General features: G+C 63.6%; 58 protein-coding genes, 1 other RNA gene and 2 pseudogenes (2 of these 61 cut by a window edge). 47 read left to right on the top strand and 14 right to left on the bottom strand.

All coding sequences use genetic code 11. The features are described 5' to 3' along the window. The 18 genes from era to K5554_RS12065 all read left to right on the top strand — a co-directional run. A protein-coding gene (gene era, locus K5554_RS12145) for a GTPase Era (RefSeq protein ID WP_221038720.1) crosses the window boundary here: on the top strand, positions 1-369 show its final stretch. Its footprint begins 531 nt before the window's first position; only the last 369 of its 900 coding nucleotides appear in the window; the start codon falls outside the window, past its left edge; it ends in the stop codon at positions 367-369. A 26-nt stretch (positions 370-395) separates the two neighbouring features. After that, entirely contained in the window at positions 396-524 is a 129-nt protein-coding gene (locus K5554_RS14465; protein ID WP_255565402.1) for a hypothetical protein, read from the top strand. Between the two features lie 34 nt (positions 525-558). Beyond that, positions 559-1,311 (top strand): DNA repair protein RecO, encoded by a 753-nt coding sequence (gene recO, locus K5554_RS12140; RefSeq protein ID WP_221038719.1) that lies wholly within the window; start codon positions 559-561, stop codon positions 1,309-1,311. Between the two features lie 296 nt (positions 1,312-1,607). Next, positions 1,608-2,492, top strand: a complete 885-nt coding sequence (glyQ, locus tag K5554_RS12135) for a glycine--tRNA ligase subunit alpha (RefSeq protein ID WP_221038718.1) — start codon at positions 1,608-1,610, stop codon at positions 2,490-2,492. Further along, entirely contained in the window at positions 2,489-4,570 is a 2,082-nt protein-coding gene (glyS, locus tag K5554_RS12130) for a glycine--tRNA ligase subunit beta (protein WP_221038717.1), read from the top strand. The genes glyQ and glyS overlap by 4 nt, the downstream gene beginning before the upstream one ends. Before the next feature lie 90 nt (positions 4,571-4,660). Beyond that, entirely contained in the window at positions 4,661-5,299 is a 639-nt protein-coding gene (locus K5554_RS12125; RefSeq protein WP_221040621.1) for a helix-turn-helix transcriptional regulator, read from the top strand. 14 nt (positions 5,300-5,313) lie between these two features. Continuing rightward, positions 5,314-6,132: a pyruvate, water dikinase regulatory protein gene (locus K5554_RS12120; protein WP_221040620.1), complete on the top strand. Its 819-nt coding sequence runs from the start codon at positions 5,314-5,316 to the stop codon at positions 6,130-6,132. Positions 6,133-6,170: 38 nt separating this feature from the next. Further along, positions 6,171-8,774, top strand: coding sequence for a pyruvate, phosphate dikinase (gene ppdK / locus K5554_RS12115; protein WP_370636989.1), 2,604 nt, complete (start codon positions 6,171-6,173; stop codon positions 8,772-8,774). 60 nt (positions 8,775-8,834) lie between these two features. Then, positions 8,835-9,845, top strand: a complete 1,011-nt coding sequence (locus tag K5554_RS12110; protein ID WP_221038715.1) for a deoxyguanosinetriphosphate triphosphohydrolase — start codon at positions 8,835-8,837, stop codon at positions 9,843-9,845. Positions 9,846-9,911: 66 nt separating this feature from the next. Next, entirely contained in the window at positions 9,912-10,223 is a 312-nt protein-coding gene (locus K5554_RS12105; RefSeq protein ID WP_221038714.1) for a hypothetical protein, read from the top strand. 160 nt (positions 10,224-10,383) lie between these two features. After that, positions 10,384-12,252, top strand: a complete 1,869-nt coding sequence (gene dnaG, locus K5554_RS12100) for a DNA primase (protein ID WP_221038713.1) — start codon at positions 10,384-10,386, stop codon at positions 12,250-12,252. Next, positions 12,239-13,321, top strand: coding sequence for an RNA polymerase sigma factor RpoD (rpoD, locus tag K5554_RS12095; RefSeq protein ID WP_221038712.1), 1,083 nt, complete (start codon positions 12,239-12,241; stop codon positions 13,319-13,321). Before dnaG ends, rpoD begins: the two co-directional genes overlap by 14 nt. A gap of 13 nt (positions 13,322-13,334) precedes the next feature. Then, the gene (locus tag K5554_RS12090) at positions 13,335-14,078 is read left to right on the top strand and encodes a tRNA (adenine(22)-N(1))-methyltransferase TrmK (protein WP_370636988.1); all 744 of its coding nucleotides are present in this window, start codon (positions 13,335-13,337) and stop codon (positions 14,076-14,078) included. Then, positions 14,041-15,150, top strand: a complete 1,110-nt coding sequence (locus tag K5554_RS12085) for a Nif3-like dinuclear metal center hexameric protein (RefSeq protein ID WP_221038710.1) — start codon at positions 14,041-14,043, stop codon at positions 15,148-15,150. The genes K5554_RS12090 and K5554_RS12085 overlap by 38 nt, the downstream gene beginning before the upstream one ends. A gap of 1 nt (position 15,151) precedes the next feature. Next, positions 15,152-15,574 (top strand): ribonuclease HI family protein, encoded by a 423-nt coding sequence (locus K5554_RS12080; protein ID WP_221038709.1) that lies wholly within the window; start codon positions 15,152-15,154, stop codon positions 15,572-15,574. Positions 15,575-15,819: 245 nt separating this feature from the next. Beyond that, complete coding sequence (locus tag K5554_RS12075) at positions 15,820-16,125, top strand: TMEM165/GDT1 family protein (protein WP_221038708.1); 306 nt, start codon at positions 15,820-15,822, stop codon at positions 16,123-16,125. Positions 16,126-16,428: 303 nt separating this feature from the next. After that, complete coding sequence (locus K5554_RS12070) at positions 16,429-16,926, top strand: Rrf2 family transcriptional regulator (RefSeq protein ID WP_221038707.1); 498 nt, start codon at positions 16,429-16,431, stop codon at positions 16,924-16,926. Positions 16,927-16,978: 52 nt separating this feature from the next. Continuing rightward, complete coding sequence (locus K5554_RS12065; RefSeq protein WP_221038706.1) at positions 16,979-18,088, top strand: DUF438 domain-containing protein; 1,110 nt, start codon at positions 16,979-16,981, stop codon at positions 18,086-18,088. Between the two features lie 218 nt (positions 18,089-18,306). Here the strand turns inward: K5554_RS12065 and rnpB are convergent. Then, positions 18,307-18,654: RNase P RNA component class A (gene rnpB / locus K5554_RS12060), an RNA gene on the bottom strand. A 218-nt stretch (positions 18,655-18,872) separates the two neighbouring features. Here rnpB and K5554_RS12055 point away from each other — a divergent pair. The 6 genes and pseudogenes from K5554_RS12055 to K5554_RS12035 all read left to right on the top strand — a co-directional run bounded on the left by K5554_RS12055 (position 18,873) and on the right by K5554_RS12035 (position 22,952). Next, on the top strand, positions 18,873-19,430 hold the full coding sequence (locus K5554_RS12055) for a 2-oxoacid:acceptor oxidoreductase family protein (RefSeq protein WP_221038705.1): 558 nt from the start codon (positions 18,873-18,875) through the stop codon (positions 19,428-19,430). Continuing rightward, positions 19,378-19,569: pseudogene (locus K5554_RS14760) on the top strand (4Fe-4S binding protein); the annotation flags it as partial. The gene K5554_RS12055 and the pseudogene K5554_RS14760, both read left to right, overlap by 53 nt. 104 nt (positions 19,570-19,673) lie before the next feature. After that, positions 19,674-20,531 (top strand): hypothetical protein, encoded by an 858-nt coding sequence (locus K5554_RS14460; protein ID WP_255565400.1) that lies wholly within the window; start codon positions 19,674-19,676, stop codon positions 20,529-20,531. After that, entirely contained in the window at positions 20,437-21,213 is a 777-nt protein-coding gene (locus K5554_RS12045) for an acetate--CoA ligase family protein (protein WP_370636900.1), read from the top strand. Before K5554_RS14460 ends, K5554_RS12045 begins: the two co-directional genes overlap by 95 nt. A gap of 316 nt (positions 21,214-21,529) precedes the next feature. After that, on the top strand, positions 21,530-21,817 hold the full coding sequence (locus K5554_RS12040; protein WP_221038702.1) for a DUF3343 domain-containing protein: 288 nt from the start codon (positions 21,530-21,532) through the stop codon (positions 21,815-21,817). Then, positions 21,804-22,952 carry an aminotransferase class V-fold PLP-dependent enzyme gene (locus tag K5554_RS12035; RefSeq protein ID WP_221038701.1) on the top strand — a complete coding sequence of 383 codons (1,149 nt, stop codon included), beginning with the start codon at positions 21,804-21,806 and terminating at the stop codon, positions 22,950-22,952. The genes K5554_RS12040 and K5554_RS12035 overlap by 14 nt, the downstream gene beginning before the upstream one ends. A 68-nt stretch (positions 22,953-23,020) precedes the next feature. On the opposite strand, the gene K5554_RS12030 is transcribed toward K5554_RS12035, so the two are convergent. From K5554_RS12030 to K5554_RS11985, 10 genes are all read right to left on the bottom strand, one after another. Then, entirely contained in the window at positions 23,021-23,671 is a 651-nt protein-coding gene (locus K5554_RS12030) for an amino acid ABC transporter permease (RefSeq protein ID WP_305038860.1), read from the bottom strand. Between the two features lie 59 nt (positions 23,672-23,730). Beyond that, positions 23,731-24,600 (bottom strand): amino acid ABC transporter substrate-binding protein, encoded by an 870-nt coding sequence (locus tag K5554_RS12025; RefSeq protein ID WP_221038700.1) that lies wholly within the window; start codon positions 24,598-24,600, stop codon positions 23,731-23,733. Between the two features lie 121 nt (positions 24,601-24,721). Continuing rightward, positions 24,722-25,627 carry a bifunctional enoyl-CoA hydratase/phosphate acetyltransferase gene (locus K5554_RS12020; protein WP_221038699.1) on the bottom strand — a complete coding sequence of 302 codons (906 nt, stop codon included), beginning with the start codon at positions 25,625-25,627 and terminating at the stop codon, positions 24,722-24,724. A 73-nt stretch (positions 25,628-25,700) separates the two neighbouring features. Then, the gene (gene buk, locus K5554_RS12015) at positions 25,701-26,786 is read right to left on the bottom strand and encodes a butyrate kinase (protein WP_221038698.1); all 1,086 of its coding nucleotides are present in this window, start codon (positions 26,784-26,786) and stop codon (positions 25,701-25,703) included. A gap of 97 nt (positions 26,787-26,883) precedes the next feature. Continuing rightward, on the bottom strand, positions 26,884-28,329 hold the full coding sequence (locus K5554_RS12010; RefSeq protein WP_255565399.1) for a DASS family sodium-coupled anion symporter: 1,446 nt from the start codon (positions 28,327-28,329) through the stop codon (positions 26,884-26,886). A gap of 27 nt (positions 28,330-28,356) precedes the next feature. Next, on the bottom strand, positions 28,357-29,235 hold the full coding sequence (locus K5554_RS12005) for a thiamine pyrophosphate-dependent enzyme (protein ID WP_255565398.1): 879 nt from the start codon (positions 29,233-29,235) through the stop codon (positions 28,357-28,359). Beyond that, complete coding sequence (gene porA, locus K5554_RS12000) at positions 29,229-30,428, bottom strand: pyruvate ferredoxin oxidoreductase (protein WP_221038697.1); 1,200 nt, start codon at positions 30,426-30,428, stop codon at positions 29,229-29,231. Before porA ends, K5554_RS12005 begins: the two co-directional genes overlap by 7 nt. After that, positions 30,428-30,727, bottom strand: coding sequence for a 4Fe-4S binding protein (locus K5554_RS11995; protein WP_221038696.1), 300 nt, complete (start codon positions 30,725-30,727; stop codon positions 30,428-30,430). Before K5554_RS11995 ends, porA begins: the two co-directional genes overlap by 1 nt. Beyond that, complete coding sequence (locus K5554_RS11990) at positions 30,678-31,232, bottom strand: 2-oxoacid:acceptor oxidoreductase family protein (RefSeq protein WP_255565397.1); 555 nt, start codon at positions 31,230-31,232, stop codon at positions 30,678-30,680. Before K5554_RS11990 ends, K5554_RS11995 begins: the two co-directional genes overlap by 50 nt. A 70-nt stretch (positions 31,233-31,302) precedes the next feature. Next, positions 31,303-32,067, bottom strand: coding sequence for an IclR family transcriptional regulator (locus K5554_RS11985; RefSeq protein ID WP_221038694.1), 765 nt, complete (start codon positions 32,065-32,067; stop codon positions 31,303-31,305). Between the two features lie 167 nt (positions 32,068-32,234). Here K5554_RS11985 and K5554_RS11980 point away from each other — a divergent pair, with 167 nt between their 5' ends. The 3 genes from K5554_RS11980 (at position 32,235) to K5554_RS11970 (ending at position 34,804) form a co-directional block, all read left to right on the top strand. After that, positions 32,235-32,777 carry a Chromate resistance protein ChrB gene (locus K5554_RS11980; protein WP_221038693.1) on the top strand — a complete coding sequence of 181 codons (543 nt, stop codon included), beginning with the start codon at positions 32,235-32,237 and terminating at the stop codon, positions 32,775-32,777. 63 nt (positions 32,778-32,840) lie between these two features. After that, complete coding sequence (locus K5554_RS11975) at positions 32,841-34,007, top strand: MFS transporter (protein ID WP_221038692.1); 1,167 nt, start codon at positions 32,841-32,843, stop codon at positions 34,005-34,007. 236 nt (positions 34,008-34,243) lie between these two features. Continuing rightward, positions 34,244-34,804, top strand: a complete 561-nt coding sequence (locus K5554_RS11970) for an ECF transporter S component (RefSeq protein ID WP_221038691.1) — start codon at positions 34,244-34,246, stop codon at positions 34,802-34,804. A gap of 38 nt (positions 34,805-34,842) precedes the next feature. On the opposite strand, the gene K5554_RS11965 is transcribed toward K5554_RS11970, so the two are convergent. Further along, positions 34,843-36,048: a diguanylate cyclase gene (locus tag K5554_RS11965; protein ID WP_221038690.1), complete on the bottom strand. Its 1,206-nt coding sequence runs from the start codon at positions 36,046-36,048 to the stop codon at positions 34,843-34,845. A 221-nt stretch (positions 36,049-36,269) separates the two neighbouring features. Here K5554_RS11965 and K5554_RS11960 point away from each other — a divergent pair, with 221 nt between their 5' ends. The 19 genes from K5554_RS11960 (at position 36,270) to K5554_RS11870 (ending at position 54,874) form a co-directional block, all read left to right on the top strand. Continuing rightward, on the top strand, positions 36,270-36,413 hold the full coding sequence (locus K5554_RS11960) for a hypothetical protein (protein WP_221038689.1): 144 nt from the start codon (positions 36,270-36,272) through the stop codon (positions 36,411-36,413). 303 nt (positions 36,414-36,716) lie between these two features. Beyond that, entirely contained in the window at positions 36,717-37,853 is a 1,137-nt protein-coding gene (locus tag K5554_RS11955; RefSeq protein WP_221038688.1) for a hypothetical protein, read from the top strand. 155 nt (positions 37,854-38,008) lie between these two features. Next, positions 38,009-38,794: an undecaprenyl-diphosphatase UppP gene (gene uppP, locus K5554_RS11950; protein WP_221038687.1), complete on the top strand. Its 786-nt coding sequence runs from the start codon at positions 38,009-38,011 to the stop codon at positions 38,792-38,794. 299 nt (positions 38,795-39,093) lie between these two features. Then, positions 39,094-40,038, top strand: a complete 945-nt coding sequence (locus tag K5554_RS11945) for a copper amine oxidase N-terminal domain-containing protein (protein WP_221038686.1) — start codon at positions 39,094-39,096, stop codon at positions 40,036-40,038. Between the two features lie 168 nt (positions 40,039-40,206). Next, positions 40,207-41,646 carry a 4Fe-4S dicluster domain-containing protein gene (locus K5554_RS11940; protein WP_221038685.1) on the top strand — a complete coding sequence of 480 codons (1,440 nt, stop codon included), beginning with the start codon at positions 40,207-40,209 and terminating at the stop codon, positions 41,644-41,646. A gap of 107 nt (positions 41,647-41,753) precedes the next feature. Next, positions 41,754-42,005, top strand: coding sequence for a hypothetical protein (locus K5554_RS11935; RefSeq protein ID WP_221038684.1), 252 nt, complete (start codon positions 41,754-41,756; stop codon positions 42,003-42,005). Next, entirely contained in the window at positions 41,984-43,636 is a 1,653-nt protein-coding gene (locus K5554_RS11930) for a LytS/YhcK type 5TM receptor domain-containing protein (protein ID WP_221038683.1), read from the top strand. The genes K5554_RS11935 and K5554_RS11930 overlap by 22 nt, the downstream gene beginning before the upstream one ends. A 14-nt stretch (positions 43,637-43,650) precedes the next feature. After that, positions 43,651-44,463: a LytTR family DNA-binding domain-containing protein gene (locus K5554_RS11925; RefSeq protein ID WP_221038682.1), complete on the top strand. Its 813-nt coding sequence runs from the start codon at positions 43,651-43,653 to the stop codon at positions 44,461-44,463. A gap of 168 nt (positions 44,464-44,631) precedes the next feature. Then, entirely contained in the window at positions 44,632-44,856 is a 225-nt protein-coding gene (locus K5554_RS11920) for a ferredoxin family protein (protein WP_221038681.1), read from the top strand. After that, positions 44,843-46,018 carry a 2-oxoacid:acceptor oxidoreductase subunit alpha gene (locus K5554_RS11915; RefSeq protein ID WP_255565396.1) on the top strand — a complete coding sequence of 392 codons (1,176 nt, stop codon included), beginning with the start codon at positions 44,843-44,845 and terminating at the stop codon, positions 46,016-46,018. The genes K5554_RS11920 and K5554_RS11915 overlap by 14 nt, the downstream gene beginning before the upstream one ends. Before the next feature lie 33 nt (positions 46,019-46,051). Next, on the top strand, positions 46,052-46,888 hold the full coding sequence (locus tag K5554_RS11910; protein ID WP_221038680.1) for a 2-oxoacid:ferredoxin oxidoreductase subunit beta: 837 nt from the start codon (positions 46,052-46,054) through the stop codon (positions 46,886-46,888). 11 nt (positions 46,889-46,899) lie between these two features. Beyond that, positions 46,900-47,451 carry a 2-oxoacid:acceptor oxidoreductase family protein gene (locus tag K5554_RS11905; RefSeq protein WP_221038679.1) on the top strand — a complete coding sequence of 184 codons (552 nt, stop codon included), beginning with the start codon at positions 46,900-46,902 and terminating at the stop codon, positions 47,449-47,451. Then, on the top strand, positions 47,448-48,944 hold the full coding sequence (locus tag K5554_RS11900) for a DASS family sodium-coupled anion symporter (RefSeq protein ID WP_221038678.1): 1,497 nt from the start codon (positions 47,448-47,450) through the stop codon (positions 48,942-48,944). The genes K5554_RS11905 and K5554_RS11900 overlap by 4 nt, the downstream gene beginning before the upstream one ends. Positions 48,945-48,998: 54 nt before the next feature. Continuing rightward, complete coding sequence (gene sucC, locus K5554_RS11895) at positions 48,999-50,111, top strand: ADP-forming succinate--CoA ligase subunit beta (protein ID WP_221038677.1); 1,113 nt, start codon at positions 48,999-49,001, stop codon at positions 50,109-50,111. Between the two features lie 2 nt (positions 50,112-50,113). Continuing rightward, positions 50,114-50,977 (top strand): succinate--CoA ligase subunit alpha, encoded by an 864-nt coding sequence (gene sucD, locus K5554_RS11890; protein ID WP_221038676.1) that lies wholly within the window; start codon positions 50,114-50,116, stop codon positions 50,975-50,977. Between the two features lie 355 nt (positions 50,978-51,332). Beyond that, a complete protein-coding gene (locus K5554_RS11885; RefSeq protein ID WP_221038675.1) occupies positions 51,333-52,403 on the top strand; it encodes a nitronate monooxygenase family protein in 1,071 nt (356 codons plus the stop codon). A 595-nt stretch (positions 52,404-52,998) separates the two neighbouring features. Then, positions 52,999-53,160 (top strand): DUF3368 domain-containing protein, encoded by a 162-nt coding sequence (locus tag K5554_RS14755; RefSeq protein WP_221038674.1) that lies wholly within the window; start codon positions 52,999-53,001, stop codon positions 53,158-53,160. A gap of 109 nt (positions 53,161-53,269) precedes the next feature. Then, a complete protein-coding gene (locus K5554_RS11875) occupies positions 53,270-54,202 on the top strand; it encodes a restriction endonuclease subunit S (RefSeq protein ID WP_221038673.1) in 933 nt (310 codons plus the stop codon). Positions 54,203-54,634: 432 nt separating this feature from the next. Beyond that, complete coding sequence (locus K5554_RS11870; protein ID WP_221040615.1) at positions 54,635-54,874, top strand: DUF433 domain-containing protein; 240 nt, start codon at positions 54,635-54,637, stop codon at positions 54,872-54,874. A gap of 416 nt (positions 54,875-55,290) precedes the next feature. Here the strand turns inward: K5554_RS11870 and K5554_RS11865 are convergent. Continuing rightward, positions 55,291-55,485: pseudogene (locus K5554_RS11865) on the bottom strand (ATP-binding protein); the annotation flags it as partial. Positions 55,486-55,563: 78 nt separating this feature from the next. Between K5554_RS11865 and K5554_RS11860 the strand changes: the two are divergent. Then, positions 55,564-56,691 carry a PRK06851 family protein gene (locus tag K5554_RS11860; RefSeq protein WP_221038671.1) on the top strand — a complete coding sequence of 376 codons (1,128 nt, stop codon included), beginning with the start codon at positions 55,564-55,566 and terminating at the stop codon, positions 56,689-56,691. A 140-nt stretch (positions 56,692-56,831) separates the two neighbouring features. Here K5554_RS11860 and trpA read toward each other — a convergent pair whose 3' ends face one another. Beyond that, positions 56,832-57,273, bottom strand: the 3' portion of a protein-coding gene (trpA, locus tag K5554_RS11855; protein ID WP_221038670.1) for a tryptophan synthase subunit alpha. It continues 368 nt past the right edge of the window; only the last 442 of its 810 coding nucleotides appear in the window; its start codon lies off the right edge, out of view — the gene reads right to left on this strand; the stop codon is at positions 56,832-56,834.

Genomic DNA, 57,273 nt, shown 5'->3' with positions numbered 1-57,273 from the left:
TTCTACCCGCCGGACATGGTGACTGACCAGCCGGAACGCTTCGCCGTAGCCGAGCTGATCCGCGAGCAGGTGCTCAGCCTGACGCGCGAGGAGGTTCCCCACGCGGTGGCGGTGGAGGTGGAGGAAATGGCGGAACGGGAGGCGAAAAACATCGTCTATATAAGGGCCAACATCTTCGTGGAAAAAGAATCACAGAAGCGCATCCTTATCGGTAAAAACGGGTCGATGCTCAAGGCCGTCGGTCAGGGGGCGCGCGCCAGCATCGAGGCGCTGCTGGGCGTCCATGTTTTCCTCGACCTGTGGGTGAAAGTAAAGGAGGACTGGCGCGACACAGAGAGTACCCTGCGCCGACTGGGTTACCAGGCGTAAGGCGCCGGGGAGAAGGGGTGGATGGGATGCAGCAGGAGCTGAAGGATATACTCTGGGAGTATTTCTGGCACACCGGAAGAATCGGCCTCTACCTTCTTTACCGCCGGCTGGAAAACGGAGGCGTAAACGGTGAACCGGAGGAAAAGATCTCATAGCGGCCTGGTAAGGCAAAGTTAGGAGAAGAAGACGATGCCCCTTTACAACTTGAACGCGGTGGTGATCAAGAGCCAGAACCTGGGTGAAGCCGATAAGATAGTCACGCTTTACTCGAGCGAACGCGGTAAGGTGCGCGCCGTGGCCCGAGGAGCGCGCCGCCCGCGCAACCGCCTGCGGGCGGGAGCGGAGGTGTTCACCTACGGCAGCTATCTCCTTTTTGCCAACGACGGACTCGACACCATCAGCCAGTGCGAGATCCTGGAGTCGTACCGCGCTCTGCGCGAGGAGCTGGAGCGTACGGCGGCCGGTGCCTACTGCCTGGAGGTGCTGGACCGCCTAACGGAGGAAGAAGAGCCGCGCGGCGATCTCTTTCCTTTCCTCCTGGCGGTGCTCCACCTCCTGGCGGTGGGGCGCGACCTGGAGCTGGCGGTGCGCGCCTTTGAACTGGGTTTGCTCACCCGCCTGGGCTACGCCCCGGAACTGGACGCGTGTGTCCGCTGCGGCGCCGCGCCCGGCGAAGGCGCCGCCATGAGCCCTGCTTTGGGTGGGGTGCTCTGCCGGAGGTGCCGGCCGGCCGACTGCGACGCACTCCCGCTGCGGGGCGACACGCTGGCGGCGCTGCGCTACCTGGCCCGGGCGCCGCTTACCCGCCTGGAGCTTTTGCATCTCACACCGGCGGCCCGGGCCGAGCTGGGGTGCGTCGCCCGGGCGTTGCTGCGCGCTCAGCTTGGGCGCGACGTGAACGCAGCGGCGTTTTTGGCCCTGGTCCAGGCGCAGGGCCGCTGAAAAGGAGAAGTTGACAGGCGGGCCAGGATTTGCTACAGTAACCTTGATATAGTCGGCGCGGGCCGGAGGCGAGGATGGGGAAAGCAGCCGGGGTAGGCCTCGAAGAGAGCAGGGAGGGGTGCAAACCTGCAGGCGAGCCGGCTGGGGGGCCCCGGAGTATGGCGGCACGCACGGAGTAAGGGGGCCGGCTCGTCCCGGCCAAACAGGGTGGAACCGCGGGAGAAGTCTCGTCCCTGGTTTTGCGGGGAGGGGGCTTATTTTTTATCCTCCCAAGGACAAGCAAAGGAGGTCAAGGCTTGAACTTTCAGGAGATCATCCTCAAACTCGAAGAGTTCTGGGCGGCTCAAAACTGCATCCTGCAGCAGCCGTACGATGTGGAAAAGGGCGCCGGCACCATGAACCCGGCCACTTTTCTCCGTACCCTGGGGCCCGAGCCCTGGAACGTGGCCTATGTGGAGCCTTCGCGCCGGCCGACGGACGGCCGCTACGGCGAGAATCCGAACCGTCTCTACCAGCACCACCAGTTCCAAGTGATCATGAAGCCCTCCCCGGACAACATCCAGGACCTCTACCTGGAAAGCCTCCGGGCCCTGGGGATCGACCCCCTGGAGCACGACATCCGCTTTGTTGAGGACAACTGGGAATCGCCCACCCTGGGTGCCTGGGGCCTGGGTTGGGAGGTGTGGCTGGACGGGATGGAGGTAACGCAGTTTACCTACTTCCAGCAGGTGGGCGGCCTGGATGCCCGGCCGGTGGCGGCCGAGATCACCTACGGGCTGGAACGCCTGGCCATGTTCATCCAGAAGAAGGACAACGTGTTCGCTGTGGAGTGGGTGGGGGGCATTACCTACGGCGATGTCTTCCACCAGTTCGAGGTGGAGCACTCCCGCTACAACTTTGAAGAGTCCGACCCGGAAACGCTCTTCATGCTGTTTGATACCTACGAGCGCACCGCCCAAAGGCTCCTCAAGAAGGAGCTGGTTCTTCCGGCCTACGATTACATCCTCAAGTGCTCGCACACCTTTAACCTCCTGGATGCCCGGGGGGCGATCAGCGTGACCGAAAGGACAAGTTTCATCGGGCGGGTCCGCGTGCTGGCCCGCGAGTGCGCCCAGGCCTATGTGGCCCAACGCGAGAAACTGGGCTTCCCACTCCTTAAGCGGAAGGAGGCGGCGCTATGAGCCGCGACCTTGTCTTGGAAATCGGGTGTGAAGAGATCCCGGCCCGCCTGATGCCGGACACCCTGGCGGCCCTCGGGTCGCTGGCCCAGGAGCGGCTCCGGGCTGCCCGCCTGGACATCAGCGAGCTTAACACCTACGGCACCCCCCGCCGCCTGGTGCTTGTGGTGCGCGGCCTGGCGGAGGAAACAGCGGCCCGCACCTATGAGGTGAAGGGGCCGCCGGAGAAGACGGCCTTTACGCCGGACGGTAAACCCACCCAGGCGGCCGAGGGCTTTGCCCGCAGTCAGGGCGTGGCGCTGGCGGACCTTCAGGTACGCCAGGTGGATGGCGGCAGTTACGTTTTTGCCACCAAGCGGGAAGCCGGCCGGCCCACCCTCCAGGTGCTGGCGGAGCTTCTGCCCGACCTGGTGCGCTCCCTCTCCTTTCCGCGGCCCATGCGCTGGGGAAGCGGTGAGCTGCGCTTCGTGCGGCCTATCCGCTGGCTTTTGGCCCTCTTCGGCGATGAGGTGGTGGAGTTTGACCTGGACGGCCTGAGGAGCGACCGCTTCACTTACGGCCACCGGTTCCTTGCGCCCGGCCCATTTCGCATCACCGACCCGGACGACTACTTCGCGCGGCTGGAGCACGCGTACGTGGTGCTTTCCCCGGAGGAGCGGCGCGCGCGCATCCGGGCCCAGGGTGAGCAGCTGGCCAAGGAAGTGGGGGGCCGCGTGCTCTTTTCGGACGAGCTGCTCACCGAGGTGACCTTCCTGGTGGAATACCCCACGGCCCTCCGGGGCTCTTTCGCTCCCCAGTACCTGGAGCTTCCCTCGGAAGTGGTGGTGACCCCGATGAAAGACCACCAGCGGTACTTCCCCGTGGTCAACCCGGAAGGCGAGCTTCTGCCCTACTTCATCGCCGTGCGCAACGGTACCGCCGCGCACCTCAACACCGTGCGGGCGGGCAATGAGAAGGTGCTGCGTGCCCGCCTGGCGGACGCCCGCTTCTTCTTCGAAGAGGACAAGCGGGTGGCCTTGGCGGAGCGGGTGGAACGCTTGAAGCACATTGTGTTCCAGGAGAATCTAGGCACTCTGTATGATAAGACGCAGCGGCTCGAGGCCCTCGCCGGCCACCTGGCCGGCCGGGCGGGCCTGGACGGTGCGGCGGCCGGCTTTGTTGCCCGGGCGGCGCACCTGGCAAAGGCCGATCTCACCACCAACATGGTGTACGAGTTTCCGGAGCTGCAGGGGATTATGGGACGGGAGTACGCCCTCCTCTCCGGCGAGCACGCCAGCGTGGCCCAGGCCATCGCCGAGCAGTACCTGCCGCGCTTCGCCGGCGATGAGCTGCCGGCCACCATCGCCGGTTCGCTGCTCGCTTTGGCCGATAAACTGGACACGATCGTGGGCTGCTTCGGCGTCGGGCTTACACCCACCGGGTCGCAGGATCCCTATGGGTTGCGGCGCCTGGCCGGCGGGTGCATCAACATCATGCTGGAGGGCGAGCTCGACCTCTCGCTCAGCGAACTGGTGCGCACGGCGGCCCAGCTGTATACAAAGCAGCGGCTGTTGCCCCGGCCGGCCGCGGAGGTTACAGCGGAGGTACTGGAGTTCCTCACCGGGCGCCTGCGCATTGCCCTGGAGGACCGCGGCCTGCGCTACGACGTGGTGGACGCCGTATTGGCGGCGGCGCCGGACTATCCCGCCCAGGCCTACCGGCGGGCGGAAGCCCTGACGCGGCTGCGGCATGAGGCCTTCTTCGGGGCGCTCCTCACCGCCTTCACCCGGGCCGGGAACCTGGCGCGCCAGGCGGGCGAAGCAGCGGTGCGCCCCGAGCTCTTTACCGAGGACGCGGAGAAGGAGCTTTTTGCCGGCTACCAGGAGCGGGCCCGGGCCCTGCCGGCCCTGATCAAGGCGGAGAATTACCCGGCGGCGCTTAAGGAGCTGGCGCGCCTGGCGGGACCGGTGGACCGCTTCTTTACCGACGTTCTGGTGATGGCGCCCGACCCGGCGGTGCGCGCCAACCGCCTGGCGCTGCTCAAAGCCGTCCGCGACCTGGGCCTCATGGTGGCGGACTTCGGTCGGCTGGTGGCCGACTGACGTATCTGGACACGGCAGGAATTCTCCTTTTGGGGAAGAATACTGTAAACGAGCCGGCCCCTGCCTTCTGCGGAAAGAGGGTGATCTATCATCCAGCTCAGCCCGCGGCAGAAGAAGATTGTGGAGATCGTTAAAGCCGAAGGCCCGATAACCGGGGAAGAGGTTGCCAGCCGCCTGCAGGTGACCCGGGCCACCCTGCGCCCGGACTTGACCATCCTGACCATGGCCGGTATTCTGGAGGCCAAACCGCGGGTGGGTTATTCTTACGCGGGACAGGGCGAAGGCGAGACCCTGGCGGAGCTGCGCCGGTTGACGGTGGGGGACGTGAAGGCGGTACCCGTGGTGGTGAATCAGGGGGCTTCCGCCTACGATGCTCTGGTGACCATGATGCTGGAGGACACCGGTACCGTGTTTGTGGTGGATGAGGCGGGGTTGCTCACGGGTGTGGTGTCGCGGCAGGATATCCTGCGCCTGAGCCTGGGCCAGGCTGATTTGAGCACCGTCCCGGTGGGAGCCATTATGACGCGCGTTCCCCAGGTGACCACGGTAGGGCCGGAAGAGAGCGTGTTCAGTGCGGCCGGCAAGCTTCTCGCCCACCAGGTGGAGGTGCTGCCGGTGGTGCGGGCGCGTGCGCAGCCAGGGGGCGGCAAAGGCCAGGAAGTGTTGGGCAGGATCAGCAAGACTACCATCACCAAGCTCTTTTACGAGCTGGGTGAGAGGATCCTGTAAAGGGGGGAGTAAAGATCAAGGAAGAACAGCCGGTCGTTTTTATTCTCTCGGACTCCTTGGGCGAGACTGCCGAGCTGGTGGTGCGGGCGGCGCTCAGCCAGTTCAACTCCCAAGGGGCGAAGATAAGGCGGGTGCCCTTCGTCACCGAAGCGGCGCAGGTGGAGGAGGTGCTCCAGGAGGCCGCAGGAACGAACTGCGTGCTGGCTTATACCTTTGTCCTGCCCGAGCTGAGGCGCGCCCTGGCAGCGGGGGCGGCGCGACTGGGCCTTAAGGCTGTGGACATTATGGGACCTATTCTGGGCGCCCTGGAGGGGATCATGCCGGGAGCGCCGCAGCTTAAACCCGGCCTCGTGCACCGCCTGGACGAAGAATACTTCGACCGCATGGAGGCCATTGAGTTTGCGGTGCGCTTCGACAACGGTAAAGACCCGCGGGGTCTCTTCCGGGCCGACGTGGTGCTCATTGGCGTCTCGCGCACTTCCAAGACACCTCTTTCCCTGTACCTGGCCCACCAGAAGGTCCGCAGCGCGAACCTGCCGCTGGTGCTGGGCGTGGCCCCGCCGGAGGAGCTGTTCCAGTTGCCGCCGGAGAAGATCATCGGCCTTACCATCTCTCCCGCCAAGCTGGTGGAGATTCGCCAGGAGCGCCTGCGCACCATGGGCCTCGAGGGCAACGCGGATTATGCCAGCACCGGCCGCATTGAAAAGGAGGTGGCATATGCAGAGGAGATCATGGCCAGACTAAGGTGCCAGGTCTTGGATGTAACCAACATGGCGGTTGAGGAGATTGCCACCAAGATTATGCAACTTCTGAAAAAGGGGGATAACCTGTGACCAAGTTCGTCTACGCTTTTCGCGAGGGCAACGCCGGGATGAAGAGCCTCCTGGGTGGCAAAGGCGCCGGCCTGGCGGAGATGACCCGCATCGGGCTGCCGGTGCCGCCCGGGATTACCATTACCACAGAGACGTGCAAAGAGTTTTACCGCCAGGGGGAAAAGTTTCCGGCCGGTTTAGAGGACGAAATCCGGCAGGGGATGCGGGACTTGGAACAGGCCATGCAAAAGACCTTCGGCGACGACAAGGACCCGCTCCTGGTTTCCGTGCGCTCCGGGGCGCCCATTTCCATGCCCGGCATGATGGATACCATCCTCAACCTGGGCCTTACCGACACCAGTGTGGCAGGCCTGGCGGCCAAGACGGGCAATGAGCGCTTCGCCTGGGACTGCTACCGCCGCTTCATCCAGATGTTTGGCGACGTGGCCATGAAGGTACCGGGTGAGAAGTTTGAGCACGCCATGGAAGAGCTTAAACGAGAAAAAAACGCCCGGCTTGATACCGACCTGGACGCGGCGGCGCTGCAGGAACTGGTCCGGCGCTTTAAGGCCATCTATCGCGAAGCGGTGGGCGAAGATTTCCCCCAGGACCCGTACGCCCAGCTTTTTGCTGCGGTGCGCGCCGTGTTCGCTTCCTGGAACAACGACCGGGCCAAGGTGTACCGGCGGGTGAACAAGATCCCGGACGACCTAGGGACGGCCGTCAACATCCAGACCATGGTTTTTGGCAACATGGGCAACACCTCTGGTACCGGCGTGGCCTTTACGCGCAACCCGGCCACAGGCGAGAAGGTCCTTTACGGCGAGTACCTGGTGAACGCCCAAGGCGAAGACGTGGTGGCCGGCATCCGCACGCCGCAGCCCATTACCAACCTGAAAAACGATATGCCGGGTGTGTACGAACAGTTTAAACAAGTGGCCGAGCTGCTGGAGAACCACTATCGCGATGTACAGGATATCGAATTCACCATTCAGGAAGGCAAGCTCTACATCCTGCAGACGCGGAGCGGCAAGCGCACGGCGGCCGCCGCGGTGAAGATCGCCGTGGACATGGTGAGCGAGGGCAGAATCACCAAGGAAGAGGCCATCCTGCGCGTGGATCCCGCCCAGCTCGTGCAGCTGATGCACCGGCGGATCGATCCCAACGCTAAGGTTGAGGTTGTCGCGGAAGGCCTGCCGGCTTCTCCGGGAGCGGCCACCGGTAAGGTGGTCTTCAGCGCCGACGAGGCGGAAAAGCGCGGGAACGAAGGCGAGGCCGTGATCTTGGTGCGCACCGAGACCACCCCAGACGACATCCATGGCATCATCCCCGCCCGCGGCGTGCTCACCAGCCGCGGCGGCATGACCAGCCACGCCGCGGTGGTGGCCCGCGGTATGGGCAAACCCGCCGTGTGCGGCTGCGAGGCCATCAAGATCGATCCTCTGGCTGAGGTTTTCCGGGTGAACGGCCGCGAGGTCAAAAAGAACGATGTCATCACCATCGACGGGGCGACCGGCCAGGTCATCCTGGGCGCGGCCCCGCTCATTGAGCCGGAGCTCTCCGGCGACTTCGAGACCATCCTCAAGTGGGCCGATGAGATCCGCACCCTGGGTGTGCGGGCCAACGCTGACTACCCGCGGGATGCCGTGCAGGCCCGCCGCTTCGGCGCCGAGGGCATCGGCCTCTGCCGCACGGAGCACATGTTCATGGAGGTGGACCGCCTCCCCATCGTCCAGCAGATGATCTTGGCGGAGAGCAGGGAAGAGCGCGAAGAAGCGCTGGCCAAGCTGCTGCCCATCCAGCAGAGCGATTTCTACGGCATCCTCAAGGCCATGGAGGGCCTGCCGGTTACCATCCGCCTGCTCGATCCCCCGCTGCATGAGTTCCTGCCCAAGGAAGAAGAGCTCCTGGTGGACGTCACGCGCCTTGAGGTTACCGGCGAGAACCCCAAACTCTTGGCCGAGAAAAAAGAACTCCTGCGCCAGGTGCGGGCCATGAAGGAGTTTAACCCCATGCTCGGCCACCGCGGCTGCCGCCTCGGCATCACCTGGCCCGAGGTGTATGAAATGCAGGCGCAGGCCATCTTTAACGCCGTCAGCCAGCTGGTCCGAGAAGGCGTCAAGGTGCTGCCCGAGGTGATGATCCCGCTCGTCGGCATGCCCAAGGAGCTGGAGATGCTGCGCGAGATGGTGGTGCGCGTGGCGGAGGAGACGAAGGCGCGCGACGGCGTGGAGTTTGAGTACAAGGTCGGAACCATGATCGAGCTCCCGCGGGCCTGCCTGGTGGCGGACAAGATCGCGGAGCATGCCGAGTTCTTTTCCTTCGGCACAAACGACCTCACCCAGACCACCTTCGGCTTCAGCCGCGACGACGCCGAGGGCAAGTTCCTGCCCCAGTACATCGACAAGAAGATCCTGCCGGAGAACCCCTTCGCCGTGCTGGACCAGGAGGGCCTGGGCCAGCTCATCGCCCTGGGTGTCCAGAAGGGGCGCAGCGTGAATCCGGAGCTCAAGGTCGGGATCTGCGGCGAGCACGGCGGCGAGCCCAGTTCCATCGACTTCTGCCACCGCACGGGCTTCAACTACGTGAGCTGCTCGCCCTTCCGTGTGCCCATCGCGCGCCTGGCCGCTGCCCGCGCCGAGCTCGTGAACAAGAAAAAGTAGCGCAGCCTTTCGCCCGCGCCCCGGCGCGGGCATACATACCTTGGGTGGGGGGAAAGAAGGGTGCTGATTCGCGAAGAAACCGAGGCGCGGGAGGAAAGGGAACTTTCGCCGCTGGCCGTCCTCAGCCGAAAAAGCCGCGGGCGGGTGCGGCCCGAGCCCGAATGCCCGGTGCGCACCGCGTTCCAGCGCGACCGCGACCGCATCATCCACTCCAAGGCCTTCCGCCGCCTGAAGCACAAAACCCAGGTCTTCATCTCGCCCGAGGGCGACCACTACCGCACGCGCCTCACCCACACCCTGGAGGTGGCTCAGATCGCCCGCACTGTGGCCCGGGCCCTGCGCCTCAATGAGGACCTTACCGAAGCAATCGCCCTCGGGCACGACCTGGGGCACACCCCCTTCGGCCACACGGGCGAAGAGGCATTGAATGCCGTCTTTCCCGGCGGCTTCCGCCACAATGAACAGAGCCTGCGCGTGGTGGACGTGCTGGAGCAGGACGGCGGGCTCAACCTCACCTGGGAGGTGCGTGACGGCATCGCACACCACACCGGACCGGTGGAGCCGGCGACCCTGGAAGGAAACATCGTACGGCGGGCCGACCGCATTGCCTACATTAACCACGACATCGACGACGCCGTCCGCGCCGGGATCATCAGCGCGGCTGAGCTGCCCCAGGACGTCCTGGCGCTGCTGGGGCGGACGCACAGCCGGCGCATCAACACCATGGTGTGCGACCTCATCGCCGCCAGCCGCGCCGCCGGGCGCATCACGATGAGCGAGGAGGTGGGCGCCGCCACGGACAAGCTGCGCCAGTTCCTGTTCGCCCATGTTTACGTGGGTTCACGGGCCAAGAGTGAAGACGCCAAGGCGCGCCGCCTCATCGGCGAGCTCTACCGGCATTTTTTGGCGCACCCCGACGAACTGCCGGACGAGTACACCCGGCTGGCCGGGGGCGACACCGCCCGCGCGGCCTGCGACTACATCGCCGGCATGACGGACCGCTACGCCCGTTCTGAGTTTCTCCGCTGTTTTCTCCCTCAGTCCTGGGGCCGGAGCCTTTTTTGGGACTGACATATTCCCCCGGCCGTGCCCATAGAATGGGTTTAGATGAGAGAGGGCGCGAAAGGGGGGCTCACCGTGGGGAACGCTTGCAGCTTCCGGATTCCCACGCCGCCGGAAGAGGGCGAAGAGGTGCGCTACCGCTGCCTGGCCGGTGAGGTAGACCTCACGGCGTCCGAGATAGAGGAGGAGTGGGCCTGCGGTGGCTGCATCATCCCTGCTCTTTCAGCCGGGGAGCATTGCCTGTATTTGGAGCCCGGCAAGCGTTTCTTCAACGGCGGGGAGAGCGTGATCATCCTGCGCTGCGGCCTCTATGACATCATTCTGCCGGACCTTAGCTACTGCCGGCGCTGTGTCAGCTTTACGCGGGTCAACCCGAACCCGGGCTAGAATATTTTCGGGCCGGGTGGGAGATAATGGCAGTTAGAGGGAGGAGGACCCAGCGCCGCGCAGGCACCCCAGCGGGCGCCGCCGTGGCGCTTTTTCGTTGGCGCAAGCAGGAAATTCCTTTTCCCTGCCGAAGAGTAAGAGGCGGTAGGGGGAAAGGAAAATGGCCGGTAAGATGTTTCCTGCCGAGTTCATCGCCCAGGTGCGGGCGGCGAACGACATCGTGGCGGTAGTGAGCGATTATGTACGCCTGAAAAAGGTGGGGCACAACTTCGTCGGGCTGTGCCCCTTTCATAACGAGGACACCCCCTCCTTTAACGTCAACCGGGAAAAGCAGATGTTCTATTGCTTCGGCTGCAACGTGGGCGGCGATGTTTTTGAGTTCGTCCGGCAGCGCGAGAAGGTGGACTTCCCGGAGGCGGTGCGGCTGCTGGCCGAGCGCGCCCACCTGCCGCTCCCGGCGCGGTCGCGCCGGGAAGAGCGGCGCCAGGAGGAACGCGACGAGCTGTACTACGCCAACGCTTTGGCGGCGGAGTATTTCCGTGCCCAGCTCACGCGCCCCGGTGGCGAGGCCGCCCGGGAGTACCTGGCGCGCCGCGGGGTAACGCTGGAGGTGGCGGAAGATTTCGGCCTGGGGTATGCGCCGCCGGCCTGGGAGGGCCTCCTCAGCCATCTGAAGAGCCGGGGCGTATCGGCCGCCACAGCGGTGCGCGCCGGCCTGGCCGTCCCGCGGCCCCAGGGCGACGGGGCGTACGACCGTTTCCGCGGCCGCCTGATGTTCCCCATCCGCGATTTGCGGGGGCGCGTCTGCGCCTTCGGTGGGCGGGTGCTGGGACCAGGGGAGCCCAAGTACCTTAATTCCCCGGAGACGCCCGTATACAGCAAGGGGCGCACCCTCTACGCGCTGGAGCGGGCGCGGAGCAGCATTGAAAAGGAGGACCGGGTGCTGGTGGTGGAGGGCTACCTGGACGCGCTCACCTGCCACCAGTACGGCTTCACCTGGGCGGTGGCTTCCTTAGGTACCGCCCTCACCCGGGACCAGGTGGAACTGCTCAAGCGCTTCAGCAACAACGTTTACATCGGCTACGATGCCGATGCCGCCGGCCAGGCGGCCACCGTACGGGGCCTGGAGCTCACGCGGGCGGCCGGTTGCCGGGTCCGGGTGCTCAAGGTGCCGGTGGGCAAAGACCCGGATGAGTTCCTGCACAGCGAAGGAAAGGAGGCCTTCGCCGCCCTGGTGGCGGCGGCCCTGCCGCTGCCGGACTACCACTACCAGCGGCTCCTGGCCCGGCACGGGAAAGACACCCTGGAAGGGCGCGTGGCCGTCGCCCAGGGGATGGCCCCGGTGCTGGCAGGTATAGAGAGCGCTGTGGAAAGGGAAGAGTATACCAGAAGGGTGGCCCAGGACCTGGGACTTAGGATGGAAGCGCTAGCGGCAGAAATTCGGCGTGCAGCTCGCGCGCCGTCGGCAGAGGGGCGCCCGCCGGCAGGCGGCCGCGCGGGCAGGCCCTCGCTGGTGCCGGCGGCAGGGCAGGCCGCGGCCGCAGCCCTAACCGGCCTGGTACAGCTGTTTGTTTTTGCGCCTGAGACGCGGCCGGCGATTGCGGCCGCGCTGCCGCCGGGCGGCTTGGGGGAAACCCCCCCGGCGGTGGTTTTGAGGGCTCTCTTGAACTTGTACCAAGAGGGGAGCACGGATTTCTCTTTGCCTGAGATCAGCCGGCGGCTGCCCGATCAAGCGGCCCGGGAGTGCCTGGCCCAAGTTGCCGTGCGGCCTGCTCCGGTCGGCGAAACAGAGGGACTCCTGGCCGATTACCTGCGCTTTCTCCAACGCCTCTTTTTGGAGCAGGAAATCGGCCGGCTGAGAAAAGAAATAATTTCTCTTAACAGAGCAGGGAAAAACGAAGAGAGCGCGAATCTAATACGTAGGCTGAACGATCTCTTACGTGAGGCCAACCGTTTGAAGCAACCGAGCCAAATGACTTTCCCCACAGGCGGCCGGAAGGAAGGGGGGACGAGACGTGCCGAAAAATGATGATCTACCAGCCATCGATGGCCTGGCCGAACTGCTGAAAAAGGGCAAGAAGCGGGGAAGCCTGACCTACACGGAGATCATGGATGCCCTGCAAAACGTAGAGCTTGACGCCGAGCAGATCGACCGCGTCTACGGTACCCTGGCGGAAGCCGGGATTGAAGTGGTGGATGAAGGCGGCCCCAGCGAGCCCCTGGCCGAGCCGGCGACGGAAGAACTGGATTTGTCTATGCCGGAAGGCGTGGCCATTGATGACCCGGTGCGTATGTACCTGAAGGAGATTGGCCGCGTGCCTCTTCTCACCCCCGAAGAGGAGATCGAGCTGGCCAAGCGCATCGAACGGGGCGACCTGGAGGCGAAACGGCGGCTCGCCGAGGCCAACCTCAGGCTGGTAGTAAGCATCGCCAAGAGGTACGTCGGGCGCGGAATGCTCTTCTTGGATCTCATTCAGGAAGGCAACCTCGGTCTCCTGAAGGCCGTTGAAAAGTTCGACTACCGTAAGGGCTACAAGTTCAGCACCTACGCCACCTGGTGGATCCGCCAGGCCATCACCCGGGCCATCGCGGACCAGGCACGCACCATACGCATACCGGTGCACATGGTGGAGACCATCAACCGCCTGGTGCGGGTGCAAAGGCAGCTGCTGCAGGAGCTCGGGCGCGACCCGCTGCCGGAAGAGATCGCCGAGGAGATGGGCATCAGCGTGGACCGGGTGCGCGAGATCATGAAGATCGCCCAAGAACCGGTGTCCCTGGAGACGCCCATCGGCGAGGAAGAGGACAGCCACCTGGGTGACTTCATCGAGGACCAGGAGGCGCCTTCCCCGGCGGACGCAGCGTCGTTTTCGCTCCTTAGGGAGCAGCTGGAAGAGGTGCTGGAGACGTTGACGCCCCGGGAAAAGAAGGTGCTGAGGCTGCGCTTCGGCCTGGAAGACGGCCGGGCCCGCACGCTGGAAGAGGTGGGCCAGACCTTCGGCGTCACCCGCGAACGCATCCGCCAGATTGAGGCCAAGGCGCTGCGCAAGCTCCGCCATCCCAGCCGCAGCAAACGGCTGAAGGACTTTCTGGACTGAGGCAGGTGAAAAGATCCTGCCTTGTGCTTTAAATACACCCGCTTTACCCCCGCGCCTCCTGGCCCTGGCGAACCTGGTGCCGCCCGGGCGCGTGGTGGCGGATATCGGTACCGACCATGCCCTGCTCCCCATCCACTTGGTGGGGAGCGGGCGGGCGCCGCGGGCCATTGCCACCGACGTCAGCCCGGCCTCCCTGGCCAAGGCGCGGGCGGCGGTGGCGGCGGCAGGGCTCAGTGAACGCATCGCTCTGCGCCGCGGCTCCGGGCTCAGCACGCTTAGGCCCGGGGAAGCGGCGGTTCTGGTGCTGGCCGGTCTGGGAGGGCTCAGCATCGCCCAGATCCTGGCCGAAGGTTATGCGGCGGCCCGAGCGGCCGAACTGCTGCTCCTGCAGCCCATGCGCCACGCCGAGGAGCTGCGGCGCCGGCTCGCTGCGGATGGCTTCCGGCTGGCGAATGAAGTTCTGGCGCGGGAGAGGCAGCGCTTCTATGTCATCATGGCGGCGGAGCCGGGGCCGATGCCGGCGTACCCGGAGGCGCTCCTGGCCGTCGGGCCGCTCCTGGTGGCACGCCCGGACCCGCTCCTTAAACCATATCTTGAAATGCGTATCGCCCGCGAGCGAAGAATCTACGCGCGCATCGAAAAAGCAGCCTGCAGCGCTGCCGGGCGGGCGCGGGCGCGCCTGGCGCTAGAGCGCGTGCGGGCGTGGGAGGAGTTACTGGATGCCGGTGGCAGCAGCCCATGTGGCGGGCATCGTTGAGGAGCTGGCGCCGCGCCGGCTGGCCGAGGAGTGGGACAACCCCGGGTGGCAGCTGGGCGACCCGCGCCGCCTGGTAAAGAGCGTGTTGGTGGCCCTGGACCCTGCGCCGGCCGTCCTGGAGCGGGCCAGGGAGCTGGGGGCGGAGCTCGTCGTTACCCATCACCCGCTCGTTTTCCGGCCGCTCAAACACCTGCGCCTGGACCTCCCCGAAGAGGCCCTGGCGGCGGCCTTTTTAAACGCAGGCATCGCTGTCTACAGCGCCCACACCAACCTGGACAACGCCCCGGGTGGGACCTCGGACGTGCTGGCGGCGCGCCTCGGCCTGGAGAAGGTGGAGGTGCTGGCGCCGCGGGAAGCGGAGAAACTGTACAAGATCGTTACGTTCGTGCCGCCCGAGCACGTGGACGCCGTGCACCGGGCGCTTACGGCGGCAGGGGCGGGCTGGATCGGGAACTACAGCCACTGCAGCTTTCAGGTGGAAGGGACAGGGACATTCCTTCCCCTGGAAGGAACGAACCCCTTCATCGGCCGGCAGGGAGTGTTGGAGCGCGTGCACGAGGTCCGACTGGAAACCATCGTTCCCGCGCCCAAGCTGGGTGAGGCCGTAAGCCGTATGCTCAAGGCCCACCCCTACGAAGAAGTGGCCTATGACGTTTACCCCCTGGCCCGCGCGGGGCAGACCTACGGCTTAGGACGGGTGGGGGAACTTGCCGAGGCGCTGCCGCTGGCTGCGTTCGCGCAGCAGGTGAAAGAGGCCCTGGACCTCGCGGGGCTCTGGTATAGCGGCGACGGCGGGCAGCCGGTGCGTCGCGTGGCGGTGTGCGGCGGCAGCGGCGCCTCGCTGGCCGGGCGCGCCCGGGCCGCAGGTGCCGACGTGCTGGTGACGGGGGACGTAAAGTACCATGAGGCCCAGGCGGCGCGGTTGGGCAGGCTGGCCGTCATCGATGCCGGTCATGCCGGCACGGAAAACCCGGTAATAACGGCGCTGACGGCGCACCTGAAAGAAAGGCTGGCGGCAGAGGGCGTTCAGGTCAGTGCCTACCTTGCCCCGCCGGAACGGAGGTTCTGCTGAGATGAAGCTCATCCTGCATACCGACGGCGCCGCCCGCGGCAACCCGGGACCGGCCGGGATCGGGATCGTCATTCAGGACGAAGCGGGAACCACCCTGGCGGAGCTGGGCGAGTATATCGGCGAAACCACCAACAACGTGGCCGAGTACCGGGCGCTGCTCAGGGCGCTGCAGGAGGCCCGGCGCCTTGGCGCCGACAGCGTGGGGATTCGCGCCGATTCCGAGCTTCTGGTGCGGCAGGTGAACGGCCAGTACCGGGTGCGGCACCCTAACCTAGTGCCGCTGCACGCGGCGGTTATGGCCGAGCTTAAGGACTTTACCAGCTTTTCCATCGCTCACGTACCCCGAAAAGAAAACGCCCGCGCCGATGCCTTGGCCAACTGGGCGCTGGACCAGACGAAGCTTGCCCCCGGGAAGCTTTCCTAGCGGCAGGAAAAAATGTAAGGGGCGGGCAAAAGCATTGACTTTTTCCAGGGGTCGGTGCTAAACTGAGCTTGGAGCTGAATACAGCTGAGGGGAGTAGCTCGCAGAACCATCTGCACCACCCGGGCGACATGCTGGTGCGTTTGCACCCGCCGGGCGGACGAGGCGCAGCCTTGAGAGCCAGACCTTTGTTGCGGCCGCAGAGCAGCGGCTGTAAACAGGGGTCTTTTTTGTCGGGAGGGAGAAAAATGAACTGGAAGCTCTTCGGCGTCGCTTTTTCACTTCTTTTCCTGGCGGAGCTGGGGGATAAGACGCAGCTGGCGGTCTTCACCCTGGCCACCCAGCACCACGCACCGTGGCCCATCTTCTTCGGCGCCTCGGCGGCGCTCGTCCTGGTCACCTTCCTGGGCGCTTTCTTCGGGAGCCTGATCACCCGCTACGTCCCCGCGCAGTACGTGCAGCTGGCCGCCGGCCTGCTCTTCATCATCATGGGGGTGGGCGTTCTCTGGCAGGCCGCCCCGGCGGTGCGGCACGTCTTTGGCCTCCTGAAATGAAAACGGCGCAGCGGCGGCCCTCGTTCGGCCACCAAAGCGCTTCTGAGCCCCGTGGTGGTATGTGCGGGGCAGGGAAAGGGCTGACGGCACTTGCTTTTCCTGCTCCGAGCGTCCCAACCACGCGCGGTCACGTGTAAACCCGGCCGTTTCATTTTTGTGTCTGCTGCTTGGGACCGCATGTTTCAGGGTGTTGAGGGTCAGCGCAGAAAAGTTTGCGCGCGGGAGATAGGGACTATTGACAAGGATAAGCTTTCCAGTCATAATATAAGTAAGTTACTTAGTAATATACAAGGGTGGGAGAGAATGATCGGGAACAAGGCAGAGTACTTTCTCAAAACCCTGATTGCCTTGACCCGGCGGCAGGGTGAGGGTTATCTAACTTCTCGAGAGATCGCCGTCAGCCAGGACATACCCCCCAAGTACATGCCCCAGATCGTAGCCGAACTCGGACGGGTGGGGTGGGTGGAAACCAGCCGTGGTCCGAAGGGAGGCATCCGCTTGGCCGTAGACCCCAGGCGGATCGCGGTGGCCCAGGTGATCGACCTGGCCGAAGGGGGCTTTTCCATCAAGGGCTGTCTCTTTGCCGACCCCTCCTGCCGGCTCACCGCGAGCTGTCCCCTGTACCCGGTGTGGCAGGAAGCCCAAGCGGCGCTGGAGGCTGTCTTCCGGCGCTATACCATGGCCGATCTGGCCGCCCGAGTCGTAGCGGGGATGTACCGGAAGCCGGAAGCGGCGGAGGGAAATGGCGTTAAGGGAGCAGTGGATCAAAGGGACGGAGGTGATTCGGCCCGGCGGAAGTGAAAGGGGGTTTATTTCCAGCTATAAGGCCGACGAGCAATAAGGAGGACTGGAAATGGATGCCACCAAGAAGTTGGCGGAGCTGTTACAGCGAATCAATGCGAAGGAAGTCAGCAAGGAAGAGGCACGGCGCGTCTTGGCGGATATCGATCCGGTAGAGCTGTCGCTGGCGGAACAGAGGCTGCTTGAGGAGGGCATGACCCCGGAGGAGCTGCGCGGCCTGTGTGCGGCCCACATCGAGGCTTTGAGCGACGAGCTCAAGCGAATCAAGCTCAGAACCGGTCCCGGGCATCCCCTCCACACCCTGGTTTCGGAGCACGATGAGATCCTGGGGTTTCTAACGAAGCTGGAGGAGGTTGCAGCGCGCCTGGTGGCGCTTGCTGCCTGGGAGCGGGAGAACGAGGACTTTGAGCGGCTCAAGCGGCTGGCCGCTGAGCTGGTGGAGGCCGAAAAGCACCACGCCCGCGAGGAAGACGCCCTCTTTCCCGAACTCGAGCGGCGCGGCATCACCGGGCCGCCGCGGGTGATGCGCCTGGAGCACACCGCCCTCAGGGCGAAGAAAAAGCACCTTCTGGAGCTGGCCGCCCGGGTGGAGAGGATGGACTACGCCGCGTTCAAACACGACCTCAAGGGAACGGCGGAGTACATCATCTTCAACCTGCGCGACCACATCTTCAAGGAAAACACCATCCTCTATCCCGCTGCCCTTAAGGCCATTCCTGAACAGGAAGTCTGGGCAAGGATCAAGGAAGAGTCGGACAACATCGGTTACTGCTGCTTCACGCCGGGCTACCTGAAAGGCGAGACATCGGGGGCGGCCGAGCGCACGGGCGGCCTTAAGGTGCTCCACCTGGCGGAGCTGCCCCTCCTCACCTCACCGCGCGGCCCCAAGATCCGCCGTGTACTGGAAGAGCCGGCGGTGGCGGTGACCAACGTGCTCCTTGAACCCGGCCAGGAGCTTCCGGCCCACCAGACCCCGGTGGATGTCTTCTTCTACGTCCAGGCCGGCCGGGGGCAGGTGAGCATCGGCGCTGACAGCGCGGCCGTTTCCGCCGGCGACCTCGTCTTCAGCCCCAAGGACATCCCCCACGGCCTTAAGGCCGCGCCAGACGATACCTTCAGCGTCCTGGTGGTGAAGACGCCGAACCCCGCACCACAACACTAAGCATAGAACTACAGAAACGACCGCCCGGGGGCTTCACGGCGGTCGTTTGGTGTTCTGCCTACCTTCTCAGTTCTTCACCCGTATCAGTCGGTTCCAGGAAACAGGCAGCGAGGAACTTGGTATTCCGTGGCAGCGGTGCACCAAGAAAAAGCCCCGGGAAGCAGTGCGCTTACCGGGGCTCGCCATTCACTTTATAAAGCCCACGCGGGCTTTTTTTACGCATGAGCAGGCCTGTAAGCCGGGTTCTGTTGAAGATGACCATCTATCTAGGACGCCAGTTGCCTGACGCCTCGTGCGACCTTCCCGGGAAGTCGGCGGGCGACCTCATCCTTCCCCTACTAGGTCTTGCTCCGGGTGGGGTTTACCTAGCCGGCCAGTCGCCTGGCCGCTGGTGAGCTCTTACCTCACCGTTGCATCCTTGCCGCCGGCGCGGCGGTCTTCATTTCTGTGGCACTTTCCTTAGGGTCGCCCCCACTGGCCGTTAGCCAGCACCCTGCCCTGCGGAGCCCGGACTTTCCTCAGGCGCGGCCTTGCGGCGCTGCGCCCGCGGCCATCCGGCCTGCTCACCGTATACACTTGTCGTCCCGGCCGCTCGCCGTGCCGGGATCTTTATACTAACATGCTTTTGCTGCCTTGTCAAGGATGAGGGATTCAGCCGGGATCGTAGCGGCGACGGCTTTTTTCGGTTGGCCGTCTTCCTGCGCGAGCACGTCTACAACATCCCAGGTGTGGTCAAGGTTTCCACCCACCTCTTGCTGCAGCGTTTCAAGTCGGTGCTTTCCATATGCTGAAAGAACTTAGGATTCTCAGCCGCGGCGGGCAGGGCGCGGTGACGGCGGCCAAGGTCCTGGTGGCCGCCGCCATCGCTGAGGGCAAGTACGCGCAGGCTATCCCGAGCTTCGGCCAGGAGCGCAAGGGGGCGCCTGTTTTTACCTTTGCCCGCCTGGCGGACCGGCCCATCGGCAGCCACACTTATGTCTACACGCCGGACGCCGTGGTGGTTTTTGACTTCTTCGTTACCGAACTGGGTATTGATCCGGCGGAAGGTATTAAGCCGGGCAGTATTCTGGTCGGCAACAGCCACCTGACAGCAGCGGAGGTACCTCAGGCCGCGCGCTTCGCCCGGGTGGGCGTGGTGGATGCTTGGCAGGTCACGCAGGAAATCCTGGGTCGCGTGCCGCCCAATGCGGCCATGTTGGGTGCCCTGGCGCGCACCACGGGTTGGGTAGGGATCGACGCCGTCGCGGCGGCGCTTGAGGAATTCATGCCTGGCCGCAAGGGCGAGAAGAATGCTGCCTGTGCCCGGGCGGCCTACGAAAGGACGATCGTCGATGAAAAATAGTGCAGGTGGCCTGTTGCCACGTGGTGGTATCTACGCCACGGGCTTCGCCGATACCGAGACGGGTGCCTGGCGCCTGGAGCGTCCCGTGGTGGATGCGGAGCGCTGCAGCGGCTGTGGCCTCTGCAGCCGTTACTGCCCGGTGGGCATCATCACCATCGGGCGGCCGGCGCAGATCGATTACACCTACTGCAAGGGCTGTCTGCCCCCGACAGGCCCTCAGGATGGTGGAGGAGGGGAATGCACGTGGCTAAGGTCAGAGCCTTGGACGGCGATGCGGCGGTGGCCGAGGGCGTGCGCCTGGCCCGGCCGCAGGTGGTGGCGGCTTACCCCATCACCCCGCAGACGCCCATTGTGGAGCGCGTCGCCGACTTCATTGCGGAAGGGAAGCTGGCCGACGCCCGCTACATCGCTGTGGAGTCCGAGCATTCAGCCCTGAGCGCCGTGGTGGGCGCGGCGCTGGTGGGCACGCGGGTCTTTACGGCGACAGCAGGGGCCGGCCTGGCCCTGATGCACGAGGTGGTGGGAGTGGCCGCCGGGAACCGGCTGCCCATCGTGATGGCGGTGGCCAACCGCGCGCTCCCCAGCCCCTGGTCGCTGCAGACCGACCACTCGGACAGCATGGCCGAGCGCGACATGGGGTGGATCCAGCTTTACGCCGAGAATTGCCAGGAGGCGTTGGACTTCGTCCTGCTGGGCTACCGCTTGGCCGAGGCGGTGCGCCTGCCGGCCATGGTCTGCCTGGATGGGTTTTACGTCTCTCATGCCACCGAAGCGGTGAGCGTACCAGAGCAGGAAGAAGCCGATGACTTCTTACCGCCTTACCGGCGCGGACCGGTCTTTCTCGATCCCGACCAGCCCATGACGGTCAACCAGCTCACCTCGGCCGCCGTCTTCACCGAGATCAAAAACCAGCATAAGCTGGCGCTCGACCAGGCTTTGGCGCTCCTACTCAAGTTGGGCCAGGAGTTTGGCCGACACTTCGGGCGCTCCGCGGGCCGCCCGTGCCATGGTGAATATGGTTCGGCGGGGGCAGTTCCTCAAAAAGCTGGCCGTACAGGACAGAACCGCAGTCGTCCCGGCAGCGGCAACGGCCCGGGCTGAAGCGGAGGCGGCGCTGGCCCCTGCGCAGCAGGAGGGACGGAACGTAACGGAGCCGGAGGCGCGGGTGGTGCTGGGTGCCTTTGGGGTGCCCTTTGGCCCGGCCGAGCTGGCCCGCAATGCCGATGAAGCCGTCCGGGCGGCGGACAAGCTGGGCTACCCGGTGGTGCTCAAGGTGGTGGCCCCCGAGATTGTGCACAAGAGCGACGTGGGCGGGGTGAAGGTGAACCTGACCTCGGCCGCCGAGGTGCGGGCGGCCTTCAGCGACATCCTGGCGGCAGCGGAGGCGAAAGCGCCGGGAGCTCAGGTGGTGGGCGTACTGGTGACGCCCCAGGCGGCCCCCGGTGCGGAGCTTATCATCGGCGCCACGCGCGACCCGCAGTTCGGGCCTGTGGTGCTGGTGGGCTTCGGCGGCATCTTCGTTGAGGTGTTGAAGGACGTGAGCTTCCGCGTCGCTCCTTTAACGCGGGCGGAGGCACACGCCATGCTGGCGGAGCTCAAGCTCTACCCGCTTCTTACCGGGACCCGCGGCCAGGTGGCCTGCGACGTGGCGGCTTTAGAAGAACTGATCGTGCGGGTGGGTGAGGCCGTCACTCAGGTGCCGACCATCCGGGAGATCGACCTCAACCCAGTGCGGGTGTATGCCCAGGGGGCTTTCGCCCTGGACGCCCGAATCATTCTTTAGTAGGTACGGAAGCGGCCGACGTTATCCTGCCTTGCCGGTAGCGGCGGACGATGCAAAGCAGCGCGAAGCCCCGGAGCGCACAGGCTGCGCCCGGGGCTTCGCGTGTCCACAAGAGGCTCCTCGCGCTGAAGAGAGAGGTTGATTGGCGACGGTCGGCGGATAATAAAGTTTGCTTATCGGCCACAGCGGGCATGATAAGAAAGGCCTATGATTTTGTCCCTCCCCGGCGCTTTATAATAATTGGCAAGGGAGAAGACTGGAAGCGGCCGGCGCGGGTTCCGGCCACCAACCGGAGCGACCGGGGGAGGCAGGCAGAGTGAAGGTTGCCGTACTCACTTTTTCCTCGACACACGCCGCCCTCAGGGCGGAAAAGTGCTTGAAAGACAAGGGCGTAGCCGGGGACTTGGTCCCGGCGCCGCGCGAGATCACTGCCAGCTGCGGCCTGGCCTGGCTGGGGCCGAAAGACGCCGTGGAAGAGGCGCAGGCCCTCCTTGCCGCCTGCGGTGTGGAGGCGGAGGGGCTGCACGTCCTGGCACCGGAGGCGGCACGGCGCTGGGCCTGGCTGCTGGCGGCGAAGGAAGGGGAGCGGGATGGCGAAGCCTAAGATCTACTTCGATAACGCCGCCACCACCTGGCCGAAGCCGGAGGCGGTGTACCGGGCGGTGGAGGAGTTTATGGTGAACATCGGGGCCAACCCGGGCCGTTCCGGCCACGAATGCTCGCTCAACGCGGGCCGCATCCTCACCGAGACGCGGGAGAAGCTGGCGCAGCTCTTGCGGGCGCCCGCACCCGACCGCATCGTTTTTACCCTCAACTGTACCGATGCCCTGAACATGGCCCTCAAAGGGGTGCTGAGACCAGGCGACCACGTGGTAACGAGCGCCCTGGAGCACAACTCCATCCTGCGCCCGCTGGAAGGGCTCAGGGAGCGGGGCGTCATCGATTACACCGCGGTGCCGGCGAGCCCGGCGGGTGAGCTGGACCCGGCGGACTTTGCGAAGGCGGTGCGTCCCAAGACCCGGCTCATCGCCGTCACGCATGCCTCCAACGTCATCGGCAGCATAACCCCCTTGGCTGAGATCGGCGCCGTTGCGCGTGAAAGGGGGACGCTCTTTCTGGTGGATGCGGCCCAGACGGCCGGGGTGCTGCCGCTCGATGTCCGGCGGCTGGGAATCGACCTTCTCGCCTTTGCCGGGCACAAGGGGCTCCTCGGCCCCATGGGCACGGGCGGCCTCTACGTGCGCCCGGGCCTGGAGCTCGCTCCCTGGCGCGAGGGCGGCACCGGGAGCCGTTCGGAGCTTACCACCCAGCCGGACTTTTACCCCGATCACCTGGAGGCCGGCACGCCCAACACGCCCGGCTTGGCCGGACTGAACGCCGCCCTGGACTTCATCCTCGGTACCGGCGTGGCGGCCATCCAACAAAAAGAGCAGGCGCTCTTTGCGCGCCTGCATACGGGCTTGGCAGAAATTGCCGGGGTGAAGCTTTACGGCAGTCCGGACCTTACGCGGCGGGTGGCGGTGCTCTCCTTCACCCTGGCAGGGCACGACAACGCCGAGGTGGCGGCGTACCTCGACCGCCAATTCGGCATCATGTCGCGCCCGGGCCTGCAGTGTGCCCCCCTGGCCCACAAGGCCATCGGCACCTTCCCTGAAGGCACCGTCCGCTTCAGCCTCGGTTATTTCAATACCGAAGAAGAAGTCGACCAGGCCGTCCAGGCCGTCGCCGCCCTGGTGTAGCCGTACAGGCTCACCTTTGGATTCTGAACGCAGCCTTAGAGCTCTGCCCCAACAACCGGCCGCCCGTCTTATTCGTAGACGGCCAGCCTTTTTTCCACGTGGTCGAAGAGCACGGTGAGCCCGGTGGTGATGGCCAGGTAGTATAGCCCGGCCGCGATGTAAGCCTCCATGGAGCGGAGCGTGGCGGCGTCGATCTGCTTGGCCGTCCGCAAAAGTTCCACCATGGCCAGGGTGGAGACCAGGGAAGAGTCCTTCGTCAGGGCGATGATTTCGTTGCCCATGGGAGGAATCAGGCGGCGGTACGCCTGCGGCAGGACGACGTAGAGCATGGCCTGGAAGTAGGTCATGCCGAGCGAGCGCGCTGCTTCCATCTGGCCCTTGTCGATGGACTGGATGCCGGCCCGCACGATTTCAGCAATGTAAGCTCCGGCGCAGACGCTCATGCCGATAACGGCGGCTGGAAAGGGGTCGAGCCGTATCCCCACCTGCGGCAGGCCGTAGTAGATGAAGAATAGCTGTAGGAGCAGCGGCGTACCCCGGATGGCCCAGGTATAAAGGTAGGCCAGGCTGGAGACCACCCTGCTGCCGGAGATGCGGCCCAGGGCGGCGATGACGCCCAGGATGGTGCCGAAGAAGGTGGCGACAAGGGTGAGTTCGATGGTCATGACGGCCCCACGGGCGAGTATCGGCATGTAAGTGATGTAAAAAGAAAGATCCACGCTTCAGTTCCTCCTCGGGGCAAGCGGCGGGAGGCACGCTTTGTGCCTCCCGCTTCTTGTTACTGCGGCAGGTGCTTGGACATATCGGTACCGAACCAGCGCTCCGAGATCTTGGCGTAGGTGCCGTCGGCAATCATCGCTTTCAGCTCTTTGTTGATGGCGTCCAGCAGGGTGGTGTCTTCCTTACGGATCCCAATGCCGGTGGGTTCGTAAGAGAGGACGTCGTCCACAATCCGGAAGGCGCCCGGCTGGGTCTTCAGGTAGTAGTTGGCGGTGACGTCGTCGATGACCACGGCGTCCAGGCGGCCGATGTTGAGGTCGTTGATGGCCTCGGTGAAGGCGTCGAAGGTCTTGAGTTCTTTTACGTTCTTAAGCTCGCGCTTGGCGGCTTCCTCGCCGGTGCTCCCGAGCTGGGTCCCGACCACTTTGCCCGCCAGGTCCGCCCGGCCGTTTATGCTCTTGTTATCGCTCTTGGTGATGATGATCTGGGCGCCGGCGACGTAGGGTATGCTGAAGTTGATCTCCTTCTTCCGTTCTTCGGTAATGCTCATTCCGGACCAGATGACGTCAAACTTCTTGGACTTTAAGGAGGGGATTACGCCGGACCACTCGGTGGGCTGCCACTCCATCTTTACCCCGAGGCGCTGCGCCAGTTCATTGCCCAGGTCGATGTCGAAGCCGACCAGTTCGTTCTTTTCATTGCGGAAGCCGAAGGGTGGAAAGGCGTCGTCCAGGCCGGCCACCAGTTTTCCCGCCGCCTTTACGCGGGCCAGCGCGTCTTGGGCGGCCGGGGCCTGCCCTTCGGGTGCTTGTCCCTGCCCCGCCGCCGGTTGGGCCGGCTCCGGTTTACTGCACCCGGCCGCACCCAGCGCTGCAGCCAAGAGGAAAACGAGCAGGAGTGCAGTCGCGGCTTTTTTGCCGAAACTCATATTCTTCCCCAACCCCTCTCAAGTAATTCATCGATGCTACCATTTTAATAGGTTAAAGCAATAAAGTCAAGGGGCTGATCGCTAAAAAACCCCGGCTGATGCCGGGGTGGGTGTGGAACGGTCAACGCCGCCGGGCGAGGAGGCCGGCTAGGGCTATTGAACAGAGCTTGGCGTCGGCGCTGTCACTGCGCGAGGTCATCACCAGGGGTACGCGGGCGCCAACCACCGCCGCAGCGCAGCGGAAGTGGGCGAAGTGCACCAGTGCCTTGTGCAGGACGTTGCCGGTCTTCATGTCCGGGGTGAGGATAATATCGGCGCGGCCGGCCACCGGCCCGCCGATGCCCTTGTGGCGGGCGGCCTCCGGGGAGACGGCGTTGTCCAAGGCCAGGGGGCCGTCCACGACGGCGCCGCGGAGCTCGCCGCGGTCGGCCATCTTGGCAAGGGCTGCTGCGTCCAGGGTCTCCGGCATATCCGGGTTGACGAACTCCAGCGCCGCCAAGGGTGCCACCCGCGGCTCTTCTATCCCCAGAGCGTGGGCTACAGCGAGGGCGTTTTCCAGGATCGCTTTCTTCTGCTTCAGGTCGGGCGCGATATTAATGGCGCAGTCGGTGATCAAGAGGAGTTTTTCCGCCTCCGCCCAGTCGAAGATACTGATCTGGCTGATGAGCCTGCCGGTGCGCAGGCCCTTTTCTTTATCCAGCACCGGGTGCAGGAAGGTGGCGGTGGGCAGCAGCCCCTTCATGAGAAAGTCGGCCTCGCCGGCGTTCACCGCGGCCACCGCCCGGACGGCGCTTTCCGCCGGATCGGCCGCCGGGACGATGCTGTAGTGGGCCGGGTCTTCGCCTATCTCCCGGAGCGCGGCCTCGACTGCCGCCGGTTCACCGCACAGCACTCCTTCCGCCAGGCCCAGCCGCCGGGCCTCCGCCACGGCGGCCAGCACCTCCGGGTCGGCCGCCTGCGCCACCGCCACGCGGGCGGGTTCCCCTGCGCCGGCCGCGTGAATTACTTCTTTCAGACTCCGGAACATGCTCTTCCCCCTTTGTGCTCTTTCCGGTCTTATAACCTAATTCGCTCCATGGTGCCGGCCTTCCTTCCCCGTTTCACGCTTCCGGCACGTACTCTTGGGCCGCGTCTCGCCCCTCCAGTACGGCCAGGGCGCCTTCCGCCAGGGCCAGCAGCTCGTCTTCCCCGGGATAAACATGGAGGGGAGCGATAAAGCGCACGCGCTCCTTGATCCAGTCGAGGAGAAGCTCGGAGTGGGCCAGGCCGCCGGTGAAGAAGATGGCGTCCACCTGTCCCTTGAGCACCGTGGCCATGGCGCCGATCTCCTTGGCCACCTGGTAGGCCATGCCTTCGTAAACGAGGCGGGCGTTCTCGTCGCCGGCGGCGATGCGCGCCTCCACCTCGCGGGCGTCTTGTGTCCCCAGGTAGGCCGTGAGGCCGCCGCCGGTGGTGAGGAGGCGGTAGATCTCGGCCCGGCTGTAGCGCCCGGAAAAACACAGGTCCACCAGGGCGGCGGTGGGGAGGGTCCCGGCGCGCTGGGGAGAGAAGGGGCCGTCGCCGTCCAAGGCGTTGTTGGCGTCGATCAGGCGGCCGCGGGCGTGGGCGGCCACCGAGATGCCGCCGCCCAGGTGGGTGCCGATAAGGTTGAGATCGCTGTAGCTCAGCCCCAGGTCGTGCGCCAGGCGCCTGCCCACGGCCCGCTGGTTGAGGAAGTGGAAACTCGAGCGGCGCGGGAGCTCCGGCAGGCCCGAGAGGCGGGCCAGGGGCTGAAATTCATCGCTCGAGGGGGCGTCCACCACCAGGGCCAGGGCGCCTCCAGGTACTGCCAGCTCTGCCGCCAGGGCCGCCCCCAGGTTGCAGGGGTGGGTGCCGTAGCGGCAAGCGAGCAGGTCGGCAATCATGGCCGCGTTTACCCGGTACGGCCCGCCGGGGAGCGGCCGCATCACCCCGCCCCGGCTCACCACGGCGGCGAGCTCGGGAAGCCTTACCCCCTGCTGGGCCAGGAAGCCTTCCACCGCCGCGCGGCGATAAGGAAGCTGCGCCTTAGGGTCCGGGAAAGCGGCCAGCTCCTCCCGCGGGTGGGCGATGTTCACCCGCGCCAGCTCCTGACCGCCCTGAAAGAGGCCCAGCTTGGTCGAGGTGGAACCGGGATTGAGCGCGAGAATGAGCGCCTTTTTCTCCATCTTGCCTGCTCCCTTCCTGTGTTATCTGTTGGTGATGGCTCATGCGGCGACGGCAGGGAGCCCACCGTCAAGCGGAGGCTTCCTGCCGGGTGAGGGTTTAGATCAACCCTGCACCCGTCGCTCCCACGATGAGAAACGCCAGGAGCACGATCCACACCAGGGCGATGAGAACGCCGGGTTTAAACATGTCCAGCATTTTGTAATAGCCGTAGGGGTAGGTTACGAGCGGGATGGGGTCCAGCGGCAGGAGGAAGACACAGGAGGCCGTAAAGGCGATGGGGATGACGAGAGCGGCCGGGTTGACGCCCATACCTGCCGCCAGCACGGCCAGGGCGGGGATCATTACGGCGAGAAGACCGGTAGCCACCGGAATGAGCAGGTGCGAGAAGACGCCGAAGGCTGCAATGATGAGAACGAGGGTGAGGAGGCTGGTGTGGCCGAGACCGCCGAGAATCCCGGTTGCCAGCCACTTGGCCGCTCCCAGCTTCCAGAGCGAGAGTGCCAGGGAGTTGGCGGCGCCCACCAGGAGGATGACATCCCAGCCGATGCGGCCGCTCGCCTCTTTCCAGTTCAGGAGGTTGACTCCCGGCGCGAAAAAGAGGGCGGCAGTGGCCACTGCAACGAAGGGCGCGGGGATGCGGTGGAAGGGTTCGGTGAACCAGAGAACGATGGTCACGGCAAAGATACCCACAAATCTCTTCTCCCCTGCGCTGAGGGGCCCCAGCCGGCGCAGGTCCGCGCGCACCTTGTCCAGTCCGCTGACCTCCTTGATTTCAAAGGGTACCACCCAGGTTAAGATGAGCCAGGCGATGGGCGTTAGAATAAGCACCAAGGGGATGCCCAGCGCTGACCACTGTAAGAAGTTCACATTCACATGAGCGGTATCTTTAAGCAGCCCGAGGGCCATGACGTTGATGCCGCTCCCGGCCGGGGTGCCGATACCGCCGATGGAGGCAGCGATGGGAATTCCCATCATCACCGCGCGGCCGAAGTTGCTCTTGCCGGGCAGGCACCCGGTGCGCTCCAACAGCCCCAGCGCGATGGAAGCGAACATTACGGCGGTCGGGATGTCGGCCAGGACCATGGACAGGATGGCTGTGGGCAGCATGAAGCTCAAAAGGACGTACCTTGGATTGCTTCCGGCCAAACCGGCCAACCAGAGGGACAGCCGCCGGCCAAGGCCGGATTCTTCAAATGCCGTGGCGATAAGGAACATGGCCATGATGAAGAAGATCGTAGGCGTGGAGAAGTTGGTCACCGCTTCGCCCAGGGGGTAAATTCCGAGCGGCCCCTGAAGGAAAACGAAAAGCACGGACGCGATGCCGATGGGGATGACCTCCAGCACCCAGGTGAGCACCGCCGCCACCATAAGGGCGAGGGCTTTCTGGGCCGCCGGCGTCAGCCCCGCCGGTGTGGGCAGGGTGACCAGCACCAGGTAGAGGGCGGAGATACCCAAGAGCTGAAGGAGCTTCTTAGGCGAAAAACGGGCGTCGGCGGACGACAGGGCCGGACCGACGGTAACAGAGCCATCTGCGCGGGTCACAGGCTTTCTCCCCTTCTTCTTACAGCTTTACTTCAGGTGCGCCAGGAGCTTTTCGTACTCACTATCCACAAGCTGCTGAAGCTTTGCTTCCTGTTCCGGGGTGAGCGCGCGGAAGCGCCCCTGCAGCCTTAGATACTCGCCAATGGGTTTGGGATCCTTGACTTCTACAGTGAGGCGCCAGTCGCCGTCCACCACTTCCACCAGGTTCCAAGCGCGGGTCTGGACGGCCGCTTTAGCCACCGCAATGGTCAGGGCAGGATCGAACCGCCAGCCGGTGGGGCAGGGGGTACTGATGTGCAGATAAGCCGGGCCCTTTTCCCGGGCCGCCTGAACGGCGGCGGTCAACTTGCGGGCCAGATCGTTCACATAGCCGGCCGAGGCCGTGGCTGCGTACGGGATGCGGTGGGCTGCAGCGATCTCGAGCATATTCTTACCCAGGCCCTCTTTTCCGGCCGGCGTAGTGGTGGTCCAGGCGTCGGGGAAGGTGGAGGCGCTGCCCTGGATACCGGTGTTCATATACGCCTCGTTGTCATAGCAAACATAAAGGATATGGTCGCCGCGTTCGAACGCCGCCGAGAGGGCCTGCAGGCCGATGTCCACGGTGGCCCCGTCGCCGGCGAAGCCGACCACGTTAATCCCTTCTTTGCCGAGGACTTCCAGCCCGGCCCGGATGCCGGCGGCATAGGCGGCAGTGTTTTCCAGGTTGCCCTGGAACACGGGAACCTTAACCACGGTTTCAGCGCCGAACCCCGAAAGAAGGGCGGCGCAGCCGGGGGGGATCACTACAATGGACTGGGGCCCGGCCGCCTTGAGGAGATAACGGGCCGCGAGTTCCATGCTGCAGCCGGCGCAGGTACTGATACCATGGGCCATCAGGTGCTTAGCGGGTGATTCTACTTTCAGCACTCTTTTTCACCTCCTACTTCTGCCTGGTTGACGTCGATCCAGGCGCTTACCCCTTGGCCGGAGCCTTTTTCGGCCGCCGCCAGGGCGCGCGCCAGCGTGGCGGGCATCACATCGCGTCCTCCCAGGCCGGCCACGTAGCCAAAGAGTTGCGGCGCTGGAGACAGGCCGGCCAGAGCCGCTTTCACCTCCGTGAAGAGCGGCGCCGTGTCGCTTCCCAGGCCGGCGCTGCGGTCGAAGACAAGCACCCTTTTCCTACCCGTAAGCGCAGCGCGGATCTTGGCGGCCGGGAAGGGCCGGAAGCTCCTGATCCGCAGCAGGCCGAGCCTTTCGCCCAGAGCGCGGCGCTCGTCCACCAGGCCTTTCATTGTACCGGCCACCGAGCCGAGCACCACGAGCGCGGTTTCGGCATCGGCCAGCCGGTACTCTTCCACCAGTCCATAGGTGCGTCCCGTCAGCCGCCCGTACTCTGCGCCCACCTCCTCAATCACCGTAAGGGCGTTCGCGAAAGCTTCCTTCTGCTGGTAGCGAAGCTCGGTAAAGAGGGTGGGAGGGGTGAGGTCGTCGATGACCAGGGGCGAAGCCGGATCCAGATAGGCGTTCTTGGGCTCGTAGGGCGGGAGGAAGGCGTCCACAACCTCCTGCGCCGGCACCGCCACGGCCTCCGAGTTGTGGGAGACGAAGAACCCGTCCTGGCAGACCATGATGGGAAGGAGCACGCGCGGGTCCTCGGCGATCTTGTAGGCCATGAGCACGCTGTCAAACACTTCCTGGACGTTTTCCACGTAAAGCTGCAGCCAACCTGAATCGCGCTCGGCCATGGCGTCCTGGTGGTCGGCCCACAGGCTCCAGGGGGCCGCCAGGGCGCGGTTGACCACCGGCATGACGATGGGCGCGCGTACTCCGGAAGCTACGCCCAGCACCTCGTGCATGAGCGCCAGGCCTACAGAAGAGGTAGCGGTGCCGGCCCGCGCCCCCACCAGGCAGGCGCCGACGGCGGCTGAGAGGGCGGAGTGCTCCGACTCGACGCGCATGAACTTCTTAGGATAGGAGCCCTGCGCCGCAAACTCGGACATGGCCTCGGCGATGGGGCTCTGGGGCGTGATGGGGTACATGGCTGCCACCTGCACGCGGGCCATCTGCATGGCCAGCGCGGCGGCACTGTTGCCGTCGAGCAGCCGGCGCTTTACGGCCATTAGCCTTCTCTCCTTTCGGGCTGCATGGCAAGGGCGCCCTTCGGGCAAACGTTGGCGCAGATGCCACAGCCCTTGCAGTACGTGTAGTCAATGTGGAATTCCTCTTTGCCCACCGTGATCACATCGAGCGGGCAGTGCTGAGCGCAGATGCCGCAGGCGATGCACCTTTCCTTAACAAGTTCTGGGCGCACATCGCGCCAGGAGCCGGTAGGGCTGGCCTTAAAGACGGTGGCCACCGGCCCCAGGTATTTAGTTGGTACGGCGGGTTTCGCGGTAGGCGCGTTCGGCTGCGCGGGCATTGATTTCTCCTGCCTTTCCTTTGAATGTTTCAGCGATGGCGGCACAGACGTCGTCCAGCGAAACGATGTCTGCCACCTGGGCGAAGGCGCCCAGCATGGCGGCATTCGGGATGTCGCGACCAGTTTCCGCCAGGGCGACGGCGGAGGCGTTGACCTCATACACGGGCCGGTTGCCTGCGAGGGTGCGAAGGCGGGCCGCGGCTTCGTCGCGGCTGTTCACCACCAAGATCGTGTCCGGCCCGGTGCCTTCGAGGACAGCAATACCCTGGTCAATAACCGAGGGCGCAAAGACGAGGACAACGTCCGGCCGGTAGACAAAACACTTTTCCTTGATGGGAGCGGCGGCAAGGCGCAGGTAGGCGTACACCGGTGCGCCGCGTCGTTCGTGCCCGTAGGCCGGCAGCGCCTGGGCATAGAGCCCGGCGTGGACCACTGCGGCCTTGGCCAGCAGCTTGGCGGCGGTAACCACGCCCTGCCCGCCCAAACCGTACAGTTTTAGTTCCACAAAACCAACCTCCTCATTTGTAAGTGGTGCGCCCGCAAGGCATCCTGAGGTCGTGGCGGCAGGCCCTGCTTCAGCCCTCGGGAGCGCCCAGCATGGTCGATGCATCGCGCGCAGCCTGCTTCACTCGTGCGATGAGCTCAGGGCGGTCTTTGAGGCGGGAGGCGGGCCCCGAGATGCTGAGCGCCGCCACGAGTTCCCCCCGCCGGCCGAAAACGGGCGCGGCGAGGCAGTAGAGGCCGAGTTCGATCTCCTCGTTGTCGCAGCTGAAGCCGCGGTTGAAAATGGCTTCGAGTTCGGCGCCGAGGCGCGCCCGGTCGGTGATGGTGTTGGAGGTGTAGGTTTTAAGCTCAAGGTTCTCTAGCAGAGCCGCGCGCTCCTGGGGGGGCGCATACGCCAGGAGTACCTTACCGGTGGCGGTGCAGTAGAGCGGGGCCTGCCAGCCCACGTGGGAGGTCATACGAATAGCGCTTTGCGACTCCACCTTGTCAATGAAAAGGGCCTTCCCTCCCTCCCGAATAACCAGGTGAGCTGTTTCTCCTGTTTCGTCGCGCAGCCTCACCAGGACAGGCCGCACCAACGGCCGAAAGTCCAGAAGGTCCAGCGCCCGCCCGGCCACCGCCACTGCCTTAAGGCCGAGCCGGTACTTGCCGGTGGCTGGGTTTTGCGCGGCGAAGCCATGCGCCTCCAGGGTGGTAAGGAGGCGGTGAACGGTGCTTTTGGCCAGTCCCAAGCGCCGCGCCAGGTCGGCGACGCCGAGCTCCTTCTCGGCGCCTAAAAGCTCCAGAATGGTTAGGGCATTGGATACCGACTGGAGGAGAACTGAATTATCCTGCACGAGCCTCACCTCGTTCTTCTATACGGAACACCATTCTTACATAAGGAATCTTCGTCACCGCAGGCCGGGAATCCTTCCGCCCGGCATAAAAATTTTGCCGGGGGATTGACATGCAGTGTAACAGCCGTTACTATTGTAGTAGTTGTTACACGGAGGTGGCTGCCGCGATGCAGGACTGGCTGCTTTTCGCTTACTCCTTGCCGGCTGAGCCCTCCCGGGGACGGGTGGCGGTGTGGCGCCGGCTCAAGAAGATCGGTGCGGCAAGCCTGCTGCAGTCGGTCTGGGTGCTGCCGGCCCGGCCGGAGCACCAAAGGGAGTTTGAACTCTTACTGGGCGAGGTGCAGGAACTGGGCGGGGAGGCGCTCCTCTTTCGGGCTGAGGGGCTCTCGGAAGCGGTCGAAGAGAAGATTGTGGCCGCCTTCGCCGAGGCGCGAAACCTGGAGTATGCCGAGATCGCCGACAAGTGCCATGACTTCTTTGCCGAGCTGGAGCACGAAACAGAGCGCGAGAACTTCACCTTCGCCGAGGTGGAAGAGAACGAGGAGGAGCTGGAGAAGCTGCGTTCCTGGCTGGCCAAGGTGGTGCGCCGCGACTTCTTCGGCACGCCCCGGCGGCAGGAGGTGGAGGCGCTGCTTCAGCGCTGCGCCGAGCGCCTCAAGGAGTTCAGCGACCTGGTGTATACCCTTAACGTTGGTCCGGAGGACAAATAAAGAAACCCGGCCGGCGGCCGGGCGGCGCGCGGCGGAGAGCCGCGGAGGGAAGGGTGTGAAGGCATGTACAATATCATTATCCTGGGTTTGACCAGCCTGCTCACGGACATAAGCAGCGAGATGGTTTATCCCCTGATCCCGCTCTACCTCACAGCTAAGCTTGGAGCCACGCCGGCGATCGTGGGGCTCATCGAGGGAATCGCCGAGAGCCTGGCCAGCCTGCTCAAAGTGTTCTCCGGTTACATCTCGGACAAGGTGGGCCGTAGAAAGCCCCTGGCCATCGCCGGCTATTCCTTGTCCGGCCTGGGCAAGGTTTTCCTGGTCTTCAGCACTTCGTGGCTCTGGGTTCTCTGGGGCCGGGTGGCGGATCGCTTCGGCAAGGGTGTCCGTACGGCCCCGCGCGACGCGCTCATCGCCGAGTCCAGCGACCCGAAGCGGCTCGGCCGTTCCTACGGGCTGCACCGGGCCATGGACACCCTGGGGGCGAGCGCAGGCGTCATCCTGGGTTACTACTTCTTAACCACGTACCGGGGCGATTTCCGGCCGGTTTTCCTCTACGCCCTTATCCCGGCGGCGCTGGGCGTGGCCGTGCTTTTTCTCGCCCGGGAAGCCAAAAAGCGCGCTGCTGCCGCCCGGCGCCCGCCTTCTCTCAACTGGTGGGCGCTGGATGCGCGCCTGCGCGCCTTCTTGGTGGTGGTTTTCCTCTTCACCCTCGGCAACAGCTCGAACCAGTTCCTGCTTCTGAGGGCCAAGAACCTGGGTTTCAGCGATGCCGCGGTGATCCTCCTTTACCTTACTTACAACCTGGTTTACAGCTTTTTCTCTTACCCGGCCGGGCGCCTGTCCGACCGGCTGGGGCGGCGCGGCGTGCTGGTGGCCGGCCACCTGGCGTACGCCCTGGTCTACCTGGGCTTCGCGGTGGTGGCCCATCCCGCGGCGCTCTGGTACCTCTTCGGGCTCTACGGTCTGTACTCGGCCTTTACGGAAGGCGTAGAGAAGGCGCTGGTGGCGGAGATCGCCCCGGCGGAGCAGAAGGCCACTTTGATCGGCCTCCACGCCACGCTGGTGGGGATCGGCCTTCTGCCGGCTTCGCTCCTGGCCGGGCTCCTCTGGAACCTCTTCGGGCCGCGCGCGCCTTTCTACTTCGGCAGCCTGATGGCGGCTCTCGCGGCGCTGGGACTTTACCTGGTGCTGGGTGGGCCCAAACCAGGCTTCCAGGAAGCGAAGTAAGGTTCCTGCGGGAAAGCTAAATTTCACCGGGCTCGTTTACAACTCGTCAATCTCTGCAGTATAATCAGCATAGTGGCGTGCGGCGTAAGCTGCAGGCGCACGGCACCAGGTAACCGCGGAATGCCGAAAGCGAAAGGCCGACTGCCGAGCCGCCCCAAGCCGACCGCCCGACGCCACAAGCCCAACGCCAAACTGACCGCGAGGCCATAGGGCTGAGCAGAAGGGAGAGGAGAAAAGTGGGAAAATCGACCCGGTTCTGGACGCGGACGGCGGTGCTTTTGGGAGTTACGCTGGTGTTTCAGATGCTGCGGCAGATTATCCCCATGCCGCAACCGGTTTCTATCTTCGTAGTGGGCTCGCTGGTGAACGCTGCCCTGGTGGTGGCGGCCGGGGTGGTGGGCGTCGGCGGCGGGGTGATCATCTCAGTGGTGGCGCCCATCGTCGCCTTCCTGCAGGGCCACCTGCCGCCCATCCTGCCCATGATTCCCATTGTGGCGGCGGGCAATGCCGCCATCGTCGTGGGCTTTGCGCTGCTGAGGAACAGAAGCCCCTACCTGGGCGTGGCGGTAGGGTCCGTACTCAAGGCCGCCTTCCTCTATGCGGCGGTGCGGCTGCTCTTTGGGCTCATCACGCTCAAACCGCCCATCATCAAGGCGCTTTCGTTCTCCTTCAGCTGGCCGCAGCTCGTCACCGCTCTCATCGGCGGGGTGCTGGCGGTTCAGGTGCTGAAGCTTCTGCCGTACAGCCAGGCGGCGCAGGCACCCAGGCGGCAGGGTGCAGCCGGCGTCGGCCGGTAAAAAAGGGCAACGCAAAAGAGGCGCAAGGGCGCCTCTTTTTACTGCCGTGCGGCGGTGGCACGGGCCCTCTTGCCTTCGGCGGTGGCGGCTGCTTCTTTTGCGTGATAGAGCCGTGCGTCGGCCGCTTCGATAAGGCCTTCGGGATCCCCGGCATCTTCCGGGAAACAGGCCAGGCCGATGCTGGTGCTGACGCGCACGGTGCCGCCGGACACCTTCACCGTGAGCCGGCGGACGGCGTGGTGAATCCGCTGCGCCGCCGCCTCGGCTTCGTCGCGGATGGTAAGCGGCATGATGAGGGCGAACTCGTCCCCGCCGAAGCGCGCGACGATGTCGCTTTCACGGGTTACGCGGCGCAGGGTCTCGGCTACTTCCCGTAGTACCCTGTTCCCCGCCAGGTGGCCGTAAGTGTCGTTGATAGATTTAAAGTTATCCAGGTCCATGATGGCCAGCGCCAGCGGTTCGCCGTGGCGTCGGGCCAGGGCCACTTCTTCCACCAGGCGTTCGCGGAGGAAGCGGTAGTTGCCCAGCCCCGTAAGCTCGTCGGTGCAGGAAAGGGTCTCCAGGTGTTTGAAGCGCAGCCAGCTGGCGGTGATGTCAGTCACCATCAACGTGAGATTGACTGTTCCGCCACAGCAGGGCTGGGGGTAGATGCACACGCGCAGCACCCTTTCCCTGCCGTCGACCACAAGGTGCGGTTCCACCTGCCGGGGCTCGCTCTTGCCGTCCCGCGCCTGGGCCAAAGCCTCCTGGCAGGCTGCCACCACCTCCGGTGGAAAGACCTCCGGCAGGTACTTACACGCCGCGAAGTTAAGGCAGGAGAAGTTGCGGCGGGCCGCTTGGTTGGTGAAGCTGATTCTAAGGTCGGGTTCCACCACTAAAACCCCTTCGCGGACTGTCTCCACCAGGGCGGCGTAGAATCCGCGCGCCCTGCGCTCCCGCTCAAGTAGAATGCCTGCTCCAATTGGCGCTGTCAGGAGGACACCGGCGAGGACTAAGGTATCCACCACACCGGGGAGGGGATGCAGGCGGCTGTCCTGCAAAGTGGCCAAAAGCGTCAGAGCGGCGGCAGCCGAGCCGGCCGCAATGCCCCCGCGCCGCCCCCAAATGCCGGCCGCCAGCAGGGCCGGGATGGCGTAGAGCATAAACGGCGCGTCAAGATCGGTATAGGAGGAGAAGCGCAGTAAGAGCGGGCCGGGGGCGGTGAGAAAAACCAGTACCCAAAAGACAAGTCTGCTTCGGGACACGGAATCACCCCTTCAATTACCAGCTCAGGCAGATTCTATCATGTTCCGCCTCCGATGTAAATAAATTTTCGCACTGCTTCCGCAGGACCGGTCCCGCCCAGGCGGGTAAAGCATCTTCCATAAAATCGTAATTTGTTCCTAATATAGTTGGGAAAATAATCCTGGACAAGGGGACCTTTTTGTGCGATGATTTTGCCTGACAGGCGAAGGAGGTAGAAAAGATGATCGAGGCGCCTTCCTGGGAGGAGGATCCAGGCGCCGAGGGCGCCGGCGGCGCGGTGCGCACCATCCTCACGGAGCAAGAAATGCGCGAACTGCTGGGGCTTACCGGCACAGGGAGACCCGGAGCAGAAGCGGAGTACTGAAAGCGCGAAAACAGTTAAAGAGGGTCCACTTCTCAGCTCTACCACAGGCGGGTAGGGCCTTTTTCCGCCCGTCTCAATTTGGGCCGGTGCGCGCCGGCTTGTCTTATCATGAATTAAAAGACAACGCAAAGTTGCTGCCCGACCCCGGGGAAGCTTGCAGGAATTTCTCAGATTGAGGCGAATATATATCGCTTAATAACCTTAATAACCTTAATAACCGATCAGCAGCCGGCAGGCAAAGGAGGTGCACGGCAGAGTAGCGGAAGGATTAGTGTAGGAAAATTCTGACGAGGAGGTAGTGCCTTGAGTAATGGCGGGAAAAGCCACGGTCTGAGCTGGTTCCTGGACTCCAAGTTTTACCGGATTTATCTTTTACCCGGGTTTGTTTTCCAGTCAGTCGTTATCGCTGGCGGCTACGGTACCGGGCGCGAACTAATTGAATACTTTCTGCAGTACGGACCCCTGGGCGGCATCCTGGGTATGTTCCTGGTAACGGCCGTCATCTGGGCGGTCGTCCTCGCGGCTTCCTATGAATTCGCCCGGGTCTTCAAAGTGTACGATTACCGGAGCTTCTTTAAGAAGCTCTTGGGCCCGGCCTGGCCCATCTTTGAGGTGTGCTACATTCTCCTTCTTTTCATCGTGCTGGCGGTGGTAGGTGCGGCGGCCGGCGCCATCCTGCGCGACACCTTCGGCATCCCCTACATCGTCGGCGTGAGCGTGATGCTCCTCGGAGTAGCCTTTTTGGCCTACCTCGGCAGTGAAGCCATCGCCGCCTATATGTCCTGGTGGTCGTTCGTCCTCTACGCGGTGTACGCGGCCTTTGTCATCTTCGGCCTCAGCAAGTTCGGGCCGCAAATCAGCCAGATCATCGCCACGGGCGACGTGCGGCCCGGCTGGGTCCTGAGCGGTTTCAAGTACGCCCTCTACAACCTGGGCTGCATCGCCGCGGTGCTTTTTACCCTGAAAGACATCGAGACGCGGGGGCAGGCGATTGTCTCCGGCATCCTGAGCTCGCTCATCACCATTATCCCCGGCTTCCTCTTTTACCTGGTGGTCCTGAGTGGCTATCCGGAAGTGCTAAAGGTGGAGGTGCCGGCTTACTACGCGCTGACCCAAATCGGTTCGTTCCTTCTCTTGGCGGCGTACGAGGTGGTCCTGTTCGGTACGCTGATTGAGACCGGAACCGGTTTCATCCACGCCGTCAACGAGCGGTTGGCCGGCTATTTCAAGGAAAAGGACAAGGTGCTTACGCTGGCCCACCGCGGCTTCATTGCGCTCGGCATGGTGCTCCTCAGCATCGCTATGTCGCGGTTCGGCCTGATCGGCCTTATCGCCAAAGGCTACGGCACCATCTCCTGGGGCTTCTTCGTCGCCCACGTGCTGCCGCTTCTGACCATCGGCCTGGTAATGATCGCCCGTGCCGGCGGACAGAAGGCCTGATCCGCGTTGGGAAAGAACCTGCCGGGCGCCTTCCCCGGCAGGTATTTTTCTTGCCAAAGGCGCCGGGCGCGGTTAGAATGGGAGGTGGGTTTTGGCTGTGCGCCGGCGATCACCTGGGTCCCGGCAGCTGCATATGATAAGGGGTGCTGTCGGCCGTGAACATTCTACAGGCGGTTGTCTTGGGTTTGGTACAGGGGCTGGGCGAGTTTCTGCCCATCTCGAGCTCAGCCCATCTCATTTTGGTGCCATGGTTCTTTGACTGGCCCGATCCCGGCCTCACCTTCGATGTGGCCCTGCACCTGGGAACACTGGTGGCGGTGGTGGCTTACTTTTGGCGGGACCTTTTGGAGATCGTCTTCGACGCCGTTGCCCGGCCTCGCAGCCGGAGCGGGCGCCTGCTCTGGTACCTGGCGGTGGCCTCCGTTCCCGGGGCGCTCTTTGGGGTGCTCTTCGAGCAGCAGGCTGAGACTGTATTCCGTAACCCGGCTCTTATCGCCCTTACCCTCACGTTGATGGGCCTGGGGCTCTGGGGGGCGGACCGGGTCGGGCGCAAAAGGCGGGATATGGAAGACCTTACCTGGGCAGACAGCATCGTCGTCGGCATCTCCCAGGCCCTGGCCATTATCCCCGGGGTGTCGCGCTCGGGCATCACCATGACGGCGGGGCTCCTTACCGGCATGGAGCGGGAGACAGCGGCACGCTTCTCCTTCCTCCTTTCCGTGCCCATCATCGCGGGCGCCGCCCTGCTTAAACTCAAGGACCTGCCGCCGGCGGCGGTGAACGCGCCTTTTATCGCCGGGGTACTTACGGCGGCGGTGGTGGGATACCTGGCCATCCGCTTCCTTCTGCGCTACGTGCGGCACGGCAGCTACTTCTTCTTTACGGCCTACCGTTTTCTCCTGGCCCTGGCCGTTCTCCTGGTGCTCTGGCGGCGGGGCTGAGCTGGGGTAAGCGGCCGGGGGCTGAGGTTTCTGACATCGCCTGGCCGGGCCGGCGCTGCGCCGGCCCTCATCCTGGGCGCGGTTACGGCGGCTGCACTCCTCAAAGGGGTACCGGTGGAGCGACTGCCGCCGGCCTTGGGGCCGCAGTTCTGAGTCTTGGGCCCCAGTGACCGAAAGGTGGAGTGGCCCTGCGCGGGGAGGCAGGGCTTTTTCATTTTTTCTGCGGACACCCCCAGAAAAATGCACTGCACAACGAAGTAAAGGAACGACAGGAACGAAAGCAAGGGAGGCAGGAGACAATGGCTGGCAGACTGGCTAAGCTGGGGATCGCGCTCACGGTGGTGCTGTCTTTGCTTCTCACCGGTCCCGCGTGGGCGGCGCCCCACAAGGCGGGTACGAAGCACGCGGGGAAGGCGCCGGCGGCTGCGGCGGCGGGAGCAGAGGACCGCACCCAGGACCGGGCGCACACCGGGGAGGGCGACGAGGTAAAGGACGCGGACCGCACGCGGCAGCAGGAACAAGAAGCGGACCGGCTCCAGGAGCGGCTTCACCAGCAGGACCAGAACGAGGAGGAGAACGCCCAGGATAAAGAACAGGTTGAGCCGCAAGACGAGGAGCAGGTACAGGTAAATGAGGGGATCCAGCTTGAGACCCAAACCGAAGAGCAGGCGAAAGTGCAGGAAAAGCTGCAGCAAAAGGTGAAAAACAAGGTCAAGACTCCCCAAGGTGCGGCGCTGACGCAGCAGTACCGCCACCAGGTCGGCTCCCGGATTTTCATCAACGGCCGGCTCCTTAAGGATGCGCTGCCGCCGGTAGTAAAAGAGGGCACCACACTGGTGCCGCTCCGGGCGCTGGCGGCCAGCTTGAAGGCACAGGTGACCTACTCCGAAGATACCAAGACCGTTACTCTGGTTAAGGACGGTGTCACCATCGAACTCAGCCTAACCGACCAAACGGTGGTGCTTAAGGATACGCTAGGCCGGGAAAAGACCGTTCCTCTTCCTGTGCCGCCGCAGCTGGTTGAGGGTTACACCTTCGTCCCACTGCGGTTCATTGCGGAAACCTTCGCGGCGAGCGTCTATTATGACCCGGCCACGGGGGTGGTCACCATCCAGGAACCGGATGTCCCGGCGCCGGCGGAAGAACCTGTTCCGGCCGCGGCGGAGCCGGTGGAAGAGACCGTTCCGACCGCGGCGGCGCCGGCGGAAGAACCTGTTCCTGCCGCCGCGGAGCCGCAGCAGTAAACCAATACTTGTCGGCCGCCCCGCCCAGAAATTGGGCGGGGTTTTTGCCGTTCTTAACAGCTTCTTAACAGGTGTGTAATCAAGGCCTAAAGTCCCGGTAGTATAAAGGTTAGGCGTCAGGTCTGCGCTGTGAACAAGTGTGAGGACGCTTTAAGAGAGGGGATTAGGATGCCGGCGTTTAAATCTGAGGTCGCCCTGATCAAGCACGAGGTTTTACGCGAGGTGGCGCGCCTCGCTTTAGGCGGGGAACTGGCGGCCAAAGTGGATCGCCTGCCGCGCGCCTTGACCGACTCGGGCATCACCCGCTACCGCTGCTGCGTTTACAAGGAGCGGGCGGTTCTGGCCGAGCGGATCAAGCTCGCCCTGGGCTTTTCACCCCGCGAGGTCGACCCGGAAGAAAGGCTGGGCGAGACGGTGACGCAGCGGCTGGCGGGGCACCGGCCGGCGGCGCCGGTCATCGACATCATTGAGACGGCCTGTGACCGCTGCCCCATTGACCGTTACATGGTCACCGATGCCTGCCGGGGCTGCGTTGCTCACTACTGCGTCAACGCCTGTCCCAAGAAGGCCATCAGCATTGTGGGGCGTCGGGCGTACATCGACCAGGAGCAGTGCGCCGAGTGCGGCCGCTGCAGCCAGGCCTGCCACTTCCACGCCATCGTAGAGGTGATCCGTCCTTGCGAGCGCTCCTGCCCGGTCAAGGCCATCAAGCCGGGGCCGAACCGCAACTCGGTGATCGATACGGCCCTGTGCACCGCCTGTGGTACCTGCGTTACGGCTTGTCCCTTCGGCGCCATCAGCGATAAATCCCAGCTGGTGGAAGTAATCGGCTGGCTTGAGGCGGGCGAGCGGGTGGTGGCGGCGTTTGCCCCGGCCCTCGCCGGCCAGTTCGGTCCCCGGGTGAACATGGGCCAGGTGCTGGCTACCTTGAAGGAAGCGGGCTTCAGCGCTACGGCGGAGGTAGCCTGCGGCGCCGACCAGGTGGCGAAGGAGGAAGCTCGGGAGTTCAGTGAGCGCGTCGCCGCAGAAGGGTGGCTGGCCAGTTCCTGCTGCCCGGCCTTTGTCGCGCTGATCAAGAGGCACTACCCGGACCTGGCCGACCATATCTCCCGCACTCCTTCCCCTATGGTGACCCTGGCCCGCCGCCTCAAGGAAGAGGACCCGAAGTGCCGGGTGGTGTTTATCGGGCCGTGCGTCGCCAAAAAGGAAGAGGCGCTGGCACCGGGGAGCGGCGTGGACGCCGTGCTCACCTTTGCCGAGCTGGCCGCCTTCCTGGATGCCAAGGGACTGGATCCGGCGCAGGCGGGCGCACCGGCAGGGCCGGTCAAGGGGGCATCGCCCTGGGGTCGGGGCTTTGCGGTGAGCGGCGGGGTGGCCGCCGCCCTCCAGGCGGAGCTCACGGCCCAGGGGGCTGCGGTGGAACTTAAGCCGGTGCGGGCCGGCGGGCTGGAGGAGTGCAAACGGTACCTTACCCTGGCGCGGGCCGGAAAGCTGCCGGGGAATTTCCTGGAGGGGATGGCCTGTATAGGCGGCTGTGTGGGCGGTCCCGCTGCCCTGGTGGAGGCCGCGCAGGGCGCCCAGGCCGTGGAAAAGTTCCGGCACGCGTAGAGGCGCACTTCATTGCGCCCGCCTGGGCCTCACCGACGTGGTGCGCGAAAGCGCCACATCCGGGCCCGGCGCGCCGCCGGGCTCACCGTGCTCCTGTGGAGCACCACATGCCGGTGGTGATGGACGTCTCCGATCGGGTGATCGTGATAGAGAGCGGCCGCATCCTTACGACCGGGCGGCCGGAAGAAGTGCAGCGCGACCCGCGGGTGATCGCGGCCTATCTGGGCCAGGCAGAGAGAGCGCCAAGCCTACCTGGGGGGCTAGGTGTCGAAAAAGGAATTTTTGTGGTAGAATGGTGGGAGAAAAACCGTAAGATTATCCCAGGGGGCTTTTTGCGGTGCTCCTTTCCATTTCTTTGAGTCTGCTGCGCAGCATTGCTGTTATCGCGCTGGCAGCCTACCTGGGCGGCCGCACGCCCTTCCTCTGGCAACTTTTGGCGGGCCAGCGGAAAGACCTGCGCGCGCGGGCCGTAGCCATCCTCTTTTTCGGACTGCTCTCCATGGCGGGGACCAACTTGGGTATTCTCATTAACGGGGCCATTGCCAACAGCCGCTCCATCGGCGTGGTGGTGGGCGGCCTCCTGGCCGGTTCCTGGGTTGGCCTGGTTGCCGGGGTGCTTTCCGGAACCCACCGCTACTTTCTGGGCGGCTTCACGGCTGTGCCCTGTGCCATCTCACCAGTGGTGGGTGGCCTCATAGGTGGATGCTTTTACCGGCGCAACCGAGGCCGCCTGCCCACGCCGGGGCAGGGGGCGGCGGCTGCCTTTCTTGCCGAGCTGATCCAGCGCTTCCTGGTCCTGGGGTTGGCCAAGCCTTTTTCCCTGGCGCTACACTGGGAGCTCCTCCTGGGCGGGCCGATGCTCTTGGTGAACAGCCTGGGCGCCGCTGTCTTTGTGCTCATGATCCGCGACATGCACCGGCAGCTGGAAACGAATGCTGCTACCCACATCGGCCTGGTCATGGATGTGGCCAACCGCGCCCTGCCGTGGCTGGCCCAGGGGCTGACGGCCGTGAGCGCAGCGCGGGTGGCGCAGGAACTCCGGCGGCTGACCGGCGTAGCCATGGCCGGGCTCTTGGACGCCCAGGGCGCTGTGCTGGCGGTTGACCCGCCTGAACTGAAGGATGGTTTTCCCCGCGCGGTGCCGGTTACCGGCGGGCCCGCCATCCTTACCGCCGCCATCGCTTTCGAGAAGCAGACGTACGGTTACTTGCGCCTGGTGGAAAAAGAGGGGAACCAGATTACCCGGACCCAGAGCGAAGTGGCCCTGGGGATGAGTGGCCTTTTGGCTCGGGAGCTGCGCATCGTGGAGCTGGAGCACCTGGCTTCTTTGCACACCCAGATGCAGCTCCAGCTCCTACAGGCCCAGGTGAATCCCCACTTCCTCTTCAATGCCTTGAGCACCATTATCGCCCTCTGCCGGAAGGATGCCCAGCAGGCGCGCGAGCTCTTAACGCACCTGGCGCATTTCCTGCGCAAAACCCTTACTCCCACCAGTCTCCTGGTGTCGCTGGGCGAAGAGCTGGAGACGGTGGAGGCCTACCTTCTCCTTGAGCAGGCCCGCTTCGGCGAGCGGCTGCAGACGAAGATCCTCATCGATCCGGAGGCGGCGGAGGTGGCGGTACCGAGCTTTCTCCTGCAGCCCCTGGTCGAAAACGCAGTCCGCCACGGCCTGCTGCCGCGCTCCGGCCCGGGCCACCTTACCCTGGAGCTGCACCGGACTCCGGACGGTGTCTGGATGCGTCTGGAGGACGACGGCGTGGGCATACCGCCGGAACGGCTGGCCGGGCTGTTACGCCGCCCGCGCAATGCCGGCCGGGGCGGGCTCGGCCTCTACAACGTTAATGAACGCCTGCGTCAGCTATATGGAGAAGAATACGAGCTCACCATCAGGAGCCAGCTGGGGAAAGGGACAACGGTTACCCTCTATCTTCCGGCCTGGTTTCGGCCCGGCCAGACGGTGGATGAGCTCTTGGTAAAAGGCGCTGGCTAGGGAGAAAGGTTCTGATGGCTGTGAAGCTCCGCGTTCTTGCGGTCGATGACGAAAAGTATATTCGCGAGGAACTGGTCTATTTGCTGAGCGCGCTGCCTGAGGTCGAGGTGGTGGGTGAGGCCGCCGACGTGCCGGCCGCTTTGGCGCTGATACGGGCTAAGGAGCCGGACGCTCTGTTTCTCGACATCCAGCTGCCGGGGGCCAACGGGCTCGAGCTGGCCAACTGGCTGCGCGAACTGCCACGCCCGCCCCTGGTCGTTTTCACCACGGCTTACCCCCAGTATGCGGTAGATGCCTTCGCCGTGAGTGCCGTGGACTACCTCCTTAAACCCTACACCCGCGAGCGCGTGGCGAAGGCGGTACGGCGCCTGCAGGTGCTGACCGGGGGTGCCGGCGAGGAGGCGAATACACCGCGCGCCGCTGCCCCAGCGGAGGAAGCGGTACGGCCGTCCGGCGGTGACGGGCGCCGGCAGCGCGCTTTAGGCAGAGCATGGGAGAAGATCGCTGTCCCGCGGCCGGACGGCTACGCCCTGCTCAGCTATGAGGAGATTTGCTGGCTGGAGTTTCGCGGCGGCGTTGTCTACCTGCACACCCCGGGCGAGAGCTTTTTGGTGCCCGGGTCGCTCCGCACTTACGAAGTGCGGCTGAATGGGCACCACCAGTTCCAGCGCATTCACCGCCATCTTTTGGTGAACCTGGAGCACGTCAAAGAGGTGTTGGCGGAAGGCGACGGCACCTATTCGCTGGTGATGGACGATAAGGCCGGCACCATCCTCCCGGTCAGCCGCCCGCAGTCGAAGAAACTTCGCGCCTGGCTGCACCTGTAGCAGCGGCTTAACACAGCGCCCGTTCACTTCAAGAGCCTTGATCGACAGATCAGGGCTTCTTTTTGTTTATTTAGAGGGGAAATCTGTCGGTTCCGTCAAATTTTTGTCGATTACGGGTTAAAAAACTGTAAACTTAGTTCCGGAGTACGTGGGGGAGGGGGTGAGCGTATGCCGCACGGCAAGGTAGCCAAGATCACCATCAACGCTAAGTGGTGTAAGGGTTGCGGGATTTGCGTCAAGTTCTGCCCGTCCCAAGTTCTCAAGTTGGGGCTGCAGAAAAAGCCTGAGGTAACCAACCTGGAGCAGTGCCTGGACTGCCACCTGTGTGAGCTGCGGTGTCCGGATCTAGCCATTGCCGTTTTAGAGGAGGAACAGGAAGTTGCTGCAAGTTAAGGGTGCTCAAGCCTCCCCGGACCGGGAGGAAGCTGTCCTCCTGCAGGGTAATGAGGCGTGTGTGGAAGGGGCGCTGGCAGCTGGGCTGGACTTTTTTGCCGGCTATCCCATCACCCCGTCCTCCGAGATTGCCGAACTTTTGGCCGCCCGCCTGCCGCGCCGGGGTGGCAAGTTCATTCAAATGGAAGATGAGATTGCCAGCATTGCGGCCGTGATCGGGGCTGCCTTGGGCGGTGCCCAGGCGATGACCGCCACCAGCGGCCCGGGTTTTTCCTTGAAGCAGGAGAACATCGGCTTCGCCGCCATGGCGGAGGTTCCATGTGTGATCGTCGATTCCCAGCGGGTCGGGCCCAGCACCGGCATGCCTACCTCGCCGGCCCAGGGTGACCTGATGCAGGCGCGCTGGGGGAGCCACGGCGACCGGCCGGTGGTGGCCTATTACCCGGCCAGCGTCGCCGAAACCTACCGGCTGGCTATCCGGGCCTTCGCCACGGCGGAAAGGCTGCGCCTCCCGGTGATCCTGTTGCTCGACGAGGTTATCTCCCATATGCGCGAACGGGTGACCCTAAAGCCGCCGGCGGAAAACGAACTGCCTAAGCGGCGCCAGATTCAGGCCGCCACGGCAGCGGGTGCGCTCAACGACTACCCGGTCTACCGAGCGGACGCAGAGGAACAGGTTCCCTTCCTGCCGGATTTCGGCCGTGGCTACCGCTTCCATGTAACCGGTCTCACCCACGATGAAAAGGGCTTTCCCACGGAAAACCGGGTCATTGCCGGTGCCCTGCACCAGCGCCTTGTGGAAAAAGTGAGAAAGGTACAGGACGAACTGGCGCAGGCCGAGGTGACAGGCGCGGACCCGGCCGAGACCCTGGTAGTGGCGGCCGGCGGCGTTGCCCGTTCAGCCCAGGTGGCCGTGGAAGACCTCCGGCGCGCGGGCTATTCCATTGCTCTCTTTCGACCCATCACCATTTGGCCCTTCCCGGAAAAAGCGTGGCAGAGCCGGGTGGCCGCGGCGCGGCGCGTGGTCGTAGTGGAGATGAACATGGGCCAGCTTTATTACGTGGTGGACCGGCTCACCAAACGCGCGCCGGTGGAGCTCTGCAACCAGGTGAACGGTGAGCTCATCACCCCAGAACAGATCGTCAGCTTCATCAAGGGGTAAGACGAAAGTTGATTGCCTTTGGAGGGCGAGCAGATGTCAGATATTACCAAGTACCTGCGGAAGCAGCGGCTGCCGCACATCCTCTGCCCTGGTTGCGGGCATGGCATCGTGATGAATGCGCTCCTCAGAGCCATTGACCGCGCCGGGCTCGATCAGGATAAGACGGCCGTTGTTTCCGGGATAGGCTGCTCGGGGCGCATCCCGGCCTACCTGGATTTTAATACCCTGCATACCACCCACGGGCGGGCGCTGGCGTACGCCACCGGGCTCAAGCTCTACCGCCCCGACCTGACCGTCATTGTGCTCATGGGCGATGGCGATGCCTCAGCCATTGGGGGGAACCACCTCATTCACGCGGCGCGGCGCAACATCGACCTGGTGGCGGTGGTCATGAACAACAGCAACTACGGCATGACGAGCGGCCAGTATTCGCCGCTGACCCCAACCGCCCGCATAACTACAACCTCCCCGTACGGGAACATTGAACAGCCCTTCGACCTGGCGCAGCTGGTGCAGGCAGCCGGGGCCAGCTACGTGGCGCGCAGCACCACGTACCACGTCCAGAGCCTGATCACCTACCTGGAGAAGGCCATAAAAAAGAAAGGGTTTGCCTTCGTCGAGGCTGTTGCCCAGTGCCCCACTTACTTCGGGCGCAAAAACAAGCTGGGGGCGGGGGCCGAGATGCTGGAGCGGTTCAAAACGCTGGCGGTGGATGTCAAGCGTGCGGCGACGCTCAGTCCCGAGGAACGTAAGGGCAAGATTGTCATCGGCGAGTTTGCCGACCGGGCTGTGCCGGAGTACACCGAACGTTACGGCGAGCTTATTGCACGGCTTAAGGCAAAAGACGCGCACGCAGTAGCTGGGGAATAGGGGGGAGCGACTTGTTCCATTATGAGGTACGCCTTTCGGGCGAAGGCGGCCAGGGCCTGATCACAGCGGGCATCATCCTGGCCGAAGCGGCTATCCGCGACGGGTACAACGTGGTTCAGAGCCAGTCCTACGGTCCGGAGTCGCGCGGGGGCGCCAGCCGGGCCGAGGTGATCATCGCTGACGGACCGATCGGTTATCCCAAGGTGCGCCGCGCGGACCTGCTCCTGGCCATGGCGCAGCAGGCTTGGGAAAAATACGGGCCGCAGGTGAAACCGGATGGCAGGATCATCGTCGACAGCGACCTTGTGCAGGCGACGGCACCGGGCTGCGCGCTCTTTGCCTTCCCGGTCACCCGGGTTGCGCGGGAAACGGTGGGCCGCGAGATCGTGGCCAACATCGTGGCCTTGGGGCTGGTAACAGGTGTCGGCCAGGTGGTCAGCGAAGAGGCCATCCGAAAGGCGGTCCTGCGGCGGGTGCCTAAGGGCACGGAAGAACTAAACATGCAGGCTCTGGAGGCCGGCCTGGCGCTGGCGAAACGCAGCTTGAAAGGGGAAGCGGTATGAAGACCAACGGGACCTGGCGGTATATCGTGATGGCCCTGATGGCCTTAATAGCGCTTTTCATTGCCCTGTACCCCTTCCCCGGGGCAGCAGGGTTGTCACCGGCCGGCAAGTACGTGCTGGCGGTCTTTGTGCTGGCTGTTGGGCTCTGGGTGGCCGCTCCCGCTCAGTACCTGACGCCGGCCTCGCTCCTGGTACTGGTGCTGGTGGTACTGGCTCTCTCGGCCGACAAAAAGACGGCGGCTAAGGCTGTCAGCACCGGCATGTCGGGGTACGGGGACGCGGGCCTCTGGCTGATGATCCTCGGCTTTGTTTACGCCACTGCCTTCTCTAAATCGGGGCTGGCGAAGCGGGTTGCTCTCGTCCTCATGAACCTGGCCCGTGGTTCCTCTTTCTGGATTCTCTTCATGGTCGGCGTCATCAACATCGCCATTTCAGCGACCACGCCTTCCACCATCGCCAAGGGCGGGCTGCTCCTGCCGGTGATCGTCGGTATCGTGGGCACGGCGGGCGTCGAGAAGGGCAAAAGCAACTTCGCCAAGGCAATCGGGATCTATGCCGGGGCAGCGGACAACATCATCAGCGCGGGGATTCTGACAGCTACCATCGCTAACCCCCTGGCGATCAGCATCCTGAAAAAGGCGGCCGGCATTGACGTCTCCTGGACCCAGTGGTTCCTCTACACCTTCCCCATGGTCCTTGTTTCCACACTCCTGGCGTTCTTCTTGGTGTACTTCCTCTTCCCGCCTGAGATAAAAGAAATCAACGGCGGTGCGGAGTACGTCGCGCAGGAACTGCGTTCGCTCGGACCGGTCACCAGCGCCGAAAAAGTGACGCTCATGTCCTTTTTAACTGCTCTGGCGCTGTGGATACTGGACAAATCCGTCATCGGTGTACAGGCTTACCGGTCCTTGCCGGCCATCCTGCAGACCATCCTGGGGCTCCATGTGTTTGTTAAAGGCCTGTTCGCCGCCATGATTCTCTTCGTTCCGCGTTACGGCGTAGTGACATGGAAGGATGCGGAAAAGGACGTGCCCTGGGGAACCTATGTGCTCTTCGGTGCCGCACTGGGCCTTTCGGCGGCTTTGAACCAGACGAAGGGCATGGACTGGGCGGTGATGCACATCCTGAATGCCTTGGGGTTAAAATCCTTGCCCTTCTTCGCGATTTATGCCTTGATCGTCTTTCTTATGTACTATGGCCACGTGCTCTTTTTCACCTACACGGCCATGGCGGCGGCGCTGTTGCCAATCGTTATTTCGCTGGCGAAGGCCTTGAGCCTGCCCGTGCTGGCGCTTTATGTTCCCGCCATGACCCTGATTCCGTACTCGTGCATTTTTCCTTTCAACACGGTACCGCTGCTCATGTTCAACGGCGCGGGGTTGTTTGAAACCCGCGATTCAGCCGCCTTTGGGCTCTTGTTCGGCCTGGTGGTCCTGGCGCAGTGGTTCCTCATCGGGCTGCCCTACTGGCGGGCGCTGGGGATTATGCCTTAAGGAGTTCAGGGGCTGGCCGGCAAAACTGGCTAGAAGTGCAGGAAGGAGATCGGGATGAAACTCTACGAGTATCTGGCTAAAGACGCTTTCCGCCGAGCAGGTATCCCGGTGCCGCAGGGCCGGGTGGCGCGGACACCTGAGGAAGCGGCGGACATTGCGCGCGCCATTGGCCCGGTAGCCATCAAGTCGCAGGTGCTGGCCGGAGCGCGCGGTAAGGCCGGGGGCATTGCCTTCGCCGCGACCCCGGAGGAGGCGCAGGCAGCGGCAGCGCGCCTCCTGGGGGCGGAGATCCGCGGTTACCGGGTGGAGCAGGTGCTGGTGGAAGAGAAACTGAGCATCGATGAGGAACTCTACCTGGGGATTACCGTGGACAAGGCGGCGAAAGCGCCGCTCATCATCGCCTCCAGCTGCGGCGGGATCAACATCGAGGAGGTGCCGGAGGAGGATATCGTTCGCCGACACATTGACATCCGGCTGGGGGTTTACCCATACGTCGGGCGCGAGGTGGCCCGGCGCCTGGGCCTTACCGGCGGCCATGCGCGCCAGCTGGCGGAAATCCTCACGCGGCTGTACCGGGTTTTTTGCACCTACGATGCGGAGCTCACAGAGATAAACCCGCTGGTGGTGAGCGGCGAACGGGTCATTGCCGCAGATGCGCGCCTCAATGTAGATGATGACGCCCTATACCGGCACCAGGAGCTGCCGCGCGTGAGCGATGGCACTGAACTCGAGGAGAAGATCAAGGCACTGGGCCTGGCCTATGTGGAGCTCGATGGCGATATCGCCGTGATGGCCAACGGTGCCGGCATCACCATGTCTACACTGGACGTCATCAAGCGCTACGGCGGGCGGCCGGCCAACTTCCTCGATGCAGGCGGCGGGGCCGGCGTGGAGGCCACAGCGAAGGCAATTGAGGTGCTGCTCTTGAAAAAGCCGCGGGCGCTCCTCATCAACATCTTCGGCGGCATCACCCGCTGCGACGACGTGGCGCGCGCCATCGTCGAGGTGCAAAAGACGCGCGGGATCCCGGTGCCCTTGGTCATCCGCCTGGTGGGCACCAACGAAGCCCAGGGGATCAAGATCCTACGGGAAAATGGCCTAAGCGCGTATCGTTCCATGGATGAAGCAGCCCGGGCGGTAGTGGCGGCGGCCGGGGAGGTGGCGTAGGTATGGCGATCATCATCGACGAAAACACCCGGGTGGTGGTCCAGGGTATCACGGGCCACCAGGGGCGTTTCCACACCCGGCAGATGCTGGATTACGGGACCCAGGTGGTGGCCGGGGTTTCGCCCGGCAAGGCGGGGGAGGCGGTGCACGGCGTGCCGGTGTATGACACCGTGGCGGAGGCCGTGGCCGAGCAGGGTGCCAACGCCTCGATCACCTTCGTGCCGGCGCCGTTCGTTAAGGATGCGGCCTTCGAGGCCATAGAGAGCGGCATCCAGGTACTGGTGCTTATCCCGGAGCACATCCCGGTGCTGGATGCCATGGAGATCATGGCCCAGGCACGGGAGCGTCAGGTCACAGTAGTGGGCCCCAACAGCTTTGGGATCATCTCGCCCGGGAAGAGCAAGATGGGGATCATGCCGAACAGCATTTACGCCCCGGGACCGGTCGGGGTGGCGGCGCGCAGCGGAACGCTGAGCTACGAGGTCGTTGCCGGCCTCACCCATGCCGGGCTGGGGCAATCAACCGTGGTGGGGATGGGCGGCGACCGGGTGGTCGGGCTCACCTTCATCGACCTGCTCAAACGCTTTGAGGAAGACCCGGCGACCGAGTCCGTGGTCTTGGTGGGCGAGATCGGCGGGACAGCCGAGGAAGAAGCAGCGGAGTATATCAAGGGGATGAGCAAACCGGTGGTGGCTTACCTTGCCGGCCAGAGCGCCCCGCCCGGCAAGCGCATGGGCCATGCCGGCGCCATCGTCGAGCGCGGCAAAGGCACCTTCGCCAGCAAGGTGGCGGCGCTGCGCGCTGCGGGCGCCCGGGTGGCCGAACTGCCCTGGCAGGTGGCGGAACTGGCCCTTCTGAGCCTTTAGACTTTAAGACAGAGTAAAAAGTCGGCCCCGAGGCTACCCTCGGGGCTTTGCCTTTCACCGTTGGCCGGCGCTACGCCTTAACCGCGTTGAACGGGAAGCAGAAGCAGCAGAGGATCAGAATGATGATGATGATAATGATAAAGATCCACCACCACCAGCAGCCGCCGCCGAATCCGTCAGGCATGTGACATCCTCCTTTTACCGGTATTTGACACTGTTTAGGGCGATTCCCTACATCATTGGTATGCGGCGGCGGGGAAATGTGTTACACGGGCGACGGCGGCAGCCTGGCCAGGGGCGCAGAAATGCGTTATAATTAGTCCACGGGAAGTACGGCTCCGGAAAGGATGAGCTCATGAAGATACCAATTCTGAAGATTGGCGATTTAGTGGCCAGGCTGCCGATTATTCAAGGCGGAATGGGTGTGGGCGTCTCCCTGGCCAACCTGGCTGCCGCCGTTGCAAATTGCGGGGGCGTCGGCGTGATCTCCGGGGTGGAGACCGGGTTCTACCGCGCGGATTATCACCTGAACAAGCGGCAGGCCAACCGGGACGGTCTCAGGGAGCAGATTAAAAAAGCGCGTGGGCTGAGCACGGGGATTCTGGGTGTCAACATCATGGTAGCCATCAACGACTTTGAAGAGATGGTGCGCACGGCCGTACGGGCGGGGATTGATATCATTTTTTCCGGCGCCGGCCTCCCCCTCAACCTGCCTGCCCTGGTTAAGGGGTCGAACGTTAAGATCGGGCCCATTATTTCCTCCGCCAGAGCGGCCGGCCTCATCTGCAAGCACTGGGACAAGAAGCACCGGCGGCCCCCTGATGTGGTGGTCGTGGAAGGGCCGCGGGCGGGGGGGCACCTGGGCTTTTCACCCGAGCAGCTGGAGCACCCGGAGGATTACGCCCTGGAAAAGCTGGTGCCGGCGGTGGTTGCGGCGGTAAGACCCTTCGAGGAAAAATACGAACGTCCCATCCCCGTGATCGCGGCAGGAGGAATCTGGGACGGGTTTGACATCGCCCGCCTGCTCCGCCTGGGGGCGGCGGGCGTGCAGCTGGCGACCCGCTTTGTTACCACCCGGGAGTGTGATGCCTCTGATGCCTTTAAGGCGGAGTATCTCCGGGCCGGCCAGGACGACATCGTTATCATCAAGAGCCCCGTAGGCATGCCCGGCCGGGCGATCAGGAACGCCTACCTGGACCGCGCGGCGGCCGGCAAGTCGACGCCCGTTCGCTGCGCCTACAACTGCCTGGCACCCTGTGTCCCCAGCCGCTCCCCCTACTGCATTGCCGACGCCCTCATCCATGCCCAGAAGGGGGAGCTGGATAAAGGCTTTGCCTTCGCCGGCGCCAATGCCTGGCGGGCCAGTAAGATTTCCTCGGTTAAAGAGATCATGACGGAACTGGTTGAACAAATGAAAAAAGCTTAAGCCAAGGCCGCCATGCTGGGCGGAAGCGCCCCATCCCACAGGCTTAACTGTTCTCGACGGAGCACCAACATGTTTGATCCCTCCAGCAGGATTTCCCTGCCGGCCGGCGAATACGGTTATCGAGGAATCCTCACCGGCGGAGAAGTGTTTTGGGTGACTTCTTGACACCTTCGCCAACTGGATTGAGGATTCCTTTTCCATTGCGGCACCATGGTTTTTCAGGGGACTCTAAATTTTGGCGGGAGGTGGCCGAGCGGCATGGCGGATTCCCGGCGGATCCACGTGACTGACACGCATCTGGATCGACCTGTATGCCGGCGGGATTATTCACGAAGCGTTCCAACGGCCGCTCCTGTCGCCCCTGATGTGGTTATTGCTTATGGGTACCCGATGGACAAGCCATGGTATCCCTCGGATTGCAGCAGGAGGAACTTGCCGGCGACGAGGTCTACCTACCTTGTCATTCAATTAACAAGCCGGTATCCCGCCCCCTGGCGCGTGGACCTTTTTGCCCTGGCTCTGGCCAAAGCAAGGCGCTGTTTTGCCAACCGGTGACAGGCACCTGCGCAAAGCCGCGGAACAAGAGAAGGTACCAGTGCACGGGACGCTCTGGATACTGGAGGAACCGGTTCGACAGCGGATCGTTACACCCCCAAAAGCGGCCCGAGCGCTGGAAAAGATGCGGGCGAAGGGAAGCCGCCTGCCCCGCGCCGAGTGTGAACGCCGGCTGAGAAAATGGGGAAGAAGAGACGGTTGACGCTGTAAGGGCTTCCGTAGGAAAAATGGCGGCGATTGGCGAATAAAACAAGAAGCGGCAGTTACGGCAGTACGTACCTTTACGGTTTGAACCTCTAAAAACCGGCTGTTTGGTAAAACTTTCGGTTCATCCTGAGCAGTTGCGCGGCGTGCTCGCGGCCCATTGGGAGGTGCGTGCGGTCCGCCATGTAACTCGCCCAGTGAAGGGGAGGCAGCCCAAGGCGCTTTACTCAGAAGATGAGGCGCCAGCGGGAGCACAACCTTATCTGACCATGGAGTACCTACGCAGGCATAAGGGTACCGCGAAAGTGTTCTGCGCGCTAAGTGATGGGCTTGTCACGGCAGCGGCAGGCGATGTCCTTTTGCTGTGGGATGGGGCTAACGCAGGTGAATTCTTCATAGCAAAGGATGGTGTCGTTTCATCTACTGCTGCTTTGTTGTCCACCGATGAACACGATAGGCGTTACCTGTACTTCATGTTAAAACAGTGCGAGCCATGGCTCAGGGCGCTCTCGACGGGAATGGGTATCCCGCACGTTGATGGGAGGATTCTCAAGCAGATGCAGATTTGCCTCCCCCCGCACGCCGAGCAGGCGGCGATTGTGCGGTTTCTCGACTGGGCAGACCGGCGGATTCGGCGCTACATCCGCGCCAAGCAGAAACTGATCAAACTGCTGGAGGAGTACCGGCAGGCCCTCATCCACCAGGTCGTCACCGGGCAGATCGACGTCCGCACCGGCCAGCCCTATCCAACCTACAAGCCCTCTGGTGTGGAGTGGCTGGGCGACGTGCCAGCACATTGGGAGGTGGTGCCACTAAGGTGGTTCATTTCAATTGCATCAGGGGATTTCATAGAAACGTCAGCCGTAAGTGGCAACCGTTCAAATGAACGGCCCTATACAGTTATTGGTGGCAATGGTGTAATGGGTTATGCTGGCGTTTATAATTCAACAGAAATCACTGTTGCATTGTGCGGCAATGTCCATATTGTAAATGAACCAGCATGGATTACCGACAATGCCCTGATGATTACACTGATTTGAGAATTATCACAAAAATTTCTAAGCATCCAACTTAAAGTCATGGATTTAAACCGGTTGGCCAATGCAAATGCTCACCGAGCTGTTCAAGCAGTTCAACGACAATGAGTCGTTCCGTCGCTGGCTGACCGATACGGTATTCGCACTGACCTACGGCGAACCTGGCAGCGCGAGGTAGCCCCAGTACGACTTCATCGACGGCTTAGCCCGGCAGCTGCGCGACGCCGTGCCCCGCTTCGAAAGGCGACGGGAGGCTTTAGGCGGTAAGGCCATAGTCTTCTACATGAGCCGGCGCATCTGCGCCTTCTTTGACCAGCGCGGCCAGGCCGTCGATAGATTTGCGTAAAAGTGCTTCTTGGGGGCGCTGGAAAAGATAAATGCCTACAGGATATAATAAATAGTACCCGGAGGTGATAGTGAATGGAGAAGACCACTATGACCGGCGATTTAATAAAATCCGATCCTAAGGTCTTAATGGGAAAACCTGTGATTGCCGGCACTAGGATTCCGGTAGAGCTTGTTCTGGAAAAACTTGCTGCCGGCGAGACGGTAGAGCAAATCATGCAAGCCCACCCACGTCTTACCGAGGAAGGGGTACGAGCGGCTCTGGCTTTTGCCGCAAAAGCTATTCGAGCTGACGTTGTTTACCCGGTGGAAGAGGTCGCAAAATCATAAAACCTGTTTAGCAAAGCTTTACAGTCCTTCGAAACAAGGTGGGGCAACCCGCTTTTTTATTTTTTGATACTGTCGGAGAACGGAAAGGAAGCGGCGGCGTGAACCATATCCTCGCCTGCTGTTAGACAGCTACACTGCCGGAAGAGGTTATCACGGAAACTCGGAATTGAGCGATAACCTGCGGCGGAGATACCGTGATAGACGTTTATCCCGGCCGTGATAAGGAGAATCTGGGTGATCATCACTTGCCCGGTTTGAAGTCAATCGGGTTGAGGTTTCTCGCGAAAGGCTGGACCCAATCGCGAAATTCGCTCCAAGAGCACCCTTCCACGAGGAATTGTTTCTTATCAGGCTCTCTTTTGCATGAACCTGACCGACTATATTGTACAAGGGGACCACCCTCGCTTAGGCGTAGCCTAAGCGGGCTTGCGGACATTTTCGGCCTCCTGCTCCCGCCTCCGCATACTTTCACGGAAGCGATAGCTTTCACCGTTCATGAGGAGAATGTGAGCTCTGTGTGTTAGCCGGTCCAGTAGAGCCGCCGTCAGGCTTTCATTTCCGAACACCTCCGTCCACTTGTCGAACTCGAGGTTAGTGGTGATGATCATGCTGCGTCCAGGCACCAAAGCGGCCGGGGGAGAATACCATGGCAGCGTTAATAAGTGACGCTGCAAAGGAGGTCTCGGAACGTGGCGACCAAGGGCAGAGTCAAGAAAGTCTTCCCCGGCTGCAACACCTCCAAGGGCTTTTACTCCTTCTATGATTACATCATCCCGCCGGATGCCACCCGCGTTCTCATCATCAAGGGCGGGCCGGGGGTGGGGAAATCCACCTTTATGCGCCACATCGCAGAAGCGATGGTGGAGCGGGGGTTCAATGCGGAGTACCACTGCTGCTCCTCAGACAATGGGTCCCTGGACGGTGTGGTCTTCCCGCAGATCGGCGTGGCGCTCATCGACGGCACGGCCCCGCATATAATGGATCCCCGCAATCCCGGCGCCGTCGACGAAATCATCCATTTGGGTGACTTCTGGGACGAAGCAAGAATCCGCGCGCACAAAAAGGAGATCATCGCAGCCAACCGGGAGGTGGGGCGGCGCTTCACCCGCGCCTACCGGTTCCTGAAAGCGGCGCAGATCATTTACGAAGATTGGGAAGACGCCAACATCGAAGGGATGAACTTTGGGCTGGCCAACCAGAAGGCCGATGCGGTGCTGCATGAGATCCTGGATGAAAAACCGGTGGCAGCCAGCGTGGGGCGGGACCGGCACCTGTTCGCCCGGGCCATCACCCCGGACGGCATGGTGGATTACCTGGACACCATCATCGGTCCCTGCGAGAAAAAATACGTCATCGCGGGGAAACCCGGCACCGGCAAATCGGTCCTGCTTGAGAAGGTGGCGCGGGCGGTGCTGGAACGCGGCTACTACGTAGAGATGTATCACTGCCCGCTCAACCCCTCCAAGGTGGAGCACGTGGTGATTCCCCAGCTCAGCGTGGCCCTCACCAAGTCCATTGAACCGCACCTTTACAGCGCCGGTCCCGAAGACGTGATCGTCAACCTGGATGAGTGCCTGGACCCGGCGGTGGAGACCAAGTATGAGGCGCTGGTGGCGGAGAACGAGGAGATGTTCTTCAGCCTTTTCAACCGGGCCATCGCCTTCATCGGCGAGGCAAAAGCCATCCACGACAAGATGGAGACGTACTATGCGCCGTACATGGACTTCAAGGCCGTCGCCAAGCTGCGCCAGCGCACCCTGGAGCGCGTGCTGGGCTACGCCCAAGAGGTATACGGGCGCCTAGAGCGCCTGGCGTAAAGATGGCCCCGGGGCCTTCCGCCCCGGGGCTTACCGTATGCGCTGAGTCGTAGAGGCCGCTGCGGCCCAGTGGTCGGAGCACCGAGGACGGCGGAAAACCCGGGGATGGCCCCGGGTAAGAAAGGCCGGCTTTTGCGGCGTCATTTGGCACTGTCCAAAGCCTGGCGCAGCGACCGTACGAACTGGCCGGCGGCTTGAACGGCGGCGGCCGCCGAGGCTTGGCTTTCGCGCGCCACGAGGTCTACTAAAGCGCTGCCCACAATGATGCCGTCGGCCACGGCGGCCACGGTTCCGGCCTGTCCGGGGGTGGAGATGCCGAAGCCGAGGGCCAACGGGGTTGTGGTGACGGCCTTCACTGCGGCCGCCATGTGCAGAGCCTCCTCGGGTAAAGCCTCGCGCATGCCGGTGACGCCGGTGACGGTGACGCCGTAGATAAAGCCGGTGGCGCAGGCGGCAGCGCGGCGGATGCGCTCCGGCGTGGAGGTCGGTGCCACAAAGGTGATGAAGCCGAGCCCCCTTGAGCTGCACTCGGTTCTAAGAGCGTCGCTTTCTTCCAGCGGCAGGTCGGGGACGATGAGACCG

Source organism: Gelria sp. Kuro-4 (assembly GCF_019668485.1).
Taxonomy (GTDB): domain Bacteria; phylum Bacillota; class DTU030; order DUMP01; family DUMP01; genus DUMP01.
This window is presented reverse-complemented; position numbering and strand designations above follow the sequence as displayed.

Coding starts and splice junctions, on each gene's coding strand:
- K5554_RS14465 (WP_255565402.1), top strand. CDS start 396: ATGCAGCAGGAGCTGAAGGATATACTCTGGGAGTATTTCTGGCACACC.
- recO (WP_221038719.1), top strand. CDS start 559: ATGCCCCTTTACAACTTGAACGCGGTGGTGATCAAGAGCCAGAACCTG.
- glyS (WP_221038717.1), top strand. CDS start 2,489: ATGAGCCGCGACCTTGTCTTGGAAATCGGGTGTGAAGAGATCCCGGCC.
- ppdK (WP_370636989.1), top strand. CDS start 6,171: ATGAAGAGCCTCCTGGGTGGCAAAGGCGCCGGCCTGGCGGAGATGACC.
- dnaG (WP_221038713.1), top strand. CDS start 10,384: ATGGCCGGTAAGATGTTTCCTGCCGAGTTCATCGCCCAGGTGCGGGCG.
- K5554_RS12085 (WP_221038710.1), top strand. CDS start 14,041: ATGCCGGTGGCAGCAGCCCATGTGGCGGGCATCGTTGAGGAGCTGGCG.
- K5554_RS12080 (WP_221038709.1), top strand. CDS start 15,152: ATGAAGCTCATCCTGCATACCGACGGCGCCGCCCGCGGCAACCCGGGA.
- K5554_RS12075 (WP_221038708.1), top strand. CDS start 15,820: ATGAACTGGAAGCTCTTCGGCGTCGCTTTTTCACTTCTTTTCCTGGCG.
- K5554_RS12070 (WP_221038707.1), top strand. CDS start 16,429: ATGATCGGGAACAAGGCAGAGTACTTTCTCAAAACCCTGATTGCCTTG.
- K5554_RS12065 (WP_221038706.1), top strand. CDS start 16,979: ATGGATGCCACCAAGAAGTTGGCGGAGCTGTTACAGCGAATCAATGCG.
- K5554_RS12055 (WP_221038705.1), top strand. CDS start 18,873: ATGCTGAAAGAACTTAGGATTCTCAGCCGCGGCGGGCAGGGCGCGGTG.
- K5554_RS12045 (WP_370636900.1), top strand. CDS start 20,437: ATGGTGAATATGGTTCGGCGGGGGCAGTTCCTCAAAAAGCTGGCCGTA.
- K5554_RS12035 (WP_221038701.1), top strand. CDS start 21,804: ATGGCGAAGCCTAAGATCTACTTCGATAACGCCGCCACCACCTGGCCG.
- K5554_RS12025 (WP_221038700.1), bottom strand. CDS start 24,600: ATGAGTTTCGGCAAAAAAGCCGCGACTGCACTCCTGCTCGTTTTCCTC.
- K5554_RS12020 (WP_221038699.1), bottom strand. CDS start 25,627: ATGTTCCGGAGTCTGAAAGAAGTAATTCACGCGGCCGGCGCAGGGGAA.
- buk (WP_221038698.1), bottom strand. CDS start 26,786: ATGGAGAAAAAGGCGCTCATTCTCGCGCTCAATCCCGGTTCCACCTCG.
- porA (WP_221038697.1), bottom strand. CDS start 30,428: ATGGCCGTAAAGCGCCGGCTGCTCGACGGCAACAGTGCCGCCGCGCTG.
- K5554_RS11995 (WP_221038696.1), bottom strand. CDS start 30,727: ATGCCCGCGCAGCCGAACGCGCCTACCGCGAAACCCGCCGTACCAACT.
- K5554_RS11980 (WP_221038693.1), top strand. CDS start 32,235: ATGCAGGACTGGCTGCTTTTCGCTTACTCCTTGCCGGCTGAGCCCTCC.
- K5554_RS11975 (WP_221038692.1), top strand. CDS start 32,841: ATGTACAATATCATTATCCTGGGTTTGACCAGCCTGCTCACGGACATA.
- K5554_RS11960 (WP_221038689.1), top strand. CDS start 36,270: ATGATCGAGGCGCCTTCCTGGGAGGAGGATCCAGGCGCCGAGGGCGCC.
- K5554_RS11945 (WP_221038686.1), top strand. CDS start 39,094: ATGGCTGGCAGACTGGCTAAGCTGGGGATCGCGCTCACGGTGGTGCTG.
- K5554_RS11940 (WP_221038685.1), top strand. CDS start 40,207: ATGCCGGCGTTTAAATCTGAGGTCGCCCTGATCAAGCACGAGGTTTTA.
- K5554_RS11935 (WP_221038684.1), top strand. CDS start 41,754: ATGCCGGTGGTGATGGACGTCTCCGATCGGGTGATCGTGATAGAGAGC.
- K5554_RS11925 (WP_221038682.1), top strand. CDS start 43,651: ATGGCTGTGAAGCTCCGCGTTCTTGCGGTCGATGACGAAAAGTATATT.
- K5554_RS11920 (WP_221038681.1), top strand. CDS start 44,632: ATGCCGCACGGCAAGGTAGCCAAGATCACCATCAACGCTAAGTGGTGT.
- K5554_RS11910 (WP_221038680.1), top strand. CDS start 46,052: ATGTCAGATATTACCAAGTACCTGCGGAAGCAGCGGCTGCCGCACATC.
- K5554_RS11900 (WP_221038678.1), top strand. CDS start 47,448: ATGAAGACCAACGGGACCTGGCGGTATATCGTGATGGCCCTGATGGCC.
- sucC (WP_221038677.1), top strand. CDS start 48,999: ATGAAACTCTACGAGTATCTGGCTAAAGACGCTTTCCGCCGAGCAGGT.
- sucD (WP_221038676.1), top strand. CDS start 50,114: ATGGCGATCATCATCGACGAAAACACCCGGGTGGTGGTCCAGGGTATC.
- K5554_RS11885 (WP_221038675.1), top strand. CDS start 51,333: ATGAAGATACCAATTCTGAAGATTGGCGATTTAGTGGCCAGGCTGCCG.
- K5554_RS11870 (WP_221040615.1), top strand. CDS start 54,635: ATGACCGGCGATTTAATAAAATCCGATCCTAAGGTCTTAATGGGAAAA.